46 protein-coding genes and 1 riboswitch (1 of these 47 cut by a window edge) are annotated in these 57,671 nt (G+C 53.2%); of the genes, 32 read left to right on the top strand and 14 right to left on the bottom strand.

From position 1 onward, the window contains the following. Nucleotides 1-43: 43 nt before the first annotated feature. Nucleotides 44-361, top strand: a complete 318-nt coding sequence (locus RB297_RS22665) for a phasin family protein (RefSeq protein WP_009590344.1) — start codon at nucleotides 44-46, stop codon at nucleotides 359-361. Continuing rightward, a complete protein-coding gene (locus tag RB297_RS22660) occupies nucleotides 362-2,032 on the top strand; it encodes an ABC1 kinase family protein (protein WP_277747251.1) in 1,671 nt (556 codons plus the stop codon). Here RB297_RS22660 and RB297_RS22655 read toward each other — a convergent pair. Beyond that, nucleotides 2,029-2,598: a hypothetical protein gene (locus RB297_RS22655; RefSeq protein WP_192570366.1), complete on the bottom strand. Its 570-nt coding sequence runs from the start codon at nucleotides 2,596-2,598 to the stop codon at nucleotides 2,029-2,031. The two genes, RB297_RS22660 and RB297_RS22655, sit on opposite strands and share 4 nt — an antisense overlap. Before the next feature lie 243 nt (nucleotides 2,599-2,841). On the opposite strand from RB297_RS22655, the gene RB297_RS22650 reads away from it, so the two are divergent. From RB297_RS22650 to RB297_RS22635, 4 genes are all read left to right on the top strand, one after another. Then, entirely contained in the window at nucleotides 2,842-4,458 is a 1,617-nt protein-coding gene (locus RB297_RS22650) for a DEAD/DEAH box helicase (RefSeq protein WP_375121506.1), read from the top strand. 97 nt (nucleotides 4,459-4,555) lie between these two features. After that, nucleotides 4,556-4,906: a DUF3243 domain-containing protein gene (locus tag RB297_RS22645; protein WP_375121505.1), complete on the top strand. Its 351-nt coding sequence runs from the start codon at nucleotides 4,556-4,558 to the stop codon at nucleotides 4,904-4,906. Nucleotides 4,907-5,101: 195 nt separating this feature from the next. After that, nucleotides 5,102-5,659, top strand: a complete 558-nt coding sequence (locus RB297_RS22640; RefSeq protein ID WP_375121504.1) for a hypothetical protein — start codon at nucleotides 5,102-5,104, stop codon at nucleotides 5,657-5,659. Next, complete coding sequence (locus RB297_RS22635; RefSeq protein WP_375121502.1) at nucleotides 5,659-6,354, top strand: hypothetical protein; 696 nt, start codon at nucleotides 5,659-5,661, stop codon at nucleotides 6,352-6,354. Before RB297_RS22640 ends, RB297_RS22635 begins: the two co-directional genes overlap by 1 nt. 25 nt (nucleotides 6,355-6,379) lie before the next feature. Here RB297_RS22635 and RB297_RS22630 read toward each other — a convergent pair whose 3' ends face one another. Next, a complete protein-coding gene (locus tag RB297_RS22630) occupies nucleotides 6,380-6,916 on the bottom strand; it encodes a hypothetical protein (RefSeq protein WP_096775821.1) in 537 nt (178 codons plus the stop codon). Nucleotides 6,917-7,208: 292 nt separating this feature from the next. Here RB297_RS22630 and RB297_RS22625 point away from each other — a divergent pair, with 292 nt between their 5' ends. After that, nucleotides 7,209-7,688: a glutathione peroxidase gene (locus RB297_RS22625; RefSeq protein ID WP_096775822.1), complete on the top strand. Its 480-nt coding sequence runs from the start codon at nucleotides 7,209-7,211 to the stop codon at nucleotides 7,686-7,688. A gap of 107 nt (nucleotides 7,689-7,795) precedes the next feature. Here RB297_RS22625 and RB297_RS22620 read toward each other — a convergent pair whose 3' ends face one another. Then, nucleotides 7,796-8,431, bottom strand: a complete 636-nt coding sequence (locus tag RB297_RS22620) for an SDR family oxidoreductase (protein WP_375121501.1) — start codon at nucleotides 8,429-8,431, stop codon at nucleotides 7,796-7,798. 426 nt (nucleotides 8,432-8,857) lie between these two features. On the opposite strand from RB297_RS22620, the gene RB297_RS22615 reads away from it, so the two are divergent. From RB297_RS22615 to RB297_RS22595, 5 genes are all read left to right on the top strand, one after another. Beyond that, nucleotides 8,858-10,219 (top strand): FAD-dependent oxidoreductase, encoded by a 1,362-nt coding sequence (locus tag RB297_RS22615; RefSeq protein WP_375121500.1) that lies wholly within the window; start codon nucleotides 8,858-8,860, stop codon nucleotides 10,217-10,219. A gap of 133 nt (nucleotides 10,220-10,352) precedes the next feature. Continuing rightward, on the top strand, nucleotides 10,353-10,946 hold the full coding sequence (locus RB297_RS22610; protein WP_096775824.1) for a DUF4352 domain-containing protein: 594 nt from the start codon (nucleotides 10,353-10,355) through the stop codon (nucleotides 10,944-10,946). 257 nt (nucleotides 10,947-11,203) lie between these two features. Continuing rightward, the gene (locus RB297_RS22605) at nucleotides 11,204-11,797 is read left to right on the top strand and encodes a TetR/AcrR family transcriptional regulator (protein ID WP_213580687.1); all 594 of its coding nucleotides are present in this window, start codon (nucleotides 11,204-11,206) and stop codon (nucleotides 11,795-11,797) included. Nucleotides 11,798-11,908: 111 nt separating this feature from the next. Beyond that, nucleotides 11,909-13,156 (top strand): MFS transporter, encoded by a 1,248-nt coding sequence (locus RB297_RS22600; protein WP_375121499.1) that lies wholly within the window; start codon nucleotides 11,909-11,911, stop codon nucleotides 13,154-13,156. A 462-nt stretch (nucleotides 13,157-13,618) separates the two neighbouring features. Next, nucleotides 13,619-14,479, top strand: coding sequence for a formate/nitrite transporter family protein (locus RB297_RS22595; protein WP_375121498.1), 861 nt, complete (start codon nucleotides 13,619-13,621; stop codon nucleotides 14,477-14,479). Nucleotides 14,480-14,619: 140 nt separating this feature from the next. On the opposite strand, the gene RB297_RS22590 is transcribed toward RB297_RS22595, so the two are convergent. After that, nucleotides 14,620-16,446 (bottom strand): APC family permease, encoded by a 1,827-nt coding sequence (locus RB297_RS22590; RefSeq protein WP_009590329.1) that lies wholly within the window; start codon nucleotides 16,444-16,446, stop codon nucleotides 14,620-14,622. A 166-nt stretch (nucleotides 16,447-16,612) separates the two neighbouring features. After that, nucleotides 16,613-16,808: riboswitch (cyclic di-AMP (ydaO/yuaA leader) on the bottom strand. A 485-nt stretch (nucleotides 16,809-17,293) separates the two neighbouring features. Between RB297_RS22590 and RB297_RS22585 the strand changes: the two genes are divergently transcribed. The 16 genes from RB297_RS22585 to RB297_RS22510 all read left to right on the top strand — a co-directional run bounded on the left by RB297_RS22585 (nucleotide 17,294) and on the right by RB297_RS22510 (nucleotide 41,222). Further along, nucleotides 17,294-19,372: a molybdopterin-containing oxidoreductase family protein gene (locus RB297_RS22585; RefSeq protein WP_096775828.1), complete on the top strand. Its 2,079-nt coding sequence runs from the start codon at nucleotides 17,294-17,296 to the stop codon at nucleotides 19,370-19,372. A gap of 359 nt (nucleotides 19,373-19,731) precedes the next feature. Continuing rightward, a complete protein-coding gene (locus RB297_RS22580; RefSeq protein ID WP_375121497.1) occupies nucleotides 19,732-20,709 on the top strand; it encodes an ABC transporter permease in 978 nt (325 codons plus the stop codon). Between the two features lie 10 nt (nucleotides 20,710-20,719). After that, nucleotides 20,720-21,619 carry a carbohydrate ABC transporter permease gene (locus RB297_RS22575; RefSeq protein ID WP_096775830.1) on the top strand — a complete coding sequence of 300 codons (900 nt, stop codon included), beginning with the start codon at nucleotides 20,720-20,722 and terminating at the stop codon, nucleotides 21,617-21,619. A 98-nt stretch (nucleotides 21,620-21,717) separates the two neighbouring features. Next, nucleotides 21,718-23,415: an extracellular solute-binding protein gene (locus RB297_RS22570; protein WP_096775831.1), complete on the top strand. Its 1,698-nt coding sequence runs from the start codon at nucleotides 21,718-21,720 to the stop codon at nucleotides 23,413-23,415. A 112-nt stretch (nucleotides 23,416-23,527) separates the two neighbouring features. Further along, a complete protein-coding gene (locus RB297_RS22565; RefSeq protein ID WP_096775832.1) occupies nucleotides 23,528-25,105 on the top strand; it encodes a response regulator in 1,578 nt (525 codons plus the stop codon). 11 nt (nucleotides 25,106-25,116) lie between these two features. Continuing rightward, complete coding sequence (locus RB297_RS22560) at nucleotides 25,117-26,934, top strand: cache domain-containing sensor histidine kinase (RefSeq protein WP_375121615.1); 1,818 nt, start codon at nucleotides 25,117-25,119, stop codon at nucleotides 26,932-26,934. 388 nt (nucleotides 26,935-27,322) lie between these two features. Next, nucleotides 27,323-28,576: an MFS transporter gene (locus RB297_RS22555; RefSeq protein WP_375121495.1), complete on the top strand. Its 1,254-nt coding sequence runs from the start codon at nucleotides 27,323-27,325 to the stop codon at nucleotides 28,574-28,576. Nucleotides 28,577-29,022: 446 nt separating this feature from the next. Further along, nucleotides 29,023-30,273: a sugar ABC transporter substrate-binding protein gene (locus RB297_RS22550; protein ID WP_145039353.1), complete on the top strand. Its 1,251-nt coding sequence runs from the start codon at nucleotides 29,023-29,025 to the stop codon at nucleotides 30,271-30,273. A 102-nt stretch (nucleotides 30,274-30,375) separates the two neighbouring features. Beyond that, entirely contained in the window at nucleotides 30,376-31,281 is a 906-nt protein-coding gene (locus RB297_RS22545) for a carbohydrate ABC transporter permease (protein ID WP_009594508.1), read from the top strand. A 45-nt stretch (nucleotides 31,282-31,326) separates the two neighbouring features. Further along, entirely contained in the window at nucleotides 31,327-32,145 is an 819-nt protein-coding gene (locus RB297_RS22540) for a carbohydrate ABC transporter permease (RefSeq protein ID WP_009594477.1), read from the top strand. A 39-nt stretch (nucleotides 32,146-32,184) separates the two neighbouring features. After that, on the top strand, nucleotides 32,185-33,186 hold the full coding sequence (locus RB297_RS22535; protein WP_090909864.1) for a LacI family DNA-binding transcriptional regulator: 1,002 nt from the start codon (nucleotides 32,185-32,187) through the stop codon (nucleotides 33,184-33,186). A gap of 24 nt (nucleotides 33,187-33,210) precedes the next feature. Next, the gene (locus tag RB297_RS22530) at nucleotides 33,211-33,972 is read left to right on the top strand and encodes an alpha/beta hydrolase (protein WP_375121494.1); all 762 of its coding nucleotides are present in this window, start codon (nucleotides 33,211-33,213) and stop codon (nucleotides 33,970-33,972) included. A 198-nt stretch (nucleotides 33,973-34,170) separates the two neighbouring features. Further along, a complete protein-coding gene (locus tag RB297_RS22525; protein WP_375121493.1) occupies nucleotides 34,171-36,336 on the top strand; it encodes a glycoside hydrolase family 3 N-terminal domain-containing protein in 2,166 nt (721 codons plus the stop codon). Nucleotides 36,337-36,377: 41 nt separating this feature from the next. Then, nucleotides 36,378-39,755, top strand: a complete 3,378-nt coding sequence (locus RB297_RS22520) for a GH36-type glycosyl hydrolase domain-containing protein (RefSeq protein WP_375121492.1) — start codon at nucleotides 36,378-36,380, stop codon at nucleotides 39,753-39,755. Between the two features lie 82 nt (nucleotides 39,756-39,837). Then, nucleotides 39,838-40,335, top strand: coding sequence for a GNAT family N-acetyltransferase (locus RB297_RS22515; RefSeq protein ID WP_015737774.1), 498 nt, complete (start codon nucleotides 39,838-39,840; stop codon nucleotides 40,333-40,335). Nucleotides 40,336-40,562: 227 nt separating this feature from the next. Beyond that, nucleotides 40,563-41,222 (top strand): MOSC domain-containing protein, encoded by a 660-nt coding sequence (locus RB297_RS22510; protein ID WP_096775838.1) that lies wholly within the window; start codon nucleotides 40,563-40,565, stop codon nucleotides 41,220-41,222. A gap of 159 nt (nucleotides 41,223-41,381) precedes the next feature. Here the strand turns inward: RB297_RS22510 and RB297_RS22505 are convergent, their stop codons facing one another. Beyond that, on the bottom strand, nucleotides 41,382-41,930 hold the full coding sequence (locus tag RB297_RS22505; protein WP_009594522.1) for a GNAT family N-acetyltransferase: 549 nt from the start codon (nucleotides 41,928-41,930) through the stop codon (nucleotides 41,382-41,384). 48 nt (nucleotides 41,931-41,978) lie between these two features. Beyond that, nucleotides 41,979-42,233, bottom strand: coding sequence for a DUF2164 domain-containing protein (locus RB297_RS22500; protein WP_036662061.1), 255 nt, complete (start codon nucleotides 42,231-42,233; stop codon nucleotides 41,979-41,981). Nucleotides 42,234-42,506: 273 nt separating this feature from the next. Here RB297_RS22500 and RB297_RS22495 point away from each other — a divergent pair, with 273 nt between their 5' ends. Further along, entirely contained in the window at nucleotides 42,507-44,225 is a 1,719-nt protein-coding gene (locus tag RB297_RS22495) for a glutamine--tRNA ligase/YqeY domain fusion protein (protein ID WP_096775839.1), read from the top strand. A gap of 163 nt (nucleotides 44,226-44,388) precedes the next feature. Here the strand turns inward: RB297_RS22495 and RB297_RS22490 are convergent, their stop codons facing one another. Continuing rightward, a complete protein-coding gene (locus RB297_RS22490; RefSeq protein WP_375121491.1) occupies nucleotides 44,389-45,624 on the bottom strand; it encodes an MFS transporter in 1,236 nt (411 codons plus the stop codon). A 186-nt stretch (nucleotides 45,625-45,810) separates the two neighbouring features. On the opposite strand from RB297_RS22490, the gene mobA reads away from it, so the two are divergent. Then, nucleotides 45,811-46,455: a molybdenum cofactor guanylyltransferase gene (gene mobA, locus RB297_RS22485; RefSeq protein ID WP_096775893.1), complete on the top strand. Its 645-nt coding sequence runs from the start codon at nucleotides 45,811-45,813 to the stop codon at nucleotides 46,453-46,455. Between the two features lie 122 nt (nucleotides 46,456-46,577). On the opposite strand, the gene moaA is transcribed toward mobA, so the two are convergent. Next, nucleotides 46,578-47,582, bottom strand: a complete 1,005-nt coding sequence (moaA, locus tag RB297_RS22480) for a GTP 3',8-cyclase MoaA (RefSeq protein ID WP_096775840.1) — start codon at nucleotides 47,580-47,582, stop codon at nucleotides 46,578-46,580. A gap of 343 nt (nucleotides 47,583-47,925) precedes the next feature. Here moaA and RB297_RS22475 point away from each other — a divergent pair, with 343 nt between their 5' ends. Next, nucleotides 47,926-48,603: a TorD/DmsD family molecular chaperone gene (locus tag RB297_RS22475; RefSeq protein ID WP_096775841.1), complete on the top strand. Its 678-nt coding sequence runs from the start codon at nucleotides 47,926-47,928 to the stop codon at nucleotides 48,601-48,603. Nucleotides 48,604-48,683: 80 nt separating this feature from the next. On the opposite strand, the gene RB297_RS22470 is transcribed toward RB297_RS22475, so the two are convergent. The 5 genes from RB297_RS22470 to RB297_RS22450 all read right to left on the bottom strand — a co-directional run bounded on the left by RB297_RS22470 (nucleotide 48,684) and on the right by RB297_RS22450 (nucleotide 54,385). Next, a complete protein-coding gene (locus RB297_RS22470; RefSeq protein ID WP_375121490.1) occupies nucleotides 48,684-51,902 on the bottom strand; it encodes an efflux RND transporter permease subunit in 3,219 nt (1,072 codons plus the stop codon). 27 nt (nucleotides 51,903-51,929) lie between these two features. Beyond that, entirely contained in the window at nucleotides 51,930-52,883 is a 954-nt protein-coding gene (locus tag RB297_RS22465) for a TetR/AcrR family transcriptional regulator (RefSeq protein WP_375121489.1), read from the bottom strand. 152 nt (nucleotides 52,884-53,035) lie between these two features. Next, a complete protein-coding gene (locus RB297_RS22460) occupies nucleotides 53,036-53,350 on the bottom strand; it encodes a DMT family transporter (protein WP_009594524.1) in 315 nt (104 codons plus the stop codon). Further along, the gene (locus RB297_RS22455; protein WP_096775844.1) at nucleotides 53,350-53,691 is read right to left on the bottom strand and encodes a DMT family transporter; all 342 of its coding nucleotides are present in this window, start codon (nucleotides 53,689-53,691) and stop codon (nucleotides 53,350-53,352) included. Before RB297_RS22455 ends, RB297_RS22460 begins: the two co-directional genes overlap by 1 nt. 97 nt (nucleotides 53,692-53,788) lie before the next feature. Then, on the bottom strand, nucleotides 53,789-54,385 hold the full coding sequence (locus tag RB297_RS22450) for a TetR/AcrR family transcriptional regulator (protein ID WP_090909877.1): 597 nt from the start codon (nucleotides 54,383-54,385) through the stop codon (nucleotides 53,789-53,791). Nucleotides 54,386-54,586: 201 nt separating this feature from the next. Between RB297_RS22450 and cls the strand changes: the two genes are divergently transcribed. Beyond that, the gene (cls, locus tag RB297_RS22445; RefSeq protein WP_036662074.1) at nucleotides 54,587-56,089 is read left to right on the top strand and encodes a cardiolipin synthase; all 1,503 of its coding nucleotides are present in this window, start codon (nucleotides 54,587-54,589) and stop codon (nucleotides 56,087-56,089) included. A 67-nt stretch (nucleotides 56,090-56,156) separates the two neighbouring features. Here cls and RB297_RS22440 read toward each other — a convergent pair whose 3' ends face one another. After that, nucleotides 56,157-57,671, bottom strand: partial view of a phospholipase D family protein gene (locus tag RB297_RS22440; RefSeq protein ID WP_375121614.1) — the 3' portion only. Its footprint extends 15 nt past the window's final position; only the last 1,515 of its 1,530 coding nucleotides appear in the window; its start codon lies off the right edge, out of view — the gene reads right to left on this strand; its stop codon occupies nucleotides 56,157-56,159.

Genomic DNA, 57,671 nt, shown 5'->3' with positions numbered 1-57,671 from the left:
AAAGGTTATAATGGAACCAGACAACGACCGGGAGGGATATATCGTGAGTGATCTTTTTAAGAAAGCCATCTCGTTAGGATTGGGCCTTACCGTGGTCAGCAAGGAAAAAGTAGAGAAAATCGTGGACGATCTGGTCAAACGCGGGGAGCTGGCTCCTGCGGAATCCAAGGCGCTGGTGAACCGCCTCGTCGAGCGCGGCGAAGAGGAGCAATCCCAGATCAAGTCATATATTTATGAGCAGGTGCAGCGCGTGTTGTCCGATCTGGATGTTCCCAAAGAGAGCGATGTCGCCAGCCTGGAACAGCGCATTGCCGCTCTGGAGAAGAAGGTTGTAGAACTGGAAGGATCGCGGCAGGAATAGATGGCGGTCCGAATTCGACATGCCGGACGTTACCGGGAAATCGCCATGGCGCTCATGCGTCATGGCTTTGGCTATATGGTGGAGGAGATGGGACTGTTCCATGTTCTGTCGCTGCCTGTCCGCTGGAGCTCCAAGGAGCAGCCGGAGACGATTACGCTTGGGGAACGCATTCGGCGAGTGCTGGAGGATCTGGGGCCTGCCTTTGTGAAGCTGGGCCAATTGGCTAGTACCCGATCGGACCTGCTGCCAGACCACATTATCCAGGAATTGGTCAAGCTGCAGGAACGGGTGCCTCCGTTCCCTTCCGCGAGCGCACGGGAGCTGATTGAACAAGAATGGGGCATGCCGATCGACGACGTGTTGAGTGAGTTTGAGGACAAGCCGCTGGCTGCCGCCTCAATCGGCCAGGTTCACGCCGGGAGGCTGAAATCCGGAGAGCTTGTAGCGATCAAGGTGCAGCGTCCGGGCGTGGCCCGCATGATCGGCCGCGACTTGGAAATCCTGCGGGATTTAATTTCGATTGCCGAGCGCCATTGGGAATGGGTGAAGCAGTACCGCGTGGATCGAATCGTTGACGAGTTTGCCAGAGCGATGATGGCGGAGCTGGATTACAGCCATGAAGCCCGGAATGCGGAGAAGATCGCATCCCGGATGACGGAGCAGGAATTTGTCCATATTCCGCGGATTTATTGGGATTATACGTCATCGAAGGTGTTGATGATGGAGTATGCCGAGGGTATTACCTTAAGCCGCAGGCAGGAGGTTGTGGCCAAGGGGCATGATCTCAAGGCGATCGCCGAGCATCTGACCGACGGCATGCTGCAGCAGATTTTTATTGAGGGCTTCTTTCATGCCGACCCTCATCCGGGGAACCTGCTCGTCAGGGAGGACGGCAAGCTGGTCTTTCTGGATTTCGGGCTGGTGGGTCACCTCAGCGAAGATATGAAGGATCATCTGTCAGGACTTATTATTGCATTGATGCGGCGGAATTCGGAAGGGATGATCCGGGCGATTTCCCGAATGGGTTTGATTCCGGACGATTGCGATATGGATGCGCTGCGGTCGGATATGGACCGTCTGCGGGAAGAGTATTATGACGTGCCTTTTGCTCAAGTGCGCATCGGCAAGGCGTTGACCGATCTGTTTGCCGTTGCCCAGCGGCACCGGATTATGCTGCCTCCGGATATGACGCTGCTTGGCAAATCATTGCTGACCCTGGAAGGGGTCATCGAGATGCTGGACCCGAGCCTGAGCATTATCGATATGGCGGAGCCTTTCGGAAGGAAGCTGCTGAAGAAGCGGTACAATACCCGCCGGATCAGCAGGAAGGTGCTGGATGGGGTGGCGGGGCTTGCCGAGAGTTTGCTCGATCTGCCCGGTCAAGCCCGGCAGCTGTCGGCCCTGATCAGCAAAGGAAAACTGCGGGTGGAGATCAGCGTTCCGGAACTGAAAACGCTGATGCGCAAGTTGGATCAGATCAGTAACCGGCTGTCCTTCAGCATCGTGCTTCTGGCTTTCAGCATCATCATGGTAGGGCTGATTATCGGATCGTCGCTCAGCCGGGAGCCGATGATGATATGGAGCTTCCCGGTGATTGAAGTCGGATTCATCGTAGCCCTGCTGATGGTGGCATGGCTGCTGTACGCCATATTCAAATCCGGCAGGTTCTAGCCGGCCGATTCGGCTCTTGTCCGTTTGCGCTGCTGCATCCAGGCCTGGACACCGATCAGGATCCACTCTATGAGATGGAAAAATACGGCGATGACCAACGATTGCAGCCAGCCCTCCACGGGAATGGCGGGCACGATCAGAGAGGCTATGTACAGCAGCAGCGTATCGGTCACGACCGTCACTGCCTGTTTCATATAGATGGAGGTATCCTTGCGAAGCAGAAGCCGCAGCAGGGCGATGACCAATGGATGTATGAGACCTTCGAAGATCAGGAACCCGACCAGGACGAAAAGCGAGAAGCCGAGCAGCACGCCTTGGCCGTCGTAGGCAAGCGTTTCGCCTGCTCTTGAAGGATCGGGCATGGGGAACCACTGGGCATACAGCATGGAAAAGAGCTCCAATGGCATAATGATAAAGGCCGACAACAGCGGAATGAGCCACAGCTTCTTCCGGAAGGGAACGATGGGCTCCCCGTCGCGTCTTGAAATATAATTCATCATTAGATTGATAAGGCCGAATAGGATCATCAAGATCAAGGCTGTCAGGATGAGCTGTAGGATATGCATATCGGGGACACCTCCTCGCTGGTGTATACTGGATTTCTATATCATTGACATTACCAAAGTCAGGGTCGTTTGTCAGTTTTCTGGCGAAAATAGTGAATGGATCCAAACCATATCTTCATTCACTGGACACATAAGGGAAGCGCCCTGTTCTTCTAAGAACGAATGGTATCGGCCTTTTGTTGGGATTTATGTATGAAAATATGTTGGTTTTGTTTACTGAATCGAATGGATTGAGACCATAAGATGCTAAATAAATTAAATGAGGTGGAACGTTTGCCGAACTTTCAACAGCTGGGCATTGACGAACAAAGAGTACGGAAACTGAAGGAGCAGGGAATTACGGAACCGACTCCGGTACAGCAAGAGAGCATTCCGCTGCTGCTGCAGGGAAAGGACGTCATTGCCCGGGCGAAGACCGGCACAGGCAAGACGCTGGCTTTCATGCTGCCGATTCTGCAGCATATCGATCCCAAGCGGGCGTACCCGCAGGCGCTCATCGTTGCGCCGACACGGGAATTGGCATTGCAAATTACGGAAGAAGCCAAGAAGCTGACGGCAGGAGAGCCGGACGGCATCAAAATTCTGGCGGTCTATGGCGGGCAGGACGTGGAGAAACAGCTGCGCAAGCTTGAAGGCGGACGCCAATTGATCATCGGCACGCCGGGCCGGCTGCTGGATCATTTGCGCCGGGGCACGTTAGAGCTTGGCGGCGTGAAGCAGCTGGTGCTGGACGAAGCCGACCAGATGCTGCATATGGGCTTTTTGGATGAAGTGGAGGCGCTGATCCATGCGCTTCCGTATCGGCGCCAAACGATGCTCTTCTCGGCGACGATGCCTGCCGGCGTGAAGCAGCTTGCCGGCAATTATATGAATCAACCTGTCGATATCGTGATTAAGGGGGCTTCCCCGATCCCGTTGGAGCAGATCCAGCAGGTGGTGGTCGAGTGTACGGACCGTTCCAAACAGGATGCCTTACGCGCAATGATCGAAGAGCATAATCCCTTCCTCGCGATCATCTTCTGCCGGACGAAGCGCAGAGCCACCACGTTGAACGAGGCGCTGCTGGCCCATGGCTACCAATCGGACGAGCTGCACGGGGATCTGTCCCAAGCGAAACGGGAAGCGGTAATGAAGCGATTCCGGGAAGCCAAGCTGCAGCTGCTCGTTGCAACGGATGTTGCCGCGAGGGGGCTGGACGTCGAAGGCGTTACCCATGTCTTTAACTACGATATGCCCCATGATGTTGAAAGTTACATCCATCGTATCGGCCGGACCGGACGGGCGGGGGGTAGCGGTATGGCCATCACGTTTGCGGCCGGAAAAGACCTTAATGATCTGCAGCGCATCGAAGAAGGGATCTCCCAGCGGTTGAAGCGAGTACGCTATGACTCTGCCGCCGGAAGCCTTCGGGAAAGCTCTGGCGGCTCGGGCAGGGATACGGGCCGACCGAAGAAAGCAAGAAATGTCTCGTCACTTGAATCCGATAATGAACGTGGTCAAGGCAGAAGCCGTGCCGATCGGGGCACGGGTTCCGGGCGTAGCCGCGGTAACGAGCAGGGCAGAGGAAGGACAGGATCATCGCGCAGGGATGACCGCGATTCGGGCCGGACAGGAGGCCGTACCGGAGAGGGTCGAGGACCATCGGCGGCCGGAGGCCGAGGCAGCGGCGCGCGTGAAGGCGGTCGTGCAGGCGAGGGCCGCGGACCGCAAGCCGGAGCACGAGGCAGCAGCCGCGGACCGTCCAGAACCGAGGGGCGGGGGAATCACGCCGGCCGCGGCGGACAAGGCGGAACCCGATCCTCCGAAGGCCGCGCTGCCAGAGGCCAAAGCGGTGGACGACGTGGCGGTCGGAGCCGCTAGGGAGTTCAAGGTAAATTTTAGGAAGTCCTCTGTTTCAATCCGAAGGATCACGTTTAAGTAGAGATCGTTACCCAGTCAATGACAAGGAGGCGTTACCATGTCTGAACATAATCATGTGGTGAACAAGAACGGTGAGCTGGATGTGAGTAAGGTCGATGACGCTATGGACCGGATTGACGACAAGGAGAAGGAACGGATCCTGGCTGACTTCGATGCCTTTCAATCCTTTTTGAACAAACGAATTCAGCTTGCCGAGAGCATTGGCTTGAATGAAGAGCAGCTGGCGCAGGCGGCAGAGAAGGTAGCCGGATACCTCGCCGCTAACGAGGAGCCCCGCAATTCCGAGGAGAAACTTCTTCAGGAGTTATGGAAGGTCGGAACGCAAGCGGAGCAGCATCAGCTGGCTCATCTGCTGGTTAAGCTGGCTCAAAACCGTACGGCTCAATAAGGCGAAGCGTGAGATGAGGGTCCTTCCCCGGCCGACTTGCCGGGGAAGGTTTTTTTGGTTCGAAGGCAGGAATGAACATAACTATAGGATGAAGGGCTTGATATTAGGCTTTATACATAATATGATTTCCAATGTCTTTATTCCATCTGTTGGATTGGGTAACATCGAAAGAATAAAGGAGGAGGCGCTGCCTGAATGTCTCTGGTGATTCATGAGCAGAGAAAACCCAAAATGCAGCCTTTTTATTGGGTGCTTACGTTCGAAATGCATGTGCTGGGCATTTTGCTGGGCCTGGCGTTTACGATGGGGCCTTTGATTCTGCTGTACTTCTGGGCCAACGTCTGGACGTGGATGAGTCTGGCGGCTATACCCGCCGGTATCTTTATGGTGATTCGACTATCCAAGAGTCTGAAAGGGCATATCTGGAATAATACGCATCTGGACGAATATTTGTTATACGAAGACCACATTGAATATGAGCGATGGAATCGCGAGACGAAAGACTCCTTGAAGGGGAGCCTTCGGATCGGCGACGTAAAGGAAATATATTACGGGCGATATATTTTTCAATTCAGTTATGCCTATAAAAACAGCAAAATGACCGAGTCGGTGCCTATGGCGGAGCTAATGCCCATCATGTACCTTGTTGCTGGGGAAGGGACGGCTGAACGGGCAGTGGCCGTTCCTTTCACGGATCCGATGGAGGCGAACCGCTGGCTGGAGGTCGTCGGCAGACGAGGGATTCCTTTATAATGACATCCGTCATCATCCAAGATCTGGGGGATGAATCGGTGGCGTCAGTGCTTCGCGAGGACGAGGATTTAGAGCGTGCCGAATTTGACGGGAATATCGAGCGGCAATTCCGTCCGTATCTGGATCGCCTGGTACAGGAGAACGAGAAGAAAGACAGGGAGCTGACGGAGGAGGAACTGGATCAGCTGGAATACGAGATGAAGCTACTCGAATACGAAGAAGCGCTGCAAAAGCGAAGATCGGCTTTTCGTGGAACCGGTTTGCTTGCTTGGCTGGTTTTCCCGGTTCAGTTCGCCGTCGGTTTTTGGCTGACGCGCCAGGCGGAGCTGGGTAACGCGGACCCGGAACAGCCGCTGTACCCCATTCTTCTTGTTGCGCTGTCGGCGATCCTGTTCTTCTTCCTGGTGAAATGGATGCGCTGGTTACAGATCATTATGTTCTCGCTGGTTACTTTTATATCGTTTATGTTTCTGGACTTCTCGGAGATCGAGACCGATCCTTCCTACCAAATGTCCAGCATGCTCCTTGCGATAGCCATGCTGTCGCTGCCTGTGGCGGCTCTCTTTTATTTGGGAATCCGGTATGTGCGCAAAGGGCGGGATGCGAAGAATCTTCCGCCGATGCCGGGGCCGTACCAGCCTCTTACGGAAAACGACAAGCCAGGGTTCGAGTCTGGAGACCGGCTGTCAACCTAATACGAAAACGAAAGAAACGCACCCTTCACATTTGGGGGTGCGTTTCGTATCGGTACCTGTAGGTATCCATGGGCTGGCTGGTAAAAGAGGTGTCCAGCTTTTTCTTCTCGCCGGGGGCGAGGGTGATGTCCCTGTACATCTCGGTAAAGACTTCCTCATCGTTCTTGTCGTACACGAACAAGGTAATATGACCGTTGAACGCTTGGCTTTCATGATAATTGCCGGCATAGACGACGATGTCGGCATCATCCTCATTTTTATACGCTCCAACGTGAAGTACGACGTAGTCTTTCAAGCTCTGCAGCTGGGAATCCGCCTTCTTGTCCTCAAAGTTCTGATCCAGGTCGGTTAGCATCGTTTCTTCTTTGTAAAGCGATTCCTGGGTGATCAGGCCAATGGGGATCGTCAGAATAAAATAGAAAACCAGCGTCGACAGCCCTGTGCTGCGAAGCACGGTCCTTCGGTCATACCCCCCTTTGATCAATCCGATGAAGGCAATCAGGGCCAGAACAACGACGATGAGATGCCATGGAGACAAGAACATTTCGGGATACAATTTCATTTCGTTTCCTCGCTTACTGTTGTTGAAATGCGGGATCATGCAATATTTTGCCAAACCCTAAATCATTACCCTGCTGACTTGCTGACTAAACAGCTGTCAGGAGTCTATGTAACTCTTGCTTGAAGCGGATATACGTTTATCATAATGGATTTACGGATGGCGGGGTAGAGGCATTGGAACCGAAAATTTGGTTTAGGGGCGTATATTCGGTATGATGTAAGAAGATGGGCCAGGCTACAGAAGCTTGGAAGCAAGCGGTTCATTCAATACAAGCTGGAGAGGAGATTCGAGGATGTCAGTTTATGAGTATCATGCAACCAATACCAAGGGGCAGGAAGTCTCGCTCGATCAGTATTCGGGCAAGGTCTTGATCATCGCGAATACGGCAAGCCAATGCGGCCTAACGCCGCAATATGGAGAGCTTCAACAGCTGTACGACCAATACGGCCAGCAAGGGCTTCAGGTTCTTGGCTTTCCGTGCAATCAGTTTGGCGGACAGGAGCCGGGTACGAGCGAAGAGGCCGAATCGTTCTGTCAATTGAACTATGGCGTGAACTTTCCGGTTTTCCAGAAGATTGACGTGAATGGGGAGCATGCTCATCCGTTATTTCAGTATCTGAAATCGGAGCAGCCCGGACCGAATGAAGGCGGAGAGATCGCTTGGAATTTTACGAAGTTCCTGGTGGACCGCGAAGGCAAGGTGGTCCAGCGGTTTGAGCCGAAGGAATCGCCTGAATCGATGAAGGGCGCCATTGAATCCCTGCTGGGTTAATGCCAGATAGTAATGAGCACATAACAGGGCTGTTTTCGTCGGGGGATTTGCCCCGGAGGAGAAACAGTCCTGTTTTTTTATGGGAAATCCCTCGCCATTTCGTCCATTCAGCCCGAATCAAGATCCTTCAAGGCATCTTGTATGGGATGATCGCCTTGAATCAGATCGAACGCCTTAAGTTCCGTCTCTGGCGTGGAGAGACACAGCACGGCTGCTTGAGCGACATCTTGACGGGATATGGATCCGGTTTCCCGGAGATCGGGATGTGCCTGAACCCTGCCGGCAGGAGCGTCATCCGTTAACTCGCCGGTCCTTATGATCGTGTGAGTCAGCGTGCTTTCTTCAAGAATGGTCTCAGCTTTATGTTTGGCAAGCAAATAGGGCTTTAGTTCGGAGAAGTGCTCCGGATGTTTGGTCTCCATGCAGCTAATCATAATGAAGCGATTGATTCCTAGAAGCACGCACTGCTCGATCAGCCTCACGGTGCCGACATGATCCGTCTCCTGAGGATCTTCCGTTACCCCGGCGCCAACTGCGCAGATGACGGCGTCTACGTCCCTTAAACCATCGGAATAAGACTGCGTCAAATCACCGACAATTCCCTCGGCACCCTCCTGCTCCATCTTCCGTTTATGGATCTCATCGGGGATCAGGCCGCGGACTTGATACCCCTTCTCGGCGAGAAGCTTCGCGATCCGTCTCCCGGTATTTCCATGCGCTCCGGCAACAAATACGGTTGTCATGATAAAGCACCTCCTGCACAACATTACCCGCAGCCGATTGTTTCAAAAAGGGAATAATCCGTTATTAATAAGAAAAACCTATTCCGGTATCTCGAGAATGTTGGCAAGCGGGGCCCTTTTAGCTTCCCCGGATCCCGTACCCGTATTCTCGATTTCGCCTTATTCGGTGGCATCAAGACGTTAATCTTGGAGTCAAGATCATTCATCATTCCCACTATGTGAAATTATGAACAATATGTGAATAACGCAATTCGCCTATTGAACTGTGAAATAAATCACATTATAATAAGGTCATGAAGTGAAATTATTCACAATTAGTATTACCAGTCACCCATTCATGCTCAACAAGCGTTACCAAGCATGAATCCAGGCAAAAATGCTCATCTTAAACCAATATAAAGCTTCATACTTGGAGGAGGAAAAACCATGAAAGTTGCAGTTATCGGTTGTACCCATGCAGGAACGTCCGCCATCGTGAATACCGCCAAACTTTATCCCGATGCACAGATTACCGTTTACGAACGCAATGATAACATCTCATTCTTGTCGTGCGGCATTGCGCTTTACGTCGGGGGCGTTGTGAAGGATCCCGACGGGCTGTTCTATTCTTCGCCGCAGAAACTCGACGAGCTTGGTGTCGAAACCAAGATGAAGCATGAGATCATCTCGGTGGATACGGACCGGAAAACCTTGAAGGTCCGCAACCTGGCCACGGAAGATACGTTTGAAGATACCTATGACAAATTGATTGTTACCACCGGATCCTGGCCGATCGTACCGAAGCTTGAAGGCATCGATTTGAGTAATATTTTGCTCTGCAAAAACTACGATCATTCCAACGCGATCATTGATAAAGCGCAAGGAGCCAAACATATTACCGTTGTCGGCGCCGGTTACATCGGCGTGGAGCTGGTGGAGGCCTTCCAACAGAACGGCAAGCAGGTAACTTTGATCGACAGTGCCGATCGGATTCTGAACAAATACCTGGATCCTGAGTTCAGCGGCAAGATCGAGGAATCGTTCCGTGAAAAAGGAATCGAGATGGCCATGGGGCAGACCGTGACGTCCTTCCAAGGCCAGGATGGCAAGGTGAATAAGGTCATCACCGACAAAGGGGAGATCGACACGGATCTGGTCATTCTCTGCATCGGCTTCCGACCGAATACGGAGCTGCTGAAGGGGCAGGTCGATATGCTGAAGAACGGCGCCATCGTCGTGGACCAATATATGCAAAGCAGCAAGCAGGATGTCTATGCAGCGGGCGATTGCTGCTCGGTGCTCTATAACCCGACGGGTAAAATGATGTACATTCCGCTGGCGACCAACGCTGTCAGGATGGGTACGCTCGTTGCACGGAATTTGGTGCAGCCCACAACGCCTTATATGGGAACCCAGGGTACGTCCGGATTGAAAATATACGAACACAACATTGCCTCGACAGGATTAACCGAGGGAGCGGCCAAGGATGAAGGTTTGAAGGTGGATACGGTCGCCATTACGGACCATTACCGTCCGGAGTTCATGCCTACCTTCGAGGAAGTTACGCTGAAGGTGGTGTATGAACAGGAAAGCCGCCGGATACTCGGTGCACAGGTGATCTCCAAGGCGGACATGACGCAGTCCATCAACACCCTGTCGGTGTGCATCCAGAACCGCATGACGATCGACCAGCTGGCTTTCATCGATTTCTTCTTCCAGCCGCATTACAACAAGCCGTGGAATTTCCTTAACACGGCCGGCCTGCAGGCTCTGCCGGTGGTGGAGACCAAAGCGCCGGTACACGCTTAATTCATTCTAGGCAATAACGAAGACCCCCTGATTCGGGGGTCTTTTTCTTGTTTTAGAAGGAATATGGATTTTGACAGCGAATTGGAAAATATCCGGACATATCGATATCGACTTTCAGGAGGTAGGATAAAGTATGAATAAAAAAATAATGCTGGTCTCGGCTGTGTTGTTCTCCATGCTGCTGACGGCTGCTTGTTCCAGCAATCAGGCGGACCCGCCGGCAGAAACCCCGCCGGCTGTCGTGGATAGCGAGGGAACGGATCAGACGGGGGCGGCTGAAGAGGAACCGCCGGCAGAACCATCCCAAGGGGAGGGTCAACCTGCCGATGGAGAGACGAAACCGATCGACGAGCCTGCCGCTGTAGGCGATACGGTCGATTATCACGGCGCGGTCATCACGCTGAACGGCGTGCGCGACTCCGAAGGCGACGAGTACTTGAAGCCCCAGCCCGGCCATACGTTTAAGGTGGTCGACATTACCGTGAAGAACAACGGTCAGAAGCCGTTGGTCATCTCTTCGGCACTGTCTTTTTCCATGACGGATTCAAGCGATCTTAACTATACGGTTCCTATTACGGATGACGTGAAGATGCTGGACGGCACCATTCCTCCGGGCGGCGAGCTGACGGGCGAGATTCCGTACGAGGTGAAGCAGGACGTTCAGGGGCTGCAGCTGAGTTACGGCGATCCGATGAAAGAAGGAAGAGCCATTTGGGCAGTGGAATAATGCAGCAATACATCGCATGTTGTTATTTTGGAATGTGCGAGATGGACAAGGATTTTGCTTCGGCAAAGTCCTTTTTTTTTGCATTCGGAAGAGCGTCCTTTACATGGGAGGAGGTTTTCAGTATGATTAAACCGTACAGTCGGTTTTTTAAAGAAGGATGAAGTTCATTCATGACAGAATACATTTTTTATTACGGATCACGGATTTCCGCTGGTTGATGCGGACTGTTGAATCCAACGCAAGGAGTGCTAACACCGATGTCATCAGAAAAAGCGCAGCGAAAGCGGGATTTGATTCTGGATAAAGCCAAGGAGCTGTTCATCCAGCGCGGATATGCGGCAACGTCAATGGATGAACTGGTCAAGTATACGGGGGCCAGTAAGGGAAGCATCTATTATCACTTCGAGAGCAAGGAAGATTTGTTCGTCAAGCTGCTGACAAAGCAGAATCGGGAATGGATGGAAGCCTGGGACGACAAAAAAGCCGGTTACGCCAGCTTTGAGGAGAAGCTGTACGGGATCGCCGATCACATGGTTGACGACTTCCAGAATCCGCTCACCAAAATCGCGGAGGAATTCTATATCAACCAGCCGGAAAATAAGACGATTGTGGGCGAAATGCTGGCGATTCTGCAAGGTCCGCGTATGCTCTACCGCGAAATTCTGGCAGAGGGAGCGGACGAGGGACGCATAGCGGCAGAGGATATCGACGAAATAGCCGTTATTTTCGGATCGCTGCTGGACGGGTTGTCGGTTTCGTACTTCGAACGGTCCCAGGAGGAATTAAGGCAGCTGTACCGCAAGAGCGTGATGTACTTTTTGAACGGTGTGTTATCGGGTGAAGGTTCATAGCGTACGGTGCGGTAGGAGGATTTATCGAAAACGCTTTTCTTAGCTAACAGGAAAGGGCGTTTTCGCAATTATAAATAAACCGAATAGTCGGTTTTAACAGGGGGATGGAGTATGAAGCATTTGTTTGGCAACCGCGCGTTCGTGCTGTTGATGGTATCTGATTTTATGCAAAATATCGGGATCTGGATCCGCAATATGGCGCTGTTGTTCTTTATTATGGAGCAGAGCAACCATGACCCGGTCGCCGTATCGCTGCTGACCGTGATTGAATACGCGCCGATCTTCGTGATTTCCATGGTTGGCGGCGTACTGGCTGACCGTTGGCGTCCCAAGCGAACGATGATATGGGGGGATATTTTAAGCTTCATATCCATTCTGCTTATTTTGTTTGTTGTGTATGCGGGATATTGGCAGGCCGTGTTTGCGATGACGCTGGTCTCGGCCGTCGTATCGCAATTCTCGCAGCCATCGTCCATGAAGATCATCAAGCGGTGTTTGCCGGATGAGCATGTGCCCGCGGCCACGGCGTTATCCCAGACCTCGATGTCGCTGTTTATCATTTTGGGACCTATGGTAGGCACGACGATTTATCAAGCATTTGGATTGCAGGCCTCTTTAATCAGCTTGCTGATTCTGTTCGGCGCTTCGGCGATCGTGTTGGCCTTTCTGCCTTCCACCGTGGACGAACCTTCCAAGGACTCGGTATCAGCCGGTTCGTTCGTGAAGGACATGAAGGCAGGCTTCGCCTACATCGGTTCCAGCCGGCTGTTGAAGGTGCTGCTGGTAGTCTACGTTTTGTTGGCGCTGGGCAGCGGACTCGTACAGCCGCTCGACATCTTCGTCATCACCGAGCGTCTTCAGCTGGAGATGTCCAGCGTCCAGTGGTTCACCGCGCTTGAGGGCTTGGGCATGTTGATCGGCGGTGTGATCGCAGCGGTGATTGCAGGCAAAGTGAAAGGTTCCTACTTGCTGTTCGCGGGGCTGGCCTTCCTTGGACTCTCGACCTTTGTCGAGGTGCTGTCCCAGTGGCCGATCCTGACCGGCTCGATGCGCTTCGTCACCGGGGTGCTGATGGCCATGGCCCAGACGGTCCTGATGGCGGTGATGATGCAGCAGGTGGAAGAGAAATTCATTGGCCGGCTGAACGGCGTGATGACGCCGATATTTACCGGCATGCTGCTCATCGGCTCCGGGCTGACGGGCTGGTATATGTCGGTAACCTCCATTGTCGTGGTGTATTTTACGGCAGGCGCGCTCTTCCTGCTGTCGTCATTCATCAGCATGAAGCTGCCGATCGCCAAGGTGCCGGTGCAGGAAACGGAGGCGCCTGTCAGGGTAGAGACTGCGGCCAAAGCCTAGCGGGTGAGTAAAAATCTATACATTTAAGCCGAATCTGGCAGAATGGTATCCAACACGAACGGGCTTCGTACTGGTAAAGACAATCCAAAAGAGCGGTGCCGGGGAGAAACCCGTGCACCGCTTTTTCGGCATATGCGATTCCTCGAAGGAAGCGAAAGGCAGTCTCCCCGCTAAAGCTGATCCGAAGCTCCACCCATGGACAGGGTGCTGTGCCTATATCCATATATCGCTTAAATGGCCACACCGAATCCGATCCATGTTATTCGCTGCAGCGTGGTCAGCAGATCAAGGCATACGGAACATCACATCTGCATCTGTCCGTCCCTGACGGACGCGATCGTGATATAATTCACGTTCTTGCCAAAGAAGCTGCGTTACAATGTTGGTAACGATAACACGAATATCATGAGCTGCATTCGGATAGGTAGACAAGGCGGATGCGGAAGAAATGAGGGAGTGACCATGGCTTACCATAAACCTGAGCGCATTGCGGAGATTACCGTGGAGAACGGGGTGAAAAAAGCGCATAACTCCGCCATAAACGTGATGATATTAGGATTCCTTGCGGGGGCATTTATTGCGCTCGGCTTTTTGCTTGACATACGCGTGATTGCCGGAGCGTCTCCGGAATGGGGAGGGATTGCCGGTTTTATAGGCGCGGCGGTATTCCCCGTGGGATTGATTCTTGTCCTGCTTGCAGGCGGGGAGCTGCTGACGGGCAACATGATGGCCGTGTCCTTGGCCAGATTCAAGAGGAGAGTTTCCACGAAGGAGATGATGCGAAATTTAGCGCTTGTCACGGTCAGCAATATGTTGGGAGCGTTATTCGTCGCTTACTTCTTCGGCCATGTGACCGGTCTGACAGGCAGCGGCGTTTACCTGGAGAAACTGGTGGATATGGCCGGGCATAAGCTGGACGACAGCTTCCTGCAAGCCTTCCTGTCGGGCATCGGGTGCAACTGGCTCGTAGCCCTCGCCGTATGGCTGTCCTACGGATCGGATCAGATGAGCGGCAAAATTCTCGGGATCTGGTTTCCGACCATGGCGTTTGTCGCCATCGGGTTTCAGCACGTGGTGGCCAACATGTTTCTCATCCCGGCCGCGATTTTTGAAGGCTATTACAGCTGGGGCGAGTATCTGATGAACTTCATTCCGGTATGGCTGGGCAATTTCGTTGGCGGCGCGTTATTTGTGGGAGCGACATACGGAACCGTTTATTTAAAGCAGGAGAAACAGGCCGCAGCCGCTCCGCGCGGCGAGCAGACGCATGTGCCATCGGCCGGCGCTCCTCAACAGGTTCATTCGGCGCAGAATGTTTCCTAATGCCGGAAGCCTGGCGAGCGTCTGGCTTAAAGAAAAAGCTGCGTTCAACCGTCCTTGATGAAAGGCAGCGGTTGATCGCAGCTTTTTGTCGTGATGGGCGAGGCTGTCCCCAGTAATGAATCAAGCAGGGAACAAGCCCGCTATTTTTTTAAATGGTAGGGAACCGTCGTGATGATCACGTCTCTCCGATACAGGAGATGTGCCCGGATGAGCAGGCTGGATTGATTGTGCAGGAAATTATGCCAGCCCTTCTTTGGGATGAACTGCGGAATGACGACGGTAACCTGATAGTCGGATTCGCTGGCCTTGCGCTGCACGGTATCGATGAATTTCGTCAGCGGCTGAATGATGCTCCGATAAGGCGAGTGCAGCGTTACCAGCCGGATGTCCGGCTGCCACTTTTTCCATTTTTCCTGGAAGGCGACTTCCTCCTCCCGCTCGAACGGCACGTACACCGCGATGATTTGGCCCGCTCCCAGCGATTTGGCGTAATTCAGCGAGTTCTCCACCACATGCGTGATTCCTGCCACAGGCAGGATGATGACATTCCCCTCAATCGGCTTAACCGGCTCGCAGGTCGTAATCCGGAGCTGGTCCGCTACCGCCTCGTAATGCTTGCGGATCCGGGTGAAAATCCAGATGATCAGCGGCAGGAATATCAGCACGGTCCACACCTGGGCGAATTTCGTAAAGAAGAAGATCATGGTCACGATAAAGCTGATGCATGCGCCGGTGGTGTTAATGATCAGTTTGACGATCCAGCCTTCGGGCTTTTCGCGAATCCATTTCACCATCATCCCCGTCTGGGAGAGGGTAAACGGGATAAACACGCCGACGGCATAGAGCGGAATCAGATGCTCGGTTTTGCCTTCAAAAGCCAGCAGCAGCAGAATGGAGAAAAATCCAAGAATAATGATTCCGTTCGAGTATCCCAGACGGTCGCCGCGGACGGTGAACATTCTAGGAATGAACTTATCCTTCGCCAGATTGACGGCAAGCAGGGGAAAAGCGGAATACCCCGTGTTGGCGGCAAGGATCAGAATTAAGGCCGTTGTCCCTTGTATGAAGTAATAAAGCGCATTTCGCCCGAAGGTGTGCTCGGCAATTTGGGAAACGACCGTGACTTGTTCGCTGGGACTGACCCCATAGTAATAAGCCAGGAAAACGATGCCCGAAAATAACAGGGCCAGCAGCGACCCCATCGCCACCAGAGTTTTGGCCGCGTTATTCGGGGCCGGGTCTTTGAAATTCGGAATGGCATTGGAAATCGCCTCCACGCCGGTCAGGGCGGAGCTGCCCGAGGCAAATGCGCGCAGGAGCAGAAACAAGCTCAGCCCGGCTACGGGCGTGCCGATCGGCGTATGAAGCTCCGGAGACGCATGGCCTGTGGCAATGTTGAATATCCCTACCCCGATCAGGATGAATAACGCAAGCACGAACAGGTAAACCGGATAAGCCAGTATGGAGGCCGACTCCGTAACCCCTCTTAAATTCAATACGGTCAAGCATAGAACGAACACGATGGAAATCGGCAGATTATAGGCATGCAATTCCGGAAAAGCCGACGTGATCGCATCCGTCCCGGCCGACACGCTGACCGCAACCGTCAGGATATAGTCCACGAGCAAGGAACCGCCGGCAACCAGCCCCGGGTACATGCCCAAATTCCGTTTGGACACGACATATGCGCCGCCGCCGTGCGGATAGGAGAAAATAATTTGTCTGTACGACAGGATAAGTGCCAGCAACAAGACCAGGACGCCGACGGCAATCGGTATGGAATACCAATAGGCAGCTGCCCCGACGGTCATCAACACAATGAGGATTTGTTCCGGGCCATAGGCCACGGACGATAGCGCATCGGATGACAGGATGGCCAGCGCCTTGGTTTTATTCAGCTTTTGTTCGCCTAATTCCGTCGATTTAAGCGGTCTTCCGATGAGGAAGCGCTTGATTGAGGATAACATGGTTGTTTTTCACCGCCGCTTAAGATTAAGTTCATGGTAGAAGCTCCCTGAACGGACTTCTATCGGTGTTTTTTATATGCTGGACATAGGAGCGGTCACCCTTCCTATGCTGATTTTTGGCAAACAAAAAACACAGGGTAGAACCCTGTGTTTGATCACAAGTTCACAACCCTCCCGATCAACGCTGACGAGGTTAGCTGTCGGATTCGGGCGGTGAGAGTCGCCCTACCTGATTCCATCGCGGCGTACGTACGCGATGGAATCAGGATTCACCCCTTAGTATGGTTGAAGGATCCTATAGGTATCCTTCCATACGGTTGGTTCCCCCGCTTTCCATCAAGGAAATTAAGCGAATGTCATGTGAATATGAAGAATGTTTTCGAAGCTGAATAGTATATTACGCCTGCTCCAATCGTTTGTAAAACATCCTCCAACGAGCATTCGAACAAAATTATTTATAAAAAATGACAGATAAGCGCTTACATAATGACGTGGCTTTGACAGGCTTTTTATTTTGCATGTTTTCTGCGAAAATCACGAGTTTCTATAATATGGAAGGTTAGTCGCGGGGAACATCGGTCACTGGGAGGATGCCATATAAACAAATTCGCCATGCCGGTCTCGGGGGAGGAGACACTGGCATGGCGAATTTTTTTGGGAGTGGTCCATGATTCGGCAAGGAAGAGAAAGGGTCTGGGTTCCTCTTCTTTGCTCTTGATAGGAATATACCCGGGGGGAAGAAAAGTGAATCACCTGATTAGAAAAAAATGTATGACTTTACTGGAACCCCGATTTTCTTTTAAGATAATGGGATATGATGCAGCCGAGCAAAAGGGGGAAGCACGAAATGACTCAAGCGATGATTCATCAGGAAAACGGCGTATTTCCGGCGGTATGTCCGTTGGATTGTCCCGATACATGCGGCCTGCTGCTGCATAAAGAGAACGGAAAAATCGTCAAGGTGACCGGTAATCCGGAGCATCCGATTACGCAGGGAGCCATCTGCAATAAAGTCCGTAATATGGCACACCGGGTGTACCATCCGGAACGCGTGCTCTATCCGCTGCGAAGAGTAGGTCCCAAGGGAGAGGGCGCCTTCGAGCGGATCAGCTGGGACGAAGCCATTCAGGAGATAGCCGGACGCTATAAGGGCTTGATCGAGGAACACGGCTCCGAGAGCATCCTGCCCTACAGCTTCTACGGCAATATGGGGATATTGAGCGTCGACGGCATGGACCGCAGGTTCTTCAACAGGCTGGGTGCCAGCCGCCTGAAGCAGTCGATCTGCAATTCCGCGGGCAATGAGGGCTGGAAATCCGTGATGGGGTTTAATGGGGGAACCGTTCCGGAGGACACCGTACGAGCCGACGTCATCCTCGTCTGGGGCGGCAACATCGTCAGCACCAATATGCACCAGATGGTGATTGCAGAGAAAGCGCGCAAAGCCGGTGCCAAGGTCGTTGTGATCGATGTCCACAAGAACCAGACGGGGCAATGGGCGGACTGGTTCATTCCGCTGTATCCAGGCACGGATGCGGCGCTGGCCGTCGGCCTCATGCACATCATGTTCCGTGACGGCATGGTAAATGAGGAATTCCTCCGCAAGTATACGATTGGTCATGAAGCCTTGCGCGAGCACGCCAAAGAATACACGCCGGAGCACGTTTCTTCCATTACCGGCATCTCGATCGAGGATATCGAGAAATTGGCCGAGCTCTACGGCCGGGCCGATACCTCCTACATCCATATCGGCAACGGTCTTCAGCATCACGACAACGGCGGCTTGACGGTGCGCAGCATTGCCGCGCTTCCCGCTTTGACCGGACAATGGCTGAAGCGGGGCGGAGGGGCCGCCAAGTCGAACGGCGGTTACAACAGCATGGATAGCGACGCGCTTGAGCGTCCCGATCTCCGGCCGAATCCCGAAGCGCGCACCATTAACATGAACCGGATCGGCGAAGCGCTTGCCATGACCGAACAGCCGATTAAGTCGCTCTTCGTCTATTGCAGCAATCCGCTGGTTGTGGCTCCCGATACCGAGCGGGTCAGGGAAGGGTTTGCACGGGAAGATCTGTTTACGGTTGTGCATGACCTGTTTATGACGGATACGGCCAAGTATGCCGATATCGTGCTCCCGGCAACCTCCTCGTTCGAGAATACGGACCTGTACGCTTCCTACTGGCATCAGTACGTTCAGCTGCAGGAGCCGGTCATTCCGGCACTTGGGGAGAGCAAGGGCAACGTAGAGCTGTTCTCCATGCTGGGACGGGCTATGGGATTCCAGGAACCGGCTTTTCATGAGACCGAGGAAGAGATGATCGCAAGAGCGCTCGACTTCCCGGATAACCCTTATCTAAACGGCGTCACGCTGGACAAGCTGAGGGAACAGCGCCATGTGAAGCTCGATATGACGCCGCTTGACACGTATCTGGATCGTTTGCCGACACCTTCGGGACGCATCGAGTTATACTCTGCGCAGCTGGAGGAAGCAGGTCTGCCGCCCCTTCCGACCTACGTGCCGCTGAAGGAAGGGTATGACGGGGTAAGGCGCGGCCGCGGTCATCAATACCCGCTCATGTTCATTTCGCCGCCGAACCATAACTTCCTGAACTCGACCTTTGCGAACGTGGAGAAGCATCAGAAGCTGGAGAAGGAGCCGGCCCTGCAGATTCACCCGGCGGATGCGGAGGAACGCGGGCTTCAGGACGGCGAAATGGTCATCGTATATAATGACCGCGGAACCTATGAAGTCCGGGCGAAGGTGACGGATAAAATGCTGCCGGGCACCGTAGTCAGCCAAGGCCTGTGGTGGGAAGGCGAGGGCCGCAAGCAGCGCGCCAATGCCCTTACGCCGGACAGGCTGTCCGACTTGGGTGGTGGGGCTACCTTCTTCTCGACGGTGGTCGAGGTCAGGCGGAAGCAGTAAAGCGATAGACCCACCCTTGCAGATGGATGGCCAAAGGACAGATAACGCAGAAGAGGCCCCTTCACAAGGCTTCTTTTTGCATACTGCAAACGTGAAACGTGAAACAAAAAGACCTGTAAGATCCTACTGATCTTACAGGTCTTTTTCATTGACGGCATTTCTTATACTTTTTGCGGAACTGTCAAGAGCAAGAATCCGTCCGAAGTATCAAAAATCGCGGGTTTGTTATATAGTTTCACACAATTGTCAAAGGTAGAATGTCCTTAAGCCCGCTGCATAGCGGTAATCGGCCCACCAATTCACATGAACGGGGCAAATGCTAAAAGCACGAATGAATTTAGATAGACGGGAGGAAGAATATGTCCCCAACCGCATCGAAACCGCAGCCTGAAGGGTTGTCTCCGAAGGGTCGGGTTTACAGCCGGAGCTTGCTGTGGCGCTTGATGAAGCAATGGGATGTCCAGCTGATGGTCATTCCGGGCATCATCCTCGTCCTGATCTTTTCTTATCTGCCCATGTATGGGGTGCTGACGGGTTTTATGGATTACAACCTGTTTACGGGCTCGCGAATTTGGGAGAATCCCTGGGTCGGATTGAAGCACTTTGAGGCTTTTTTTGCCGCGCCGGAATTCGAACGCTTGATCCGCAACACGATCGTGATCAGCTTATTGAAATTTTTTATAGGCTTTCCGGCTCCGATCATTCTCGCCCTAATGCTGAACGAAGTCCGTCACATGTTCTTCAAGCGGGTCGTTCAGACGATTACCTACCTCCCGCATTTTATGAGCTGGGTTATCGTAGCGGGTCTTACGACGGCCCTGCTGGCAACGGAGAACGGAAGCGTCAACATGCTCCTTCAAAAAATCGGCACGATCCAGGAGCCTATCAACTTCCTGTCCCTCAAGGAGTATTTCCTGTCGATTCTCATCTCGGCCAACGTTTGGAAGGAGATCGGATTCGGCTCCATCGTGTATTTGGCCGCCATCGCAAGTGTAGATCCGCATCTGTATGAAGCTGCGGATATGGATGGGGCGAGTAAGTTCAAGCAAATTTATCTTATTACCCTGCCTTCCATCATGCCGGTCGTGGTCATCTTTATGATTCTGGCCATCGGCAACCTGCTCAATGCCGGCTTCGAAGATATATTGCTGCTGGCGACCAATCCCGTTCTGCGGCCGGTATCGGACGTTATCGACACTTACGTATACCGGGTAGGGATCGGCAGTCACCGTTATTCCTACGGCGTGGCCATCGGATTGTTCAAAGCCATTATCAGCATCGGGCTGCTCACCATCGCCAATTACATCGCCCGAAGGTCCGGCAATAGTTTATGGTAGGGGGCTCTGTATGTTAAGAAGACTCAGCTTTAGCGACCGATTGATGCTGGTCATCATTTATAGTCTGTTATCCTTGCTTGCTTTCTCGGCATTCTACCCGTTCTGGAATGCCATCGTTGTATCGTTCAATGTGGGCGTCGATACCGCCAAGGGCGGCATTACTTTCTGGCCCCGGGAGTTTACCCTGCAAAATTACGAAATTATTTTGGGCGACAGCCGGCTGCTGAACGGATTCGCCGTATCGATCAGCCGGGCAGTCATCGGTACGGTGGCCTCCATCTTCATGACAGCCCTTCTAGCCTACGGCATGACGCGTACTTACTTGATCGGCAGGGGATTTTACATGGTGTTCTTTGTCTTCACGATGTATTTCGGCGGAGGCCTGATCCCAACCTATCTGCTGATCCGCTCGCTCGGTTTGATGGATTCCTTCCTGGTCTTTATCATTCCTTCGCTGATCAGCGTATGGAACATGATCATCTTCCGGACGTTCTTCAAGGGGCTTCCGAACGGGCTAGAGGAGTCCGCTCATATTGACGGCTGCAGCACCTGGGGCATCTTCTTTCGGATCATTCTCCCGCTTTCGGGTCCGGTCATCGCTACGCTGGCTTTGCTGACGGCGGTGGCGCATTGGAACGACTGGTTCCTGCCGAGCATCTATATCACGAACGGCAACCTGATGCCCATCCAGACGATCCTGCGGGAGACGCTGAATGCCAATATCGTGAGCGAGCAGACCGCGCTGCTGGATACCAGCTCCATCGCCCTGATGGAGAAGACGAAACAGATCACGTCCAAATCGTTGCAGATGGCGATCATGATCGTGGTTACGATGCCCATTATCATGGTGTATCCTTTCCTGCAGAAGTATTTTGTCAAAGGGGTGCTGGTCGGTTCCCTTAAGGAATAATCGGTTTTGGTTTAGGGCGGAAGTTCCGCTTTGGACATATAAGGAACAGGTTGACGGCTTAAAGTGCAGTAGAAGTTAAATGGAGAGGGGTTAGGTTTATGAAAAAAAAGTCAAGACCCATGCTGCTGACGTTATCGGCCATGCTGCTGCTGACCGCTGCGCTCACGGGCTGCAGCGGCAAGTCCGGCACAAGCGGCACATCACCTGAGACGACGCCGAAGACGGCCCAAACCGATAACGGGGGAACACCGAAGGCAGAGCAGCCGGGAAATCCTGACGGAACATGGGTGCTGGGGGAGAAGCCGCTTGAATTCACGGCCTATGCCCACTATGAAAACACGAATTTCCCTGCATGGGAGAGTACGCCGGCGGGCAAATGGCTCAGCGAGAACAAGGGCGTTAAGATCAGCATGATCGCGGCGGCCGGTGCCCATACGCAGAAGCTGAGCGCCCTGATGGCCTCCGATCAGCTCCCCGACATGATCTGGACGGATCGCAATCACCCGGATCTGGAGAGGCTCCGCGAGGCGGGAAAGCTGGTCGCTTTTGACGACTATCTTGATAAGTACCCGAACTTGAAGACGTGGATGGGCGACAATTTAAACATGCTCCGCCATGACGACGGCAAGCTGTATATGTTCCCGAACTGGTACACGTCAAGGCCGGCGGGCAATGCGGGATATGTTGTCAACAAGAAAATATACGACGAATTGGGCGCTCCCCCGCTGGAAACGACGGACGATCTCTATAACTACCTGGTCAAAGTGAAGGAAAAGTACGGCAACAGCGTGATTCCGTTTGAACCTCATCGTGCAAAAGATATGCAGGGATTGGGCGTGCTCTACACGGCATTCGGCGAAGGCGCGCTGTATACCTATCTGAACAGCTCCATGCGCGCCGTGCCGAAGGACGGCAAGCTCACCTCGGTGTTCACCGACCCGGTGTTTCGCGAGGCACAGAAGTACATCGCCAAGCTGTACCGCGAGAAGCTAATTTCCCAGGATGCCTTTACCCAGACGGAGGATCAGGTGCTGGAGAAGGTGATGACCGGCCGGGTCGCCGTATTTGCCGGCTCCAGTCCGACCACGATGGCGGGAGATGCGCAGCCTGAGCTCATCAAGGAGGATCCGGACGGCGGATATTTCATGATCTGGCCGATCCACAAGCCGGGTCTGGATAAGAACAAGATTTATCCGGGCACCTATACCAGCTTTGGCTGGAATGCCGCTTACATTACGACGGCTGCCAAGGATCCGGAAGCCATCTTTGCCTTCCTGGATTGGTATACCGGTCCAGAGGGTATGAACCTTCAGTTCTTCGGCCCCGAGGGCGACAACTGGGAGGGCTTCGATGAAGAAGGGAAACCGAACTTTACGGCGGACTACGACCCGGCAGAGGTCGCCGATATCCAGACGAAGAACGAACCGATCATGTTTGTCGGCAATACCAGTTACATCGACCCGGCGAAATACAAATACATGGCCGAGCTGCCGTTTGAAGAGCAGGACTGGAGAACGAAGTATCAGCAGACGATCACTTGGCCGACCCAATATAACGTGACGGAGTTCGTGAACCTGAATCCGCCGCCGGAGTCCGAGGAAGGCATCATCCAGACCTCGGTGGATGAGTTGTTCCTCGAGATTTATGCCAATTCGGTCATGGCGAAGAGCGATGAGGATGTGGATAGAATTCTCGATCAGGGCAATGAGGATCTCATGGCGCTCGGTTACGGCAAGCTGCTGGAATGGCGGACGGCAAGGTGGCAGGAGAACCTGAAGAAGATGAATCAGGAATAACCTATCGGTGTTTACAAAGAAAACCGAGTATATCTATCCCAAGGGATTTCCAGGAGATCCTTTGGGATCTCTCTGCTTTTGTGATCATCGGCAAACGGATGGAGGGATGGCTATGTATAAGGTCCTGTTAGTGGATGACGAAGAGCTTGATCTGGAGGGCATGAAACGCTTTATTCCCTGGTCTGATCTGGGCATGGAAGTGAGGGGGAGCGTAAACAATGCGCTGGCTGCCTGCGAAATCATGGAGGAAGAGCCCATCGATATATTGGTCAGCGACGTGAACATGCCCTATATGTCGGGACTGGAGCTGGCGCGCATTGCACTCGAGCGCAGGCCCAGCATACGCATTATATTTGTGAGCGGGTATCAGGAATTCAGCTACGTTCAGCAGGCTATGTCCTTGAAAGCCTACAGCTATGTCCTAAAGCCGATGAACGACAGCGAATTGGTCACCTCCCTGCTCAAGGTAAAGCGGGATTTGGACGATGAGACCAAGCAGCGCGAGGTGGAGATGGCTTACCAGCGAATGATTCCGATCGTGAAGAGCGATCTGCTCATCCGTCTGCTCCGGGAGGAAGAGACGGAGGACAGCGAATCGTTATCCAAGCTGACGGTTTCCTGCGGGCTGGACCGCATGAACTGGCCCATTCGCGTTGTGGTGATGGAATTGGATAATTTACTGTGGAGGCAGGGAGGGAGCTTTACCTCGCAGCGGGAAGTCTCGCGCATATTTCTCCAGCAGATTCACGATGTGATCGCGAGGCAAGGCATCGTCCCTTACTGCAAGCTGTCCTCCCAGCGGGTGGCGCTGCTGCTGGAGGACGAGGCCGTCGAGCCGACCGTACATAAGGTATATGGCGCCATCCAGCAGCTGACCCCGGCCTCCATTACAACAGGCATCAGCGGGCTGGCATATGCGATGGAGGAGCTTCAGCCATCGTATCGGCAGGCGATCGAAGCCGTGGAAGGGAAGATGTTCCTCGGCAAGGGCAGCCTGATCAAATACGAGGATGTGCGCGCCGAGCCGGGCATGCTGGATTCCAGAATGCTGGATGCGCACATGAACAAGCTGCTTGCCGCGATGGAAGGCTATGAGCTTGTCCGCATCTGCGACGAAGTAGAGGGGCTGTTCGGCTCCATTACGAATCTGCGTTCCCGCTTCTCGGTTCACAATATGTCCAACTACATCATTTGGCGCCTGGATCAGTATCTCAGCAGCCGGAACGAGGATCTGTTCGAGCTGCTCGGCATGGAGATCCACCACTTGGATATCCTGATGCAATTCGATACCATCAACGATATCCGTTCCTGGTTTGTGCAGCGGATATTCGAAATTTCCGAACGGCTGTATGAAAAAAACAACTCGAAGGACAGCAAATTCATCCGTAACGTGATTCATGCCATCCGCGAACGAATGAGCGAGAATATCACCATTAAGGATATCGCCCAGCATTTTTCTTTTTCCCCGAGCCATATCGGCTTTCTGATCAAGGACAAATCGGGGAGCACTTTCAACGAGCTGTTGGTGCAGCTGCGTATGGAGAAAGCCCAAGAGCTGCTGAAGCAGCCAGGCCTGAAAATATACGAAGTGGCCGATCAGGTAGGGTATCGGTATCTCCCCTATTTCAGCAGGCAGTTCAAGGAGCGCTACGGTATGACCCCTCTCGAATTCCGGAAGCGGGAGGATTAGGAGGTCCCATGATGCAATCGGTCCGGGAGAAGGCAAGAGCGCGATACGTGCCGATCGGTTTAAAACTCATGCTGTCCTATATCTTGTTCATCCTCATCCTGGTAGCCGTGAACTTTTACGTCTCCCATTCGATGTACGATGCTTCCATGCGCAAGCAGACCCGTTTGAACATTCAAGGGACGCTGCTGCAGATTAAGGACAATGTGACCTACAAAATGAACGATATCGTCCAGACCTCGGCGACGCTGTACGATAACCGCACTCTGGTGCTGAGTCTGCGTTCGTTTGAAGAAGGCGTCGAGGGCTACAACCGGATGAATCAGGTGATCATTCCCAAGCTGGAAAGCGCCTCGAAGGCGATCGGTCTGAACTTGAGGATGTCCGTTTATTTTCATAATGAGTCCGTGAATGAAAGGTACACAGTATGGCGTGACGACAGCACCCGCGACTTCAACGAGCAGACGGCGGATATCTACCATATGAGCCGCATTGTGGATGCGGCATGGTATCGGGGCATTCCTGCTGAGCAGTATAACGAAACGATGCTTTGGAAGCAGGTGGAAGAGGATGAGCGTGATGGCAGAATATCGCTGATTCGCCGAATCGTCGATATGAACAATCCGCTGGCGATCGCCGAAGTGGGCATTATGCGCTTCAGCGTTCGCAAGAGCGAGTTGTTCGACAGCGTGAACTTCAAGAAGCTGGGTGCGGGCAGCGAGCTGATTGTGATGGATGATGCGGGGGAGGTTGTCTTTACTTCGGGCAAGCTGCTGCATAAAGGCGGAACGGCGAGCATCGTCGGGACGAACCGAAACGCCTCCCCTGGCGGTAATCCGGATTCGGAATACCTCACCATCGAGGAGCGTCTTCCGCAGCTGGACTGGAAAATCATTGCGCGTGTGCCGCTGACGATCATTGAGCAGGAAGCCGTGCGGGTTCGGACGTATTTCATTACGATCTGCTTGCTGTGCGTAGCTTTATTAATCGGGGCCGGCTTTATTATTTCGCGTTATTTCTCTAAGCGGATCAATAAGATTGTATCGGTGCTGAACTCCTTCCGGGAAGGAGATCTGCATAAGCGCATGCCGGATAAGGGGAAGGGAGAGTTTTCCCAAATCGCCAATGCCTTGAATGAGATGGGAGAAGATTTTGAAGCGCTGATCAACAAGGTTTATCTGACCCAGATCCAGAAGAAAGAGGCGGAGCTTGAGATGCTGCAGACTCAGATCAACCCACATTTTCTGTACAACACGTTGTCATCGATCAACCAGCTGGCCAAGTTCGGGGAGAACGAGAAGCTGCAGAAGATGGTGGTGGAGCTGGCCCAATTCTATCGCCTCACCTTAAATTCGGGGAAGACGTTGATTCCGGTTGCGGTGGAAATGGAGCAGGCCAATGCGTATCTGGACATCCAGAAGGTAAAATATGGCCAGCGCATGGAAGTCACTTTTGATATCGATACGAATATATGGCCTTACGAGACCATTAAGCTGATCCTCCAGCCCTTTATTGAGAATGTGCTGAAGCATGCTTGGAGTGGAGATCGCATTCATATTCGGATTTCGGTTCACAAGGAAGGCGACGATATTCTGTACCGGATCATAGATGATGGTCTAGGCATGAAGCAGGAGCGAATACAGGAGATATTCGATCCCCGGGATAACAGCCATACCGGCTGCGGCATACGCAACATTGACCAGCGGGTGAAGCTGCATTACGGGAGCGAGTACGGCGTGTCCATCTTCAGCAAAGTCGGAATCGGGACCTCGGTTCAAATACGCATACCTGCAAGAGCGAGAAATGCTAACCCGGATAAGAGAGGGGGATAGACGGGAGCCCCGGACCAGAGCGGTTCCTCGTGAAGCGGGTATCTGCTTTTTAGCGCCTGTTCGCTGTTAAGGTAAAGCGTCAATGAGTGTGCTTGCTAAAAATGGATCTCTCAAGCGATACTAGGATTTGGGCGATAAGAAATGACAAGCATTGTGCATTCATACAGGTTATAGGAGTATCAAAATAGAAGGCCTTTGCCTCTTTCCTTTAAGAAGAATTTATAAAAGCCCGCATGGGCTTTTTTTTAATATATTAGAATTTATAAAGTTTTTTGGGGTCCCCGCAAAGTAATTGGAATAAGCATCGGAGCGTAGGCTCCATTTTGTGGGGCTACTTTAGGTTTTATGCGTAAATATACTGCTGCGAGGCTGCTGGGAGATAATAAACATGAAATGGTTGGAGCAGTACCCTAAGGAAGTAAAAGGTTTTCTTGTTGCAAGTCTCGTTGCCTCCGCAGGCGGCTCCTTGATGTGGCCGCTGACAACGATGTACGTATTCGACGAGCTGGGACGCAGCATGCAGGATGCGGGCTTTGTCATCTTGATTCAGTCCATGGGGGGCATCGCGGGTCAGCTCCTTGGCGGCGCGTTATATCACCGGGTCGGGGTGAAGAAGCTGATCGTGGGCTCGCTCCTGCTGAACGCCCTCGGATTGTTCACCCTTCCGTTCATTAACGGATTATGGGGCTTGTTCATCGCGATGATGGGCTTCATCGGATTCTGCAACGCCGTATCGATGCCGGCCATCCAGGCCTTTATCGGCTTCCGGTTTGCCGATCGGCGGGGCGAATTGTTTAACGTCATCTATGTTGCCAATAATATCGGCGTAGCCTTGGGAACGGCCATGAGCGGGTTCCTGGCGGAGATATCGTATCATTTAAGCTTTGTCTTAAACGGCGTCACGTCCTTCGGCTTTGCGATTTTCTTCCTGTCTTACCTGACGAAGCTGGGCGGAACGAGCGCGTCCGACGGGTCGCATCATCCGCAGCCCAAGAGTCCGCTTCCGGCGGGGCCCGGCGCTTGGGCACTGCTTGGGAACACCCGCATCTATCTCTTTATGGGACTAGGCTCGCTGTTCCTATGGTTCGGCAATTCCATCTGGAACACGGGCGTGTCTCCGTTTATCATCTCGGAGGGGATGTCCAAGACGGCTTACGGTTATTTGTGGACGCTGAACGGGATCTTGATTTTCGCCGCGCAGCCGCTGACCAATGCCATCAAGCGATGGGCGGCCCGCACAGAGAGCAGTCAGATGACCGCGAGCGCCTTGTTCTATCTGGCGGCTTATGTTGTCATCGTGGCGATGCACAGCTATCCGGGCATGATCCTTGCGATGGTGCTGGCCACATTGGGCGAAATGCTGATTTCGCCAGCGATCCCGGCTTTTATTTCGGAACGTGCGGGACAAGCCGCTCCGTTCTATATCGGCGTGACCGGCGGCATGGGAGCCGCTGGCCGGGTAATCGGGCCTTATGCCATGGGAACGATGTATGACGGCGGCGGACTGACCCCAGTGGCGTGGTTGGCCGCGGGAGTTGCCGTATTGTCATTCCTGTCGTTTGCGGTGCATGCCCGGCTTAGCAGGGACAGGGGGCTGGGCCATGACCGTCATGACAAGAAGGAACGACATCTTAACGCTTAGCGCACCAATAAAGTGACGGATCACGGGAGAACCATATTAAGCAGCAGGCATGCTTCGAAGCCTGCTGCTTTTTTGCCTGCGATTCATAGCTTACAGCCCTTGTCAAAGAAACGCCTTACAAAAAAAATAAAAAGGATATTGAAATCGCTCTCAGGGGGAGCTATAATGAACGTGTCGAAACGTTTCAAAACGAAATGCGTTTTTTGAATTTATCAAGCAAGCAATCTTCTTATTTTGTTTACACAAGAGCATGATTATCCTTAGGATAACCATGGAAAGGTGCTCCATAGGGGGAATGAAGAGACATTAGGATTATAGAAATAACCTTTATCCGGCGTCTTTATTTTTTCGAATAAAATCGAAACGTTTCGAAGTAAGTGCTTTCAAATTAAGTTTTGCATTACGTTTCGCATGCTGGTAAACATTAAAAACGGGGTGAATGTAGAATGAGAAAAAAATCAATATTGTGGACGTTGGCAGCTTTGCTGGTGTTCTCGGTCGTATTAGCCGGATGCTCGGGCGGGTCTGAGAAAGCAGACGGAGGCAGCGAAGGCGGCGGTGGCAAGAAGGAACTGAAAGTCTGGTTGATGGGTGACGAAACGGACGAAACCTTGATTAAGCAATACGAAGAGAAGAATCCCGGCGTAAAGGTAAGCGTTCAATCCATACCTTGGGGAAGCGCGCATGACAAGCTGTTGACGGCGGTTGCTTCGAAGAGCGGCCCGGACGTCGTGCAGATGGGTACAACCTGGATCCCTGAATTCGCGCAAGCCGGCGCTTTGCTTGACTTGACGCCGTACCTTGAGCAATATCCGAATTTGAAGCCGGAGAATTATTTCGACGGTGCCGTTCAAACGATGAGTTACGACGACAAGGTTGTCGGCATTCCGTGGTACGTGGAAACACGCGTATTGTTCTACCGTACCGATATTCTTGCTGAAGTAGGCTATCCTGAAGGTCCTAAGACTTGGGATGAGATGAAGGATGCCGGCCAGAAACTGGCAGCCAGAGGCAATGGCAATTACGCGATCACCATCGATGCCAAAGATATGAACTACCTGTCCATGTTTGCTTGGCAGAATGGAAGCGCTATGATCGACGAGAACCGCAAGCCTCATTTCAACGAGCCGGAATTCATGGGAGCCATGGAATACCTAAAGAGCTTCTACGACACAGGCATGACGCCGCTTGCGAGCGATTTGGATCTGTTTGCCGCATTTAAGGACGGACAGTTCCCGATGTTCATCAGCGGTCCTTGGATGATTCAAGGCGTGAAGGATAAAGCGCCTGAGATTGAGGGTAAATGGGCAACCACAACCCTTCCTGCAAAAGAAAACAACGCATCGTTCCTTGGCGGAGCTAACATGTCCGTATTCAGCAGCACCAAAAATGCAGATGAAGCCGTTAAATTCATCTCCTTCATGAGCGAACAAGAATCGCAGCTGACCAACTACGATGTATCCAAAAACTTGCCTGCGATTAAGAGCGCATGGGAAGACAAACGCTTTGAAGATCCGATCTTCGCTACATTCGGAAAACAGCTTGAGAACGCCAGACCTGTTCCGTTCATCAAAGAGTGGGATGCGGTTTCCCAAGAAGCCATCGGTGCCTTTGAAAGAATCACGGTGGGCGGTGCGGACATCAAGACCGAAATGGATCAGTTGAACGCGAAGGCTACCGAAATTCTATCCAAATAACAAAAGCGTGAAACGCAGCCCGGCTTGTTTCTTCAGACGATGATGAAACAAGCCTGACTGCTTCCATAGCGTATCATCGAAACCCATATTTGCAGGAGGTGAATGACATTGCAGAACTTTATCAAGCGCTTTAACCGCTATAAGTACCCTTATATGTTTATTGCGCCCGCGCTGGTGCTGCTTCTGACGTTCTCAATCATTCCGATCATCATTGCGCTTGTCATCAGCTTCACGAACATCGACCTGGCGGGTCTCGCCAATTACTCCAATATTGAAGCCGTCGGCTTCGATAACTTCATGAATGTATTTAAAGATCCGGTTTTCCTGAAATCCATGTTTAACACCATGTTCTATGTTATTATCGGAGTTCCGCTTGTCGTTATGCTTGCCATGGGCGCTGCATTGCTGCTTAACTATGGCACGGGATGGCTGTTCAAGACATTCCGCGTTGTTTATTACATGCCTTCCATTACGAATATTGTGGCGGTCGCGGTTGTTTGGGGTTACCTCTATAACAGCCATTATGGCCTCTTTAACCATATGTTATCCTGGTTTGGTATTCCCGCGCAGCAGTGGCTGAATGATCCCACGCTTGCCAAGTTATCGCTGATCCTTCTGGCTGTATGGAAATCGATCGGTCTTAACATGATTATATTCCTTGCTGCCCTCCAGGGCATTCCGCGTTCCTATTATGAAGCTGCGGAGATCGATGGAGCGAGCAAGTGGAAGAAGCTGTTGTACATCACCGTTCCGCTGCTGAGCTTTGCGACCTTCTTTGTCACGATTACGACGCTGATCGGCTGGATTCAGTTCTTCGAAGAGCCGCTGGTGATGACCAAGGGCGGACCGCTGAATTCCACGATGTCGATGGCCCTCTTCATATACAACAATGGCTTCCAGCTCAGTAATTTCGGTTATGCGGCCGCAGGATCGTTTGTGCTCTTCTTCATTATCATTGTTGTGACGATCGCGCAATTCGCAGTCAAGAAAAAAGATGTCGAGTATTAAGATGCAAGCGATGTTCCGTATCGTAACTGAAGGAGGCTTTAGGGTATGGCAGCGAAAAGAATAGAAAAGACGGTCATGACGGTGCTGCTCATTGCAGGGGGACTGCTGATGATGATCCCGTTTATCTGGATGATCACGTCCTCGTTCAAGCCGGAGAATGAATTTACGGCGGTTCCGCCGACGTTATTGCCCAAAGAATTTACCATGAAAAATTATGTGGATTTATTTACGAAGCTGGACTTTATGGTCTACCTCAAAAATACGCTTATTATTGTGTTCTGGTCATTTGTGGGTCTGTTCCTCAACGCGCTTGCAGGATATGCATTCGCCAAGTTTGAGTTTCCGGGCAACAAAAAATTGTTCTATCTCGTGCTCGCCACGATGATGATTCCGGGACAGGTGACGATGATTCCGGTGTATCTGCTGATTAACGCCATGGGCTTGACCAATACGATGGCGGGTATCGTGCTCCCCGGCTTGGTCGGCGCTTTCGGTATTTTCCTGTTCCGTCAGTTCATGTCGACGATCCCGACGGATCTGATCGAGGCATCAAGGCTGGATGGCGCGGGAGAACTGCGGATTTTCTTCCGTTTGATCGTTCCGATCACGAAGCCGGTATTTGCGGTGCAGGGGATTTTGGCCTTCATCGGCGCTTGGAACAGCTTCCTGTGGCCACTCATCATGGCTAACGACCAGAAACTTTATACGCTTTCGGTAGGTTTGCAGCTTCTGAAAGGACAGCATGGATCCGATTTCGGTCTGCAAATGGCAGGTGCTGCATTTATGGTTGTTCCGATCATCATCGTATTTTCTTTCTTCCAAAAACATATTATTGAAGGATATACGATCTCTGGCATGAAATAAGATAGATAGAGTTTTTAAGATTAGAAGGGGCGAAAGGAAATGGCAACGATAAAGGATGTGGCAAAGCTCGCTGGAGTCGCCTTGTCGACGGCTTCATACGCGTTAAGCGGCGACAGCAGAGTGAGTTCCAAGACAAGATCAAAGGTGCTCGAGGCAGCAAGACAGCTGAATTATCGGAAGAACGGATTTGCCATGGATTTGAAGCGGAGCCGCACCAAGACAATCGCTCTAATTCTGACGGATTTATCCGGGCCTTATTATTCCGAGTTGATCCGAAGCGTACAGGAAGTTGCTTTGACCAACGGGTATGATCTGATAGCCTGCAGCTCGATGGGCGGCAGGGATTCGACGGCGGTTAAATTTTTGCGGGAGAAGAGGGCCGACGGCGCCATCATTCTCGCGCCCAATATTCGCGATGAAGTTCTGATCGAGACCTCCGGACCTCAATTTCCGATCGTCGTGATGGATCGTCCATTATGCAGCGAATTCCTGGTCAATGTGCTGGTCGACGGGGAGCAGGGAGGATACACGGCTACTCGTTACCTGCTGGAGAACGGACATCGGCACGTAGCCTATATTAGCGGATCCTCGGATTCGTACGATAATCATTTGCGTTATCAAGGGTATTTAAGGGCGCTCGCGGAGGCGGGGCTGGAAGAACAGTCGAAGTGGCGCCTCAGCGGCAACTTCGTGCGCGAGGGCGGTTACAACGCCACCAAGATGATGATTATGCAAGGGGCGCTCCCAACGGCCGTATTTTACGGCAACGACGAGATGGCCATCGGAGGGCTGAAGGCATTCGAGGAAAGCGGAATTTCGGTGCCGGATGATGTGTCCGTCATCGGATTCGACGATATCCAATTAGCCGAATACGTGAATCCGCCGCTGACGACCATCAGGCAGCCCAAGAGCGAAGCGGGATCGCTTGCAGCCCATCTGCTGTTTCAGATATTGGGAGGCGAATCCGTAAAGCAGTCGTACATGCTGACAACGGAAATGATGGAGCGTGCATCTGCAGGAAAGAGCAAAGTAGAAAGTTAATGTACCGGATCGGAGATGAGGAACTTGGCATGGATCACGTGTGATTTTTATTCCGAAACACTACAGCTGTCTACCGGCATCGAGGTTTTTATACCGCAAGCCGCGCTGATGCCATACGGTTCTTCTTCGAAGCTGCCGGTGCTTTATTTGCTTCACGGCCGAGGCGCGGACCAGACCGAATGGATGCGCAGATCGTCCATCGAGCGGTACGCCGAGGATAAAGGCATCACAATCGTGATGCCGGGAGTCGGACGAAGCTATTATATGGACATGGCCAACGGTCCGTCTTACTTTACCTTCCTGAGCGAGGAGCTTCCGCAGCTGGTTCAGTCGTTCTTTCCGGTGTCCGGACGCAGGGAAGATACCTTTGTCGCCGGAATTTCCATGGGCGGGTATGGCGCATTTAAGCTGGCCATGAGTTATCCGGAGCGTTATGCGGCCGGCGCAAGCCTGTCGGGAGGGCTGGATCTCGCCAGCCGGGCTGCGGGACCGGGCTTCCAGGAGCACGAAATCCGTACCCTGTTCGGAAGCGTCGACCGACTGCGGGGAAGCCGGGACGACTTGCTGTATTTAGCTTCGGAATTCGCGGCATACGGGGGTAACAAACCGATGCTGTATCAGTGCTGCGGAACGGAAGACTTTTTATATCATGATAACCAAACGTTTAGACGATATGCGGACAGTCTGGGGATTCCGATGACATACGAGGAAGAACCGGGCGGACATGAATGGGGATATTGGGACCGTAAAATTCAGCGTGTGCTGGATTGGCTGCCACTGCCCTGATTTTTTCGTCCGTTTTTATTGAAACGTTTCGATTATGTCACAGACACGGGCTGATTTTCTCGCTTTTTAAACAATGGATGTATAGGTAGAAAATCCTGCTAAGTATAAGGTTTTATGAATATATTTCATGGTTTGAGCAAAAATCAAAACGTTTCGAATTGACTAGATCGTGAAGGTTAAGACATAGGAGGATGGGAAATGGCAGATCAACAACTGACTTCTCTGGTCGAGCAGATGACGCTGGAGGAAAAAATTGCGCAGCTTATACAACTGGCCGTCCCTTTTTTCGAAGGAGCTCAAGAATCGGGGCAAATTACAGGACCGATGGAGTCGCTGGGCATCACCGATGAGATCGTAAGCAATGCAGGCTCGGTGCTGGGCTTGGCGGGGGCGGAGGAAGTGATAGCCGTCCAAGAAGCGCATATGCGCAAAAATCGATTAAAAATTCCGCTGCTCATGATGGCCGATATCGTACACGGCTTCAAAACGATCTTCCCGGTGCCGCTGGCCATGGGAAGCTCGTGGGACCCTGTCCTTGCGGAGCGGAGCGCAGAAATCGCCGCGCGCGAAGCAGCGGTATCCGGCCTCCACGTGACATTTGCGCCGATGGTGGACCTTGTGCGCGATCCGCGCTGGGGACGCGTGATGGAGTCGACCGGGGAAGATCCCTATCTGAACAGTGAATTTGCAAGAGCGTTTGTAAGAGGTTTTCAAGGCGACGATTTGAGCGGCGATGTAAACCGGCTGGCTGCGTGCGTGAAGCACTTTGCCGCCTATGGAGCCGGTGAAGGCGGCCGTGATTACAACACGGTGGACATGTCCGAGCGCCAGCTTCGGGAGTATTACTTGCCTGCGTACAAGGCCGCGCTGGATGAGGGAGCCTTGATGGTCATGACCGCCTTTAATACCGTAGATGGCATACCGGCCACAGGCAATAAGCGGTTGATGCGCGATTTGCTGCGTCGCGAATGGGGATTTGACGGTGTGTTGATTTCCGACTGGGGAGCGGTCAAAGAGCTGATCCCTCACGGAGTTGCCGAGGATGAGGCAGAAGCAGCGTTAAGAGCTATCGAGGCTGGCGTGGACATCGAGATGATGACCTCCAGCTACGTGCATCATTTGCCGCAAATGGTACGCGATGGACGGGTGGATGAGAGCCTGATCGATGAAGCGGTGCTGCGTATTCTGTCATTGAAAAAGCGGCTTGGACTGTTCGAGCGTCCTGTGCGGGGAGCCGACCCGCAAGCCGAACGGGAGATCGTGTTTTGCGAGGAGCACCGTCAGGCGGCCCGTGAAGCCGCCGCGAAATCCTGCGTGCTCCTGAAGAACGACTCCCTGCTGCCGCTGAGAGGCGGGCAGCGCGTAGCCTTGATCGGCCCGTTCGCTGCCAGCGGCGACATACTCGGCCCCTGGTCCTGGACAGGCTCTAAAGAAGATGCCGTCACGCTGGAGCAGGGACTGCGGTCCAAGCTGCCTTCCGGCGCGCTGACGGTGGCCGAGGGCTGCAGCGTGAGCGCTATGACCGGTCATCAGCTGGAAGAGGCGATGGAGACCGCGAAGCAAGCCGACGTGATCGTGCTGGCGCTGGGCGAGGATTCCGAGATGAGCGGCGAAGCCGGCAGCCGCGGGTTTATCACGCTGCCGCAGCCGCAGCTCGAATTGATCCGCCATTTGAAAACGCTGGGGAAGCCGATGGCAGCCGTCTTGTTCAACGGCCGCCCGCTGGATTTGCACGGCGTGCTGGATGAGTCCGATGCCGTGCTGGAAGCCTGGTTCCCGGGAAGCGAAGGCGGGGCGGCCATCGCTTCGCTGCTGACGGGCGAGATCAATCCTTCCGGCCGTCTCAGCATGTCGTTCCCTTATTCCGTCGGACAGGTGCCGGTCTATTACAACCATTATAATACCGGGCGGCCGAAGGGTGCGCCGGATGCGCAGGTGCGCTATGTATCGCAGTATTTGGACATTCCGAATGAGCCGCTGCTGCCCTTTGGATTCGGCCTAAGCTATACCGAATTCGAATACGGAAACATGGAGCTTTCAGCGGAAGAGATGTCTTCGGAACAGCCGCTTGAGATCAAAGTATCTGTCACGAATGCCGGCGATATGGCCGGGGAAGAAGTCGTCCAGCTGTACGTCCGCGACTGTTCCGGCGAGGTCGTCAGACCGGTCCGGGAACTGAAGGCCTTCCGCAAGGTGCTGCTGCAGCCGGGAGAACGGCAGGAAATCGCCTTTACCCTGACCGAAGAACAGCTGCGTTATCACCATTCGGACCTGTCCTTCACGAGCGATGCCGGCGAGTTCGACCTCATGGTCGGAAGGAATAGCCGGGACACGGAGATCAGACGTTTTCGGCTTCTGAAATAACGCGGACCAACATCATTTATGCAGAATAGGAAGTGAAACTTGTGACAGCCAATCATGTAATGAACGATGCGAAAGTTGTACTCCAGGCGGGAGAATTGACGTTTACCTTTTTGCCAAGCGGGGATCTTTATCAAGCTGCTTACGGCACGACGATGATCAATCAACTGCTCTCCAATTCGATTGACGGCGCCCTCAACAATTTGTTTCTGAGAATCCATACCGAAGACGGCATCGAGGCCGTTCCCATGCTCGGGGTGCATTCCCGAAGCGTGGTCACTCATGCGGATAACCGGATGATGTGGGAAGGCAGTGTCAAGGGAGTGGCCTATACGATACGGTTTACCCCGACGGATGCCGGTGCGTGGTTTTGGGACATCGAGCTCCAAGGGGAAGGAATACAAGCCGACGTCGTTTATGGTCAGGATATCGGGATTGCCCTTCCAGGCGCCGTTCGAAACAATGAAGCGTACTTGTCCCAATACATCGACCATGCCGTGTTCCGTCAGGAAGATCGGGGTTATGTCGTGTGCTCCCGCCAAAATCAGCCGCAGGGTGGCGTCTTCCCTTATCTTCAGCAGGGATCGCTGACATCGTCGGTCGGGTATGCCACGGACGGCTTTCAGTTCTTCGGTCTTTCCTATAAAGAGACGAATCAGGCGGAGGCTTTATCCAAGGAGAACCTTCCGAATGAGGTATATCAATACGAGTTTGCCTATACGGCTCTGCAGTCCCCTCGCGTAACGTTGAACGGCCAGTCCCGGTTCGTATTCTACGGTTTGTTTAAGGAGGATCATCCGGATGCCGTCACTGCGCTCGAATACCAGGAGGAGCTCCAGGCCGCCTGGCAGCAGGCGGAAGCACGCCGTTTGACCAGTACGGGCAATAAGCTGCCGCAGATGGAACGTTCCGACAGCTTCGGAGAACCTCTGAAGACCGTGCCGCTGACGGCGGACGAACTGAACGCGCTGTATCCTGCACGCCGCCAAGAGGAGCGAAACGGGGAGGCGCTGCTCTCGTTCTTCACCGACACCTATGAGCATATCGTTTTGAGGGAGAAGGAGCTTCGCGTGGAGCGTCCGCACGGCCATATCTTGATGAGCGGCAACAACGTCAAGCTGGGCAGCCCGGTCATCACGACCACCTCCTACATGTATGGCGTGTTTAATTCCCAGCTGGTCACGGGGAACACGAACTTTAACAAAATGATGAGTCATGCGCGGAACGCGCTGAACGTGCCCAAGACTTCCGGACAGCGGATCTATGTCGAGATGGACGGACAGTACCGCCTCTTGACGATGCCGTCCGTATTCGAGATCGGCTTTAACTATGTACGATGGTATTATAAAACCGAAAACGACAAACTGATCATCACGAATTTCACGTCCGCCACAGCACCGGAGGTTACGCTTCAGGTCCGTTCCGAAAGCGGAAGAGCCTACCGTTATCTGGTGACCATGCAGATGACGATGGATGTCAACGAATATGAAGTGCCGTATCATGTGGTTCAGGAAGACGGCGTCCTCACGTTCCGTGCCGATTCGGCTTCGCTGAGCGCGTCCGTGTACAAGGATCTGCATTACCGGCTTGGCGTGACGGGAGCCGATATGAAGGTGACGGACGAAACCTGTCTGGCAAGCAACGTCGCGCCAGGGAGCGCTTCCTTAACGGTGCTTGAGCTCGCCGAGAGTGCCGAGTGGGCCATGACGGTGCAAGGCAGCCTTGATGCAGCGGATGCTCCAATCGAGGCGCGGAGTGCGGATGAGGAAATTGCAAACTACCGTTCGTTTTACGCATCCGTTATGAACGGGTTCCATCTGAGCTTGAACAACGGGCAGGATGACGACCTATTCAAAGTCAATGCGCTTGCCTGGTGGTATACGCACAACATGCTCGTTCATTATTCGGTGCCGCACGGGTTGGAACAGTACGGCGGTGCGGCGTGGGGAACGCGCGATGTATGCCAGGGACCCGTGGAATATTTCATGGCCACGCATAAATACGAGCAGGTCCGTGATATCCTGCTTGAGGTGTATTCCCACCAATATGAGGATGACGGAAACTGGCCGCAGTGGTTCATGTTTGATAAGTATGCCCATATCCAGCAGGAAGAGAGCCATGGCGACATCATCGTATGGCCGCTGAAGGTGCTGGGCGATTATTTGGCCGTGACCAACGATTACAGCATCCTGGAGTCGGCCGTTCCTTACACAAGAAAGCACAGCTTCGATTTTACGGAGCGGACGTACACCGTGCTTGAACATGTGAAGAAACAAATAGCCTATATTCAGGAGCATTTCCTTCATGGTACCCATCTGTCTTCTTATGGTGACGGGGACTGGGACGATACGCTGCAGCCGGCTAATGCCCAGCTGAAGCAGTTCATGGTCAGCAGCTGGACGGTCGCCTTGACGTATCAGACATTGAACCAGTTCTCCCGCGTCATGGAAAGCGTGGATCAAGAAATGTCGGGTGCGATGGGGGAACTCGCGGAAGGAATTCAGCGGGATTTCAATACCTATATCCTGAACTCCGAAGTCATTCCGGGCTTTGTCTATATGGAGAGCAAGGAGCAGAGCAGATTCCTGCTGCATCCGTTCGATGAGGAGACGGGAATCCAGTACCGCCTGCTCCCGATGACGCGCAGCATGATCAGCGAGCTGCTGACCCCCGAGCAGGCGGCCAGCCATTATGAAATTATCCGGGAGCAGCTGTTCTGTCCCGACGGCGTAAGGCTGATGAACCGCCCGGCGGTATATGCCGGCGGCGTCAGCACCCACTTTAAGCGGGCGGAGCAGGCGGCGAATTTCGGCCGGGAGGTTGGCTTGCAATATGTGCATGCGCATATTCGCTTTGTCGAGGCCATGGCCAAGCTCGGCAAGAGCAGCGAGGTTTGGAGCGGGCTTGAGCGCATCAACCCGATCGGCATCTCCGAAGTGGTGCCGAATGCGGAGCTGCGCCAGAGCAATGCATATTTCAGCAGCTCGGACGGAAAGTTCAACACGCGCTACGAAGCCCAGGAATCGTTTGATGCGCTGCGCAGCGGAGACATACCTGTCAAAGGGGGATGGCGGATTTATTCCAGCGGTCCGGGGATCTACATGAACCAGCTGATCTCCAATGCGCTCGGCATCCGCGAAGCGGGAGGCGACCTGGTGATCGACCCGGTTCTGCCGAAGGCGCTGGATGGCTTGGAGTTCCAATTCAACTATGCCGGCGTTCCGGTAACATTCGTTTATCATATGGATGGCGCCGAGCGGACCCGTGTCACGATTAACGGGCAGGATGTATCCGCGAATACGGTCCAGAACCGCTACCGCACGGGAGGCGTTCGCATCTCGGGCGAAGATTTCAAGCGGTTGACCGGAAATGACGAACAAGGCTGCGTCGTGGATATTTACGGCGGCGTTCATGAACAATAAATCGTAACCCGTGAAACTCGTCTGCAGGAACCGAACCGGTCTGTTATAATGGAGGGAATGGTTATCGAAGCGAGGGATGTCGATGAAGACCCGTCAAGAGACAGTGACGATCCGGTTCTCGGAAATGAAGGATGCCGCTGCGCTTATGGAACTCGACGAACTGGTATGGGATCGCAATACGGCCCCGGAGCCCCTGAAATGGAGCTCGCGGGACCATTATCTTCTGCAGTGCCCGCCAGGCACGCAGCTTGTTGCGCTGCACGAGGGGGAGCTGTGCGGTTACGTCGGCTTCCGTTCGCCCACAGGCCTTAACAGCAATCGCCATGTGCTCGAGCTGAACATCGCGGTCCACCCTGCCCATCAGCGGCAGGGCATCGGACAGCGGCTGATCGAGGCGGCGAAGGATATGGCGCGGGTGGAAGGCATTGCGAAGCTGAGGCTGCGGGTGCTGTCCAGCAACCCGGGCGCGCTCTCCTTTTACAGAAACTGCGGGTTTAAGGAAGAGGGGCGGCTGATTCGGGAGTTCTACGTGGATGGACGTTACGTTGATGATATTTTAATGTGTTATTTCTTATCATGATTCCCCTCAGGATATCGCCCTGGTCCGGTTCACGGATGCAAAAGAGATGAGATCATAGGGTTGAACAGTCCGGCGGCTTTGCCGGGCTGTTCGTATGATTAGGTCAACCAGAGAGTTCTGGTTGGCCTTTTTGTTTTTGGGGTCCTCCCACTGAAACGGCTTCTGGACAAGGGCATACCCGATTGCATATAGTAGATGAAAAGAAAGATAGCGGAGGTTGTTTTTCCATGACCATGGGCATTGTATCGCTGAACGTTGGAAAGCCTGTAACGGTGGATTACCAGGGGAAGGACCTGTCTACCGGAATTTATAAGCAGCCTGTGGAAGGTCCCCTGTTCCTAAGTTCATTGAATTTCGAAGGGGACGGCCAAGCCGATCTCATCAATCACGGCGGCTTGGATAAGGCGGTGTGCGCGTACCCTTCGGAGCATTATCCGTACTGGGAACGGTCCTTGTGCAAACCGATGCCGTATGCCGCATTCGGCGAAAATCTGACGCTGCGAGGGCTGCTGGAGGATGAAGTCTGCATTGGAGATGTATACCGGATAGGGGGGGCGGTGCTGCAGGTCAGCCAGCCCCGATATCCCTGCTTTAAGCTGTCGCAAAAGCATGGCGTCAAGGACATGCCGGCAAGGGTGCTGAACACGGGTTACAGCGGTTTTTATTTCCGCGTGCTCGAGGAAGGAAGCATCAGCGCAGACTCCCCCGTTACCCGGCTTGATTCCCAAGCTTCCGGCATCACGGTGCTGGAAGTGCTTCGCATGATGAAGGACGGGCGAAAGGATGAACAAGGGCTTGAGCGCATGCTGGAGATCGACGAACTCGCCTCAAGCTTGAAGTCGCAATTCGGGACATGGCTGGCGACCCTTCGAAGCCGTCAGGATTGAAGTCGCGCGGACTCTTGCCAAGCTCTAAGCCAAGGTTAGCCCGCGTTCTAGAACACATACGGACAACAAAAACGGCTTGCGTCCTTTTGGTAGGATACAAGCCGTTTTCTTATTGGGATGATAGAAAATGCCAGTACCGGCGAAGCTAAACCGTATGCGTTACCTCATCCGCTTCCATTCGCTCTGAATCATGCCGTAGACCGCATGGTTGACATAGCCTTGGGGCAGCTTCTCGGCTTCCCGTATGACTCCCTCAAGGACAAAGCCCAGACGTTCCGGAATCGCCCGGCTGCGATGGTTAGCCGTTGCGCATCGAATCTCCACCCGGTTCAGGCCCATGCGCATCAGCGCGTGATCCGTGAACGCGCGGCACGCGCTTGTCATCAGGCCTTGCCCCGTAAAATGCTGATCCAGCCAGTAGCCGATGCCGACCGAGCGGTTGTTCCAATCGATCTCGTGAAACGAGATCGTGCCCGCCAGCTCCTCGCGCACCCAGATGCCTGCCGAGAAGCCGCCATTGTCGGCTGCTTGCTTCATGGCACCCTTGATATAGTTGAGGGTATCGTTAACCTCGGTGACGGCATCCACCCACGGAAGCCACTTGCGGAGACGGTCACGCGACCGGTCGGTAATCTCGAACATCGCCCGTGCATGTTCGATGGCAAGCGGGCGCAATTCAACATGATCGTCCAATGTATATCCAAACATACGGTATCTCCTTTGTTCTCCATTGCGAAGTATAAAGTATATGTACCTCTAACGAGTTCGCTTCACTTTTTGCTCCAATGCGTAAATATCTTCTTCCAGGGAAATCATGCGCTGATTGACAACCGTTCGGCAGTCGCTGAGCGCTTGATTGTATAGATGAGGCCCCAAGGTCTCCACGAAAAAATCAAGAACACTCTCCGCGGCCAGATTTCCGAGGGTTTCGCCGCGTTCCGTTTCAAAGTATTCCTGCACCAATTCAATCAGCTGTTCGCGCTGTTCCTTTGGAAATTTGCTGGGCTTCATAAGATGATCGCCGGCCTCCTTCAACTGTTTTTCTCTCCATGCTACCCTATTAAAAAGCCCCCGTCAAAATGATTTTCGCCGCTATATCCGGCTAAGGGAGGAGCCTCTGCAAACAGGTTGAGGACTTGTAGTTATTGCCTGCCGGCCCCCCTGTCCCAAGTCGCGGGCTTACTGCGCGGGAGTGCCGAATTCCTTGAACAATCGCGTCATTACAGGTATATTTAAGAGAAACACGTTTATACAGGAGATAGACAGAAATTACAGGACGAAAGGTTGATCAACGTGGAGAACCATCGGGGCACCCCCTCCAATTTCATAAAGAATGTTATTACCGAAGACCTGAAGTCCGGTAAAGTCAAGGAGATCGTTACCCGTTTCCCGCCGGAGCCGAACGGTTACCTGCATATTGGACATGCCAAGGCCATTTGGATCAATTTTACGCTGGCCGATGAATTCGGCGGACGGACACACTTGCGGTTTGATGACACGAACCCGGTGAAGGAAGACATCGAGTACGTGAACTCCATCAAGGAAGACGTGAAGTGGCTTGGCTTCGATTGGGAAGAGCTGCGGTTCGCGTCCGATTATTTTGAAGAGATGTACAATCGCGCGGTGCTGTTGATTAAGAAAGGGAAGGCTTACGTGGACGACCAGTCCGCCGACCAAATCCGCGAAACGCGCGGAACCTTGACCGAGCCTGGACAGAACAGTCCATACCGGGACCGCAGCGTGGAAGAGAACCTGGATCTGTTCGAGCGGATGCGCAAAGGGGAATTCGCCAACGGCGAACGCGTGCTGCGCGCCAAGATCGATATGGCTTCCCCGAATATCAATCTGCGGGATCCGGTCATCTACCGGATCTCCCACGCGCATCATCACAATACAGGGGATAAGTGGTGCATCTATCCGATGTATGCTTTTGCCCATCCGTTGGAGGATGCCATCGAAGGGGTTACGCATTCCCTGTGCTCCCTGGAGTTTGAAGATCAGCGCCCGTTCTATGATTGGGTCGTGGCGGAATGCGAGATGGACAGCACGCCGCGTCAGTACGAATTCGGGCGTCTGAACGTGGCGCAGACGGTCACCAGCAAACGCAAGCTGAAGCAGCTCGTGGACGAGAACATCGTAGACGGCTGGGACGACCCTCGCATGCCGACGATCTCCGGACTTCGCCGTCTGGGCTATACGCCGGAAGCCATTCGCAATTTCGTGTTCGAGACGGGAATTTCGAAGGCATACGGCACGGTGGACCGCCAAGTAATGGAGCACTTTATCCGTGAAGACCTGAAGCTGAAGGCGCCTCGCACCATGGCCGTGCTGGACCCGCTGAAGGTGGTCATTACGAACTACCCTGAAGGTCAGGTCGAATGGCTGGATGCCGAGAACAACACGGAGAATCCGGAGATGGGGATCCGCCAGATTCCGTTCTCGCGCGAGATTTACATCGAGCAAGAGGATTTCATGGAAGATCCGCCGAGCAAATATTTCCGCTTGTTCCCGGGCAATGAGGTCCGGTTGAAGCATGCGTATTTCATCAAGTGCAATGACGTGATCAAAGACGAGAACGGCAAGGTCGTCGAGATTCACTGCACATACGATCCGGAGACGAAGAGCGGCAGCGGCTTTACCGGACGCAAGGTGAAAGGGACGATTCACTGGGTGGAGGCCACGCAGGCCGTGCCTGCCGAATTCCGTCTGTTCGAGCCGCTGTTCAAGGACGAAGACGAAGAAGCGGAATTGGTGCACGAGGTTGCAGGCGAAGCGGAGGAGGCAGCTGCCGAGAAGTCCTTCTTGGACGACATCAATCCGAATTCGCTGCAAATCGTGCAAGGCTTCGTGGAGCCGAATATGAAGGATGTTGCGCCGCAGGACAAGTTCCAGTTCTTCCGCCACGGATATTTCAACGTCGACTCGAAGTATTCGCAGCCAGGACGTCCGGTATTTAACCGCGTGGTTTCCCTGAAGAGCTCGTTCCAGCTTCCGAAGAACTAAACAAGCCAGAGAATAAAAAAGGCACGGGTAGGCGCTGATCAGGTCGACCTGGCCCCTAAACGTAAACAAGACTCGAAGATTCCGTTCCAGGATTCATTCGAGTCTTGTTATATTTACGGTGATATCATCTTGTAATTAAAATCGTACGGGAGATAACTGCGCGCTAACTCGCAGCGTACTCCTCGATCTCGTCGTCTTCGGGATCGTCCGGGTGCAGCGGCTGGTATCCGTGCTTCCGGAGGTTGTACCACATCCAGCCAAAGCCGATGGCACCCACGATGGCAAGCAGCGTACCGGTCCGGTACATGGCCTGCGCCCCGAAGTTCTGGAACATCCAGCCGCCGGCAAGGCCGCCGATGACACCGGATATGCCGCTCCAGCTTAAGGTATAGATCGCTTGGCCGGAGGCGCGGTACGGCGTCGGAACAAACAGCATCGTCAGCTGAACGCCGACATAGAAGTAGCCGCCGAAGGTAACGCAGTGCAGCAGCTGGATGAAGGCGACCTCCAGCGGGCTGTTGGCTTCGGCCATAAGCAGCCAGCGGAGCGCGAAGAGCAGGCTGACAATCGTCAGGCAGCCGACCAGGACGTTGATTTTCCGTTTCAGGAAGCGGTCAAACAGAATGAAGATCAGCACTTCGAATATCGATGAGAAGAAGATGGCGAGGCCGACCGTCTGCTTGGTCCCGCCCAGCTCCAGAATGTATAGGGACATAAAGGTATTGTTCGCCGTGTTCGGGATGGATACCATGATGCCTAACAGGATGAACCAGACGAAATAGGAGTTCAGGAACAGCCTGCTGAGCCCCCTGAGGCTGACCGATGCCGATGCCGCCGTTTTCTGAATGGAGGGCAGCGTAAACATGAACACGGCCGCCACCAGCAGCATGATCGAGAACACGATGGCGATGCGTCCCGACCCGAGCCGGTCGATGACAGGCCCGGCAGCGATGGCCGTCAGCGCCCATCCGAGCGAGCCCCACAGCCGGAACGAGCCGAACTTTTGCTGGGTTCCATCAATATAGGTCAGAATCAGCGAATTCGTCTGCGAGAACATCGGCGTCTGGAAAAAATAAAAGAAAATCATCGTCATGTATATCATTGCATAGGTATTCGCCTGAAAAACAAGCTGAACCAGCAGCAGCGTACCGGTCATCATGATCAGCAGCACGCGTTTGATGTTGGCCGCCCGGTCACTCCAGAATCCCCAGAACGGATTGGCGAAGATGGACACAAATGGCGCAATCGCCATCAGGCTGCCGATTTCGATTTTGCTCATGCCGATATCTTGCAAATACAACTGGAAGAAACCGGTGAAGATGACCATGGTTCCGTAAATGAAGAAGTTGAACAGCTTGAGCGATGTCAGCGAAGGTTGAGCATTGTCCATATTCCGCAAGTAGGTCATTCCTTTCAAACCGAATACAATCCATAATCGCGGTATAAGAAAAAAGCCGCTTTCCTTTCAATGTATCACGCATTGAAAAGGGATACAAACCATCTTTTAAATGATTTTCCATTATTCTGGATATTAACCTATAAACTGAATCCGATTTTTTATAACGAAGAAAGGCTGGTGGAACATATGAGCGTTCACTCCCAAGATGTTCGTCTGCCATCGGGTCAAGTGACGGGCATCGCCCTTGCTGGAGGAGCCTCCCGGAGAATGGGGAGAAACAAGGCGCTGCTGCCCATGGAGGGGATGAGTTTGATTGAACGGACGGTCCACGCGCTGGACAAAGTCAGCGGAAGGGTGATCCTGTCTGCCAATGACCCGGAACCTTATCAATTCCTCGGCTTGGAATGCGTCCCCGACCTTTATGTCGGACAAGGTCCGATGGCGGGCCTTCACGCCGCCCTGAAGTCTTCCCGGAGCACATGGAATCTGGTCGCAGCTTGCGATATGCCTTATATCCACGAGCGGTTTCTCCAGGGGCTGCTGGATCTGGCGTACAAGCAGGACACGGCGGAGGCCGTAATCCCGGTCGTGGAAGGAAGGATGCACCCGCTGCTGGCAGCGTATCGCAGAGAGACCGCGGAAAGCCTTGAGCGCAGGCTGATCCGGGGGCAGCTCCGCATGGTGGAGTGGGTGCAGGAGCTGAATGCCGTCTTTGCGAATGAGGAGGAATTAGCGGAGGTTACCGGCCTTGATCCGCGCCGAATCTTATTTAACATGAATACGCCCGTGGATTACGAGGCCGCAGGCGGTCTGCTGAATACGGAAGAATGATCGTCCCTGCACGCATCCTATAAAAATAGCCCCGCCATTCGAATGCTTGGCGGGGCTTTCTAGTATATAAAGGCGGTTTGCTTTGGTTATGCTGATTCTGCTCTCATGCGCTGAGCAAAAGCTCATCCGCCGATCTGCGACATGCGCCGGGCCGTAGGAGTATGGCTTTGGGCCTTTTTCTCCAGCGCGAGCGCCATTTCATGGTTCAGCGGCTTGGCGCCGAGCGCTTTGCGGAACAGGTTCGCCACCGCCGAAGGGTCATCGATGACGCGGCGCACGTTAAATTCGTCCGACCAATATAGGCAAGCCTTGATATGGCCGTCGGCCGTCAGCCTGAGCCGGTTGCAGGAATCGCAGAAATGATCGCTGACCGGATGGATCAAACCGAACGTTCCCGTTGCTCCAACCACCTTCATATTGCGCGAAGGACCGTTGCCGGAAGGGCCCTGCTCTTCTTGAATGGCCCAGCCGGCCTCTTGGCACACTTCGGCTACTCGGCTCAGCGGCAGGTACGAATCCCGCCAGGTATCGGATGCTTGGCCGATCGGCATGTATTCAATAAAGCGGACATGAAGGGGACGATCAAGCGTCAGGGCGATAAAGTCGCGAATCTCGTCCTCATTGAAGCCCTTCATTAACACCATGTTCAGCTTGATCGGATTCAGGCCGGCTTCATAGGCGGCTTCAATGCCTTCCAGCACTTTATGCACCCGGCCGCCGCGCGTGATGCGAGCGTAACGCTCTTCCTGGAGCGAATCCAAGCTGATGTTGATGCGGGTGAGTCCCGCTTCCTTCAGCAGGCGGGCCTTGGAAGGGAGCATGATCCCGTTGGTGGTGAGGGATATATCTTGAATTCCTTCAATGGAAGCAATTAGATGGACCAAGGTTTCCAGATCCTTGCGCACAAGCGGCTCGCCGCCGGTAAGGCGTACTTTGGAGACGCCCATGGGGGCCAGAACGCGCATGATCGCGGCGATCTCTTCATAGCTCATTATCTGATCGTGAGGTTGGAATTCCATCCCTTCTTCCGGCATACAATATACACAACGAAGATTGCACCGATCCGTCACCGAGATTCGAATATAATCATGGACACGACCGAAGGAATCTTTAAGCGGTTCGATCATGGAAATCCCCCTTTTACTAGCGTGCATGGTCACATTGTAGCCATTCCCCGAACAGGAGTCAATGCATTGTAAGGGTCATGTCAGCCGGACAAGCCGCACGCATAAGTTCAAGGATTTGTGAGAAGCATCACAGAAAACGCTTTCTAAATCCTGTATATTGAACCTGTGGACCAAAGCTTTCTCCCCTTGAAAGCGAGTAGTGACATTCTAGATTTCCGAAAGTTTCCTGATTTTTCCGAAATTTTCGGAAATCATTTCAAACTGCTTTCATTAGACGTTCATCTAAGATATACTGTCAAGGATATCACATCCAACAAGAAAGGTTACCAATAGGAGGTTCGATATGGCGATATCACCTGTTCAAACTTTGGAGGTGCCTGACGTCTGTCACAGGTGGCTTGAAAACCGGGGGACGGTCTACGAGCTGCTGATTGATTTTTTGGGCAATTGGCCCAGCTTGTCTATGATTGCGGAATGGAGCCGCGGGAGCGGAATTAGCAAGGCGGCGGAGTGTTCGAAGGCCGGTACGGACCTGATGAAATATTTATGCGGACGCTCGCCTGAGGAATTGGTTCGGATTTGCGAATATGAGAGGGCGGAATACCGCCGGCTGCTTCAGCAGTCCAAACCTCGCCAGGCCGCGGAATCCCATTATACGAAGGATGGATGCGCTCAGGATTTGGCCGAGTGTTATGCATCCGCCGGTGTTGCCTTTAATAAACTGCATGGCGAAGCGGACGATCATATAGCCATTGAACTGGAATTTATGACGCTGCTTCATGACCGTATGCTGAACAATACGTATTGTGAAGATAGCATGTTGCAATTAATGGAGGTACAAGAGAAGTTTCTGGAGGAGCATCTGTTGTCATGGGTGCCATCCCTCTGCAAGGATTTGAAGGGGTCCACGCAAAGTCCGCTATACCAGTCGTTATTCAGCCTGTTGGAGGAATTCCTCGCGCAGGATCTGAACATGCTGAAGACCTGGAAGCATTCCAAGGAAGCCATGCTGGTGCATTAGCGCCAGAATCATATCATCATCAAACACAACAACGCCCCGGTCTCCTTGAATTAGGAGGGCCGGGGCGTTTGGTGTTCTAATTAATCTTCGATTCTTTTCTTGCTGAACTTCATCAGGAACTCGTATACGATCGGTACAACCACGAGCGTCAGCAGCGTGGAACTGATCAGACCGCCGATAACCGTGATGCCGAGTCCTTTCGAGATAATGCCTGCGCTGCTCTCCCAGCCGAATACGAGAGGCAGGAGCGCGCCGATGGTTGCCAGTGCCGTCATCAGAATCGGACGAAGACGGGTAGCGCCGGCTTCGAGCAGGGCTTCGCGCGTGCTCATTCCTTCGCGTTCCATATGGATCACGCGGTCGATCAACACGATCGCGTTCGTCACAACGATACCGATCAGCATGAGCACGCCCATCAGTGCAGACACGTTCAGTGTTTCGCCCGTGACGAGCAGGCCTATGATAGCGCCGATGACAATGAACGGCAGCGAGAACAGGATGGCGAATGGAGCGAGTCCCCCGCCAAACGTAACCACGAGTACAAAGTATACGATAGCGATGGCCGCCAGCATCGCAAGCCCGAGCTGTCCGAAGGTTTCGTTAATTTGCTCGGTGACGCCTCCGAATTGGACGGACACGCCGTCTGGAAGCTCAAGCTTGTTCACTTCGGTCTCCAGGTTGGTCGAAGCCGAGCCTACGTCACTGGACAGGATGTCGGCTGTGACACTCACAACCATTTTACCGTCGATGCGCGTAATGGAATCCGGCGTGGTTCCTTTTTCCACCTTGGCCACATCCTTGATCGGCACTTCGATGCCAAGCGGAGAGGTCACGGTTTCGTTCTCGATTTCCTTAATGCTCTTGTAGGTTTTGCTGTCCGCTTCAATATAAACATTGTAGGTTTTGCCTTCGATCTTGACTTCGGTCAAGACCGGACGTTCCCGTACCGGGGCCAGCTTCATGGCCAGCTGTCCGGCCGTCAGGCCCAGTGAGCTGAGCTTCTCTTGATCGGCTACCAGCGTGTACTGCTCAAACGCTTCGGACAAGCTGGTTTCCGCATTTTCAAACGTCGCGGTATCCTTGTTCGCAAGCTCTGCGATTTGATCGGCCACCGGCTTGATCTGCTCCAGCGAGTCGCCGAAGACGTTCACCGTCAGCTGGCTGCCGCCAAAGCCGCCGGCTGCCATGTCCATGTTGGACCAAGTGCCGTCCGGCACTTCCTTGGCAAGATCTTCGATGAGCGTCTTTTTGACGTCTTCGAAGTTTTTCGTGTCCGGATCATACATAACGTAGAACAATCCTGAATTGGCGGAGCCCATGCCCAGCGGATTGCTTCCGCCGATGGAGTATTGCATCGATTGCACGCCTGGTTGATCCAGGATCAGCTTCTCGGCTTTTAAGGCTCGATCCTCAACATCCTCCAGCATTACGCCAGGCTCAGGTGAATAGGTGACCATCGCGTATTTGTCTTCCTGTTCCGGAATAAAGCTTACGCCCAGGTACTTGGTCAAGAACAAGCTTCCAACGAGCAGCACGATGGCTGCCAGGAAGGTAATCGCTTTGTGATTCAAGGTCCATTTCAAGATGGAGCGATAGCCGCGGGCCATGGCACCCGGCTTCTCTTCATGATCATGTGTGTTCTTCAAGCCTTTGCGGAACAGGCTGTGCGCCATGGCAGGTACGAGCGTAATCGCCACGACCAGGGAAGCAAGCAGGGCAAAGACCATCGTCAATGCAAACGGCATGAACAGCTCTCCTACCATGCCGCTGACCAATGTAAGCGGCAGGAATACCGCGATGGTCACGATGGTGGAGGACATGATCGGCACAAACATTTCGCGCGTAGCGGCGCTGATGAGCTCTCGGCCCTTCAATTTCTCGGTCGAGAGGGACATGCGCCGGTAAATATTCTCGATAACCACGATGGAGTCATCGACAACCCGGCCGATGGCAACGGTCATGGCACCGAGCGACATCATGTTCAAGGTGATATCCATTTGCTTCAGGCACAGAACCGCAATCAGCAAGGACAGCGGGATCGAAATGATCGAAATAATCGTCGAACGGATGTTGCGCAGGAAGACCATAATGATCAGAACGGCGAACAACGCACCGAATAATGCCTTGGAAAGCATCGTATGGACAGAGTCCTCAATCGGCTTGCCTTGGTCCAGCATGATCGTCAGATCCATGCCAGGATACAGGCCTCTCAATTCTTCGGCCTTGTCTTTGACCTGGTTCACGACGTCAACCGTGTTGGCATCGTTTGCTTTTACGATTTGAATACCGATCGATTCCTTCCCGTTGGTGCGGGAGATGGATTCCGAGGAGCCGATCACTTCAATTTTGGCAATCTCGCTCAGTTTGACGGTTGGAATGCCGGTTGGCATACCAGGAGCACTATTTTGTCCACCAGCGCCAGCACCAGCACCGCCAGCACCAGGCACGGCTTGCTGGCCGGCCCCTGCAGCATCGCCAGGCGGCTGTTGCTGCTGGCCTGCACCGGCATTCGGAGCACCGGCGCTGGCAGACGCATCCGCCCCGCCGCCACCCGGAATGACCGGAATGGCGATATTCTTCAGATCGTCGATGCCGATGATGCCGCCATCAACGGCAACGGCTTTTTGGGACTTTTCCATTTCGAACATGCCGAGCGGAGCGTACAGCGCCGAACCTTGCACGATACCTTTGACGGTATCCTCGGTCAGGCCAAGCTCGCTCATTTTGTCCTGGTTAAACTTAAGCTGTACCTCATTCACGAATTGGCCGGCTACCTGGATGGAAGCAACCCCGTCCAAATCCTCCAGCTCGGGAACGATGTCATTCTCCGTGATGCGGGTCAATTCATCCAATTCCATGTTGTCTTTGTTAGCAATGCTTAACGAGACAACCGGCATGGAGCTCATGCTGAATTTGGATATGGTAGGTTTCTGGGCGTCGTCAGGCAGCTTTACCTCGTTGATGGCTTCGCGAACAGCCGCCGTAGCGTTGTCCAGATCACTACCATAATCAAACTCAACCATGACATTCGCTGCGTTCTCCATGGAAGTGGAGGTTACGGTTTTGACGCCGTCGATATTGCGGAGTCTCGTCTCGAGCGGTTTGGTTACATCCTCCACAACGCCTTCGGGAGATGCACCAGGATAGATGGCGGTGACACTCAAGAACGGAACGTTAATATCCGGAATGGTTTCTTGCTTCATCGTCAGTCCGCCGTACAATCCACCGAAGCTGACGATGATGGTCAGCAGCCAGATCGCAAACTTGTTGCGCAGCGAGAAATTGATAATTCCTTTCATTAGGCGATTCTCTCTCCTCTCCAAACTCTATGTCTCTAATTTGAACGAATTCCCCTGCATCATGCCGCCGGGCGTAAGATAGCTTTCAAGCACAGTCGAAATGGTGCCTTTGAGCTCGGTATACAATGCTTCGATTTCCTCGATCCCCTCCAAGTTAGCAAGCATTCCTTTCAGAACGGCCCGGCTGGGCTGGAGGCCAAGCAGCTCTTTCTCCATAATATTGAGGGATTCCATCGCATCTTCCCGCTCTTCCGGCTCGGCCTGAACCTTCTTCAGCTCGCTTTTCATTGCCTTAATGACGATCAGTGGATGGCGCTGTTTGGGAACGTCGGTCTGGCATAATTGGCCCAATTGGCCAACCGCCTCCATCGGGATCAGCGGCTCCGGACGTCTGCGAAGTATGCTGGCTACGATATCATCGAGCAGCTGGATCTGGTGATCAGCGGTGATTGCCACATTCAAATGGAATCCCGGCATGAACAGGAAACGGATATACGCGCCCAGCATGCTGCCCATAAACATGGCGATCTCCATCGTATACGGCTCAACGTCCGGTCCATAGATGCTTTTGAGCTTATTGTTAAACCACTGCAACGCAGCGAGCATCTCCTGCCGCATGTTTTCCTTGTCAAAAGGCGGTTTTCCCGGCATCTGATCATGGATTTGCTTCAGGAGAAATTCCCGGATCTCCAGAAAATGGATCAGAAGCACTTCCGTCTGTTTACGCAGCTGTTCCTTAGGCGCTAGCATCGGATCGTGGTCGACCCGGAGAATCTCGTCTTTGATCCGGCCTGCGATATGCTCGTAAATGCTCTTTTCCAATTCCTCTTTGGACTTGAAATGAAGATAGAGGCTGCCTTTCGACATCCCGCATACTTCGGCGATTTCCTGCATGGAGGTAACCGAAGAGCCCTTCGCGGAAAACAGCTGCATCGCAGTGATGAGAATTTGCTGTCGTTTTTCTGCCGTTTTATCAGCCAATCAATAGCTCACCTCGCTTGAGAACTTATCGGTTCTTAGATTGACCATAAGGTCAAGAAATATTATATATGAAAAAGAACGACCGTTTCAACTTTACTACGGTCGTCCTTTTCGTTAGGTTCTGAAAACTTGCGATTTTTCTTGAAAAAATATTAGCTGATCAATTTCAGGCCCACGGCCGAGCACAGGATCATGGCGATAAACAGCACTCTCCGCCATTCCTTGGGCTCCCCGAACAGAAACATGCCGGTCAGGGCCCCGCCGGCCGTCCCGATACCCGTCCAGATCGCATAAGCGGTCCCCATGGGCAGCTCGGTCATGGCGTAGGAGAGGAGGGAGAAGCTGGCGGCGAATGATAAGGCCAAAATCAGTACATAACGCCAGCCTTTGCGATCCGACACGCCTTTGATGCCGATGACGCCGCCGATTTCGAATAATCCGGCGAATATAAGCGCAATCCAAGCCATTATTTACTCACCTCCGGTTCGGCGTGATCAGCGGTAACAAGCTTAAGGCCGATGACGCCGGCAAGCAGCACGCAGATCAGAAGCACCTTGACCAGTTTAAACGGCTCTCCGAAGAACAGCATTTCGGACGCGACCGTTCCGGCGGTGCCGATCCCCGTAAAGACGGCATATACGGTTCCGACCGGCAACCGTTTGGCCGCCTCGATAATAAGATAGAAGCTCGCTGCGATGGCGGCCAAGGTCCCAAGCCATTCCCAGATGTTGGCGGAATGCTTCAACCCCATCACCCATATGATTTCAACCAATCCAGCCAGCAGCACGTAACCCCAGTTGCGATTCATTATGTTTGTCACTCCTTTTATGAAAAGAACGGTAACCTTACATTACAAATTCTTTCGACTACAACTTCCTGCTTAGGATGCGTCATTCCATCAGGATTTAACTCTTGTGGTTATATCTTTGCTTCGTTACCCCTAACCAATACACAGGCCAAGCAGCTGCAAGGCGTCTTGAGGCCCGTTCTTCCCCGCCGTACACGGTTTCCAGATGGATCCCGTCCACCAAGGTCATAAAGGCTATCGCCGCATTGCGCGGATGACGGATGATGCGGCCCTGCTCCGGGCAGCCCGCGGCAAGCAGCTTCGACAGGTTCTGCTCCTGTTGATCCAGCAGCGGATACACCATCGCCATCACTTCGTCATACAGCGTGCTAGGCGGGAAGAAGGCCATCCGCATGAAGAACTGGACCTCGTCATCCATTTGATAAGCTTGGAGACGATTCTCAAGAAATCCGTGCAGCTGCTGCTCCAGCGGCCAATCGGAATGGTCAAGGAAATAGGCTACCATCATTTCCTCCTGACGATGGAATACGTCCTGGAGCACTTGCAGAAACAAATCCTTCTTACTCGAAAAATGGGCGTATATCGACGGTTTCTTGATACCGCAATCGTCGGCGATATGTTTTAGCGATGCCCCTTCGTAACCGTTTTTGGCAAAGTGGGCAAGAGCGGACTGTTTAATGTCGGCGGCACTCATTGAATCCCTCCTAACTAACGATCGTTAGTTATATTTCTATCAAATGGCGTCAGCATTGTCAATCTCTTTTTTCTGGGACATCGGGCACTTGCCGGCCCAAGGAGAACAGTCTTTAGTTCCTGGGGGAGATCATGTAGAATATGTGTGACCAGCATCGTGCATACAGAGACAGAAACGATGAAGAACAAGGGGTAAATGGATATGAGAAAGGGAATAGAGGCTGTACTGATCACCGCGCTATTGTTCGCGTTTTATTATTTTGGCATGCATTATTTCGGGAAGACGACAGGGACGGTTATAGGGATATTCTCTACGCTGACCGTCGTATCCATCGGGTTCATGATTTTTATGGAGAATCGCCATCCTTCCAGCACCATGGCCTGGATCCTGCTGCTGGCGCTTGTCCCCATCGTCGGGCTCGTCTTTTATTTTTTGTTCGGACAGAACTATTTCAAACGGAGAAAATACGATAAAAAGGCGAGGAAGGACGGCCTGGTATACACCAGCGAGGTCCTGCGCAAGAACACACCCGACGTCTCCTGCTTCAAGCCGGAAGTGCAGCAGCTGCTTCAGCTGTCCACCCGGCTTGCGCGCACGCCGATATCGTTCTCAAGCGACACGAAGGTGCTGACCGATGGGGAAGAGACCTTTGCTGCATTGATTGCGGAGCTGGAGCAAGCGGCGCACCATATTCATATGGAATATTACATTTACCGGCCGGATGCGATCGGAACGCAGATCCAGGAAATTTTGATACGGAAGGCGAGGCAAGGGATTGCCGTGCGATTTATGGTGGACGCCGTCGGCAGCCTGCAGCTGCCGCCTTCCTTCCTGCAGGAGATGCGGGATGCGGGCGTGCAGGTGGCCGTGTTCGGCAGTCCCAAGACGATCTTCTTCACGAGCCGCGTGAATTACCGCAATCATCGCAAAATCGTCGTGATCGACGGCAGCGTCGGGTTCGTTGGCGGCTTGAATGTGGGAGACGAGTATTTAAGCCGCAGCAAAGCATTCGGTTTCTGGCGCGACACCCATATGCTTGTCCGGGGAGAAGCGGTCCGTACGCTTCAGGTTGTATTTTTGCAGGATTGGCAGTATATGACGGGGGAGCAGCCGAACGAGCCGATCTATTACTCCCCGGATTTGCTGGAGAACCGCAGCGGCGCCGTACAGATTATCGCAAGCGGTCCGGATAATGAACGGAGAGCCCTCAAGAACATTTTTTTCTCCATGATTGTGTCGGCTCGTAAGTCGGTGTGGCTGGCTACGCCTTATTTTATACCGGATGAGGACATTCTTACCGCGCTCAGGGTTGCCGCCTTATCGGGTCTTGACGTGCGCATTCTGTTTCCGTCGAAGCCGGACAAGTGGCTGCCCTTCCTCGCGTCCCATTCCTATTTTCCGGCCCTGCTGGATGTTGGGGTAAGGGTCTATGAATACGAAAAAGGGTTCATGCACTCCAAGCTGCTGATCGTCGACGGCGAGGTGGCCACCATCGGAACGGCCAATATGGACATGCGGAGCTTCCATCTTAATTTTGAAGTCAACGCATTGCTCGTACACACGGACAGCGTAAGCAAGCTGGTATCCGATTTCGAGCATGACCTGGAATCCGCCATCGTGTACGACCGCCATCATACCCGCAAAAAGAGAATCATGACACGGCTGCTTGAATCCGCTGCCCGGCTGATGTCCCCCCTGTTGTAAACGCAGCGGAAGAAGCCGGGAACGGCCGCTTCCCTAAACCTGTTCGTTCCATCTATTTGTAAGAATTTTAAAAGGTAGTGAAGCCCAGGCTTTTTTGCAATTTAAACAGGATGTCCTTCATCCATGTGGTTTTTCCCAGATAAGCGTCGACGTCCAGACTGAACTGGGCATCTTCGTTGAACCATATCCGATGAAAGTAACGGTCCAAATCCCGGGTGAGTGGATGATTCTGAGGGGCGGCGATCCACAGATTGTTCTCCAAATTCAGATCGTCCAGGTTCCGCTTTGTGAAATTGGTTGACCCGCCGGTAATAATCGATTTGCCTGTCGGTTTGGCAATGTACATGAGCTTGGTATGATACTGTTCGGTGCCGGTGTTGTACCAGCGAATGGAGATTTTTCCTTTGGATTTCTGAATGAGCTCGGCGGCAGCCGGACGGTTGGGGATGCCGATTTTGTCCCGGCCGAAGGCGTTCTGGTTCGGATCCAGAATGAGACGGATGTCGACGCCTCGGTCCGAGGCTTGCAGAAGCCGTTCCATGACTTTACTGTCGGCCAGGTAGAACATCCCCATCCAGAGCGTGTCCCCGGGCTGCGACTGCTCAATGCCCTCCAGCACATATTTATAGATTTTTCCTTCCGTCAAATAACGAACATCGACGCCGTTTGGTTGACCTGAAGGCTGCACCGCCGGCTTGGAACCGGGCTCGTATTCCGGCAGCTTGATCGGGCTTGTAAGGTTAACGGCGGCTTGCTCCGCCGCAAGCATATCGCCGATGATGTCCCCGCTCGTTTCGAAGGCGATGTTCGAGTGGAAGGCGCTGGCGTCATGCATGTTGGCCGAAGTCACCAGCGCGGTGTTCTCGCTGATCACGACTTTGCGGTGATTGGCTTTCACGTTCAGCAGCTTCAGATAGGAGCGAACGGTAATATCGGGTGCTTCTGTTGCCATCAGATTGGGGAGCGTGCCTTTGCCGGACTGGCCGAACCACTGAATGAACGTGCGCCATACGGCGGAATAAGCGGGCGTGGAGTCCCGCAGCCGGTTGACATCAGTTACAATCACATGAATGCCTGCTGCCTTCATGGACTCGAACTCCGGCGGCGTATAGGAGCCGTACCCGGTATTCACTTCGTCGGTGATAAAGAAGATATCCATATCGGGATGGTTCTTCTTATGGGTAACGAGGCGACGGGCAAGCTCTTCGCTGACTTTCGGGAATGTTTGGTCCTTATGGGCATATCCGTTGAACAGAAACATATCGATCACCAGGAATTTTCGCGATTCGTCGATAATTTGGCCGATGCGCGGTCCGATTTCTTGATCGTGGACAGGCTGGCCGTCCGGTCCGGGATAGGTCAGGTCGATCCACATCTTCACGTCGCTCCGGTAGACCGGACTTTCATAGGAAATTCCATTCGGAAGAGGTTTATGAGTCTGATAGATCATCACGCCGATTAGCCATAGCATGAGAAGGACAAGACCCATGAATATTGTTTTTCGCATTCGGGAGCTTTTGGCATGAGGATTTTCTGGCAGGGGCTGCGTGCCTGGACCCGGTGCAGGTGGTTTAGCTGAATT

This window comes from Paenibacillus sp. CR_12 (genome assembly GCF_041953985.1).
Taxonomy (GTDB): domain Bacteria; phylum Bacillota; class Bacilli; order Paenibacillales; family Paenibacillaceae; genus Paenibacillus_AQ; species Paenibacillus_AQ lautus_A.
The sequence above is the reverse complement of the archived record's forward strand: the minus strand, read 5'-3'. Positions and strand labels throughout refer to the sequence as shown.

Excerpts from the sequence above, each read along its gene's own strand:
- RB297_RS22535 (WP_090909864.1), top strand. The coding sequence starts at position 32,185 with ATGGCAACGATAAAGGATGTGGCAAAGCTCGCTGGAGTCGCCTTGTCG.
- RB297_RS22645 (WP_375121505.1), top strand. The coding sequence starts at position 4,556 with ATGTCTGAACATAATCATGTGGTGAACAAGAACGGTGAGCTGGATGTG.
- RB297_RS22575 (WP_096775830.1), top strand. The coding sequence starts at position 20,720 with ATGTTAAGAAGACTCAGCTTTAGCGACCGATTGATGCTGGTCATCATT.
- RB297_RS22615 (WP_375121500.1), top strand. The coding sequence starts at position 8,858 with ATGAAAGTTGCAGTTATCGGTTGTACCCATGCAGGAACGTCCGCCATC.
- RB297_RS22510 (WP_096775838.1), top strand. The coding sequence starts at position 40,563 with ATGACCATGGGCATTGTATCGCTGAACGTTGGAAAGCCTGTAACGGTG.
- RB297_RS22540 (WP_009594477.1), top strand. The coding sequence starts at position 31,327 with ATGGCAGCGAAAAGAATAGAAAAGACGGTCATGACGGTGCTGCTCATT.
- RB297_RS22650 (WP_375121506.1), top strand. The coding sequence starts at position 2,842 with ATGCTAAATAAATTAAATGAGGTGGAACGTTTGCCGAACTTTCAACAG.
- RB297_RS22545 (WP_009594508.1), top strand. The coding sequence starts at position 30,376 with ATGACATTGCAGAACTTTATCAAGCGCTTTAACCGCTATAAGTACCCT.
- mobA (WP_096775893.1), top strand. The coding sequence starts at position 45,811 with ATGAGCGTTCACTCCCAAGATGTTCGTCTGCCATCGGGTCAAGTGACG.
- RB297_RS22610 (WP_096775824.1), top strand. The coding sequence starts at position 10,353 with ATGAATAAAAAAATAATGCTGGTCTCGGCTGTGTTGTTCTCCATGCTG.
- RB297_RS22565 (WP_096775832.1), top strand. The coding sequence starts at position 23,528 with ATGTATAAGGTCCTGTTAGTGGATGACGAAGAGCTTGATCTGGAGGGC.
- RB297_RS22655 (WP_192570366.1), bottom strand. The coding sequence starts at position 2,598 with ATGCATATCCTACAGCTCATCCTGACAGCCTTGATCTTGATGATCCTA.
- RB297_RS22500 (WP_036662061.1), bottom strand. The coding sequence starts at position 42,233 with ATGAAGCCCAGCAAATTTCCAAAGGAACAGCGCGAACAGCTGATTGAA.
- RB297_RS22605 (WP_213580687.1), top strand. The coding sequence starts at position 11,204 with ATGTCATCAGAAAAAGCGCAGCGAAAGCGGGATTTGATTCTGGATAAA.
- RB297_RS22660 (WP_277747251.1), top strand. The coding sequence starts at position 362 with ATGGCGGTCCGAATTCGACATGCCGGACGTTACCGGGAAATCGCCATG.
- RB297_RS22555 (WP_375121495.1), top strand. The coding sequence starts at position 27,323 with ATGAAATGGTTGGAGCAGTACCCTAAGGAAGTAAAAGGTTTTCTTGTT.
- RB297_RS22525 (WP_375121493.1), top strand. The coding sequence starts at position 34,171 with ATGGCAGATCAACAACTGACTTCTCTGGTCGAGCAGATGACGCTGGAG.
- RB297_RS22470 (WP_375121490.1), bottom strand. The coding sequence starts at position 51,902 with ATGAAAGGAATTATCAATTTCTCGCTGCGCAACAAGTTTGCGATCTGG.
- cls (WP_036662074.1), top strand. The coding sequence starts at position 54,587 with ATGAGAAAGGGAATAGAGGCTGTACTGATCACCGCGCTATTGTTCGCG.
- RB297_RS22560 (WP_375121615.1), top strand. The coding sequence starts at position 25,117 with ATGCAATCGGTCCGGGAGAAGGCAAGAGCGCGATACGTGCCGATCGGT.
- RB297_RS22515 (WP_015737774.1), top strand. The coding sequence starts at position 39,838 with ATGAAGACCCGTCAAGAGACAGTGACGATCCGGTTCTCGGAAATGAAG.
- RB297_RS22475 (WP_096775841.1), top strand. The coding sequence starts at position 47,926 with ATGGCGATATCACCTGTTCAAACTTTGGAGGTGCCTGACGTCTGTCAC.
- RB297_RS22635 (WP_375121502.1), top strand. The coding sequence starts at position 5,659 with ATGACATCCGTCATCATCCAAGATCTGGGGGATGAATCGGTGGCGTCA.
- RB297_RS22630 (WP_096775821.1), bottom strand. The coding sequence starts at position 6,916 with ATGAAATTGTATCCCGAAATGTTCTTGTCTCCATGGCATCTCATCGTC.
- RB297_RS22580 (WP_375121497.1), top strand. The coding sequence starts at position 19,732 with ATGTCCCCAACCGCATCGAAACCGCAGCCTGAAGGGTTGTCTCCGAAG.
- RB297_RS22505 (WP_009594522.1), bottom strand. The coding sequence starts at position 41,930 with ATGTTTGGATATACATTGGACGATCATGTTGAATTGCGCCCGCTTGCC.
- RB297_RS22595 (WP_375121498.1), top strand. The coding sequence starts at position 13,619 with ATGGCTTACCATAAACCTGAGCGCATTGCGGAGATTACCGTGGAGAAC.
- RB297_RS22455 (WP_096775844.1), bottom strand. The coding sequence starts at position 53,691 with ATGAATCGCAACTGGGGTTACGTGCTGCTGGCTGGATTGGTTGAAATC.
- RB297_RS22460 (WP_009594524.1), bottom strand. The coding sequence starts at position 53,350 with ATGGCTTGGATTGCGCTTATATTCGCCGGATTATTCGAAATCGGCGGC.
- RB297_RS22600 (WP_375121499.1), top strand. The coding sequence starts at position 11,909 with ATGAAGCATTTGTTTGGCAACCGCGCGTTCGTGCTGTTGATGGTATCT.
- RB297_RS22590 (WP_009590329.1), bottom strand. The coding sequence starts at position 16,446 with ATGTTATCCTCAATCAAGCGCTTCCTCATCGGAAGACCGCTTAAATCG.
- RB297_RS22625 (WP_096775822.1), top strand. The coding sequence starts at position 7,209 with ATGTCAGTTTATGAGTATCATGCAACCAATACCAAGGGGCAGGAAGTC.
- moaA (WP_096775840.1), bottom strand. The coding sequence starts at position 47,582 with ATGATCGAACCGCTTAAAGATTCCTTCGGTCGTGTCCATGATTATATT.
- RB297_RS22620 (WP_375121501.1), bottom strand. The coding sequence starts at position 8,431 with ATGACAACCGTATTTGTTGCCGGAGCGCATGGAAATACCGGGAGACGG.
- RB297_RS22550 (WP_145039353.1), top strand. The coding sequence starts at position 29,023 with ATGAGAAAAAAATCAATATTGTGGACGTTGGCAGCTTTGCTGGTGTTC.
- RB297_RS22570 (WP_096775831.1), top strand. The coding sequence starts at position 21,718 with ATGAAAAAAAAGTCAAGACCCATGCTGCTGACGTTATCGGCCATGCTG.
- RB297_RS22585 (WP_096775828.1), top strand. The coding sequence starts at position 17,294 with ATGACTCAAGCGATGATTCATCAGGAAAACGGCGTATTTCCGGCGGTA.
- RB297_RS22640 (WP_375121504.1), top strand. The coding sequence starts at position 5,102 with ATGTCTCTGGTGATTCATGAGCAGAGAAAACCCAAAATGCAGCCTTTT.
- RB297_RS22450 (WP_090909877.1), bottom strand. The coding sequence starts at position 54,385 with ATGAGTGCCGCCGACATTAAACAGTCCGCTCTTGCCCACTTTGCCAAA.